The sequence below is a fragment of the Acidobacteriota bacterium genome (assembly GCA_039028635.1).
GTDB lineage: Bacteria > Acidobacteriota > Thermoanaerobaculia > Multivoradales > JBCCEF01 > JBCCEF01.
Map to the genome: position 1 here is coordinate 1 of JBCCHV010000058.1, position 43,665 is coordinate 43,665.

29 protein-coding genes are annotated in these 43,665 nt (G+C 67.3%); 5 read left to right on the forward strand and 24 right to left on the reverse strand.

The features are described from left to right. Positions 1-869: 869 nt before the first annotated feature. A complete protein-coding gene (hemH, locus tag AAF604_19775; GenBank protein MEM7051916.1) occupies positions 870-2,036 on the forward strand; it encodes a ferrochelatase in 1,167 nt (388 codons plus the stop codon). Here the strand turns inward: hemH and AAF604_19780 are convergent. The 14 genes from AAF604_19780 to AAF604_19845 form a co-directional block, all read right to left on the reverse strand. Then, the gene (locus tag AAF604_19780) at positions 2,033-4,453 is read right to left on the reverse strand and encodes a leucine-rich repeat domain-containing protein (protein ID MEM7051917.1); all 2,421 of its coding nucleotides are present in this window, start codon (positions 4,451-4,453) and stop codon (positions 2,033-2,035) included. The genes hemH and AAF604_19780 overlap by 4 nt on opposite strands. A gap of 76 nt (positions 4,454-4,529) precedes the next feature. Continuing rightward, positions 4,530-6,011, reverse strand: a complete 1,482-nt coding sequence (locus tag AAF604_19785; GenBank protein MEM7051918.1) for a P-loop NTPase fold protein — start codon at positions 6,009-6,011, stop codon at positions 4,530-4,532. 134 nt (positions 6,012-6,145) lie between these two features. Continuing rightward, a complete protein-coding gene (locus AAF604_19790; protein MEM7051919.1) occupies positions 6,146-6,949 on the reverse strand; it encodes a hypothetical protein in 804 nt (267 codons plus the stop codon). Positions 6,950-7,162: 213 nt separating this feature from the next. Further along, on the reverse strand, positions 7,163-9,283 hold the full coding sequence (locus AAF604_19795) for a sulfatase (GenBank protein ID MEM7051920.1): 2,121 nt from the start codon (positions 9,281-9,283) through the stop codon (positions 7,163-7,165). An 18-nt stretch (positions 9,284-9,301) separates the two neighbouring features. Continuing rightward, on the reverse strand, positions 9,302-11,122 hold the full coding sequence (glmS, locus tag AAF604_19800) for a glutamine--fructose-6-phosphate transaminase (isomerizing) (protein ID MEM7051921.1): 1,821 nt from the start codon (positions 11,120-11,122) through the stop codon (positions 9,302-9,304). A 4-nt stretch (positions 11,123-11,126) separates the two neighbouring features. Next, positions 11,127-12,527, reverse strand: coding sequence for a bifunctional UDP-N-acetylglucosamine diphosphorylase/glucosamine-1-phosphate N-acetyltransferase GlmU (gene glmU, locus AAF604_19805; protein MEM7051922.1), 1,401 nt, complete (start codon positions 12,525-12,527; stop codon positions 11,127-11,129). After that, positions 12,524-13,498 (reverse strand): uridine diphosphate-N-acetylglucosamine-binding protein YvcK, encoded by a 975-nt coding sequence (yvcK, locus tag AAF604_19810; GenBank protein MEM7051923.1) that lies wholly within the window; start codon positions 13,496-13,498, stop codon positions 12,524-12,526. The genes glmU and yvcK overlap by 4 nt, the downstream gene beginning before the upstream one ends. Continuing rightward, positions 13,491-14,114: a hypothetical protein gene (locus AAF604_19815; GenBank protein MEM7051924.1), complete on the reverse strand. Its 624-nt coding sequence runs from the start codon at positions 14,112-14,114 to the stop codon at positions 13,491-13,493. Before AAF604_19815 ends, yvcK begins: the two co-directional genes overlap by 8 nt. A gap of 27 nt (positions 14,115-14,141) precedes the next feature. Continuing rightward, positions 14,142-14,726, reverse strand: a complete 585-nt coding sequence (locus AAF604_19820) for a GTPase domain-containing protein (protein MEM7051925.1) — start codon at positions 14,724-14,726, stop codon at positions 14,142-14,144. Positions 14,727-14,807: 81 nt separating this feature from the next. After that, on the reverse strand, positions 14,808-15,302 hold the full coding sequence (locus AAF604_19825; protein ID MEM7051926.1) for a roadblock/LC7 domain-containing protein: 495 nt from the start codon (positions 15,300-15,302) through the stop codon (positions 14,808-14,810). Positions 15,303-15,569: 267 nt separating this feature from the next. Continuing rightward, positions 15,570-16,046, reverse strand: a complete 477-nt coding sequence (locus AAF604_19830) for a Fe-S-containing protein (GenBank protein MEM7051927.1) — start codon at positions 16,044-16,046, stop codon at positions 15,570-15,572. Between the two features lie 46 nt (positions 16,047-16,092). Then, positions 16,093-16,257, reverse strand: a complete 165-nt coding sequence (locus AAF604_19835) for a DUF5989 family protein (GenBank protein ID MEM7051928.1) — start codon at positions 16,255-16,257, stop codon at positions 16,093-16,095. Positions 16,258-16,346: 89 nt separating this feature from the next. Further along, complete coding sequence (locus tag AAF604_19840) at positions 16,347-18,182, reverse strand: carbamoyltransferase (GenBank protein ID MEM7051929.1); 1,836 nt, start codon at positions 18,180-18,182, stop codon at positions 16,347-16,349. A gap of 56 nt (positions 18,183-18,238) precedes the next feature. After that, entirely contained in the window at positions 18,239-18,700 is a 462-nt protein-coding gene (locus tag AAF604_19845; protein ID MEM7051930.1) for a hypothetical protein, read from the reverse strand. Positions 18,701-18,899: 199 nt separating this feature from the next. Here AAF604_19845 and AAF604_19850 point away from each other — a divergent pair, with 199 nt between their 5' ends. Further along, a complete protein-coding gene (locus tag AAF604_19850; GenBank protein MEM7051931.1) occupies positions 18,900-20,213 on the forward strand; it encodes a hypothetical protein in 1,314 nt (437 codons plus the stop codon). 81 nt (positions 20,214-20,294) lie between these two features. Continuing rightward, on the forward strand, positions 20,295-21,275 hold the full coding sequence (locus tag AAF604_19855; protein ID MEM7051932.1) for a P1 family peptidase: 981 nt from the start codon (positions 20,295-20,297) through the stop codon (positions 21,273-21,275). A gap of 53 nt (positions 21,276-21,328) precedes the next feature. On the opposite strand, the gene AAF604_19860 is transcribed toward AAF604_19855, so the two are convergent. Beyond that, a complete protein-coding gene (locus AAF604_19860; protein ID MEM7051933.1) occupies positions 21,329-22,051 on the reverse strand; it encodes a methyltransferase domain-containing protein in 723 nt (240 codons plus the stop codon). A 155-nt stretch (positions 22,052-22,206) separates the two neighbouring features. Here AAF604_19860 and AAF604_19865 point away from each other — a divergent pair, with 155 nt between their 5' ends. Continuing rightward, positions 22,207-23,886, forward strand: a complete 1,680-nt coding sequence (locus AAF604_19865; GenBank protein MEM7051934.1) for a GGDEF domain-containing protein — start codon at positions 22,207-22,209, stop codon at positions 23,884-23,886. A gap of 63 nt (positions 23,887-23,949) precedes the next feature. Beyond that, a complete protein-coding gene (gene trpS / locus AAF604_19870) occupies positions 23,950-25,014 on the forward strand; it encodes a tryptophan--tRNA ligase (protein MEM7051935.1) in 1,065 nt (354 codons plus the stop codon). Between the two features lie 67 nt (positions 25,015-25,081). Here trpS and AAF604_19875 read toward each other — a convergent pair whose 3' ends face one another. From AAF604_19875 to AAF604_19915, 9 genes are all read right to left on the reverse strand, one after another. Then, positions 25,082-26,104 (reverse strand): cytochrome c, encoded by a 1,023-nt coding sequence (locus tag AAF604_19875; protein MEM7051936.1) that lies wholly within the window; start codon positions 26,102-26,104, stop codon positions 25,082-25,084. Continuing rightward, positions 26,101-28,014, reverse strand: a complete 1,914-nt coding sequence (locus tag AAF604_19880) for a hypothetical protein (GenBank protein ID MEM7051937.1) — start codon at positions 28,012-28,014, stop codon at positions 26,101-26,103. The genes AAF604_19875 and AAF604_19880 overlap by 4 nt, the downstream gene beginning before the upstream one ends. Before the next feature lie 59 nt (positions 28,015-28,073). After that, the gene (locus tag AAF604_19885; GenBank protein MEM7051938.1) at positions 28,074-34,502 is read right to left on the reverse strand and encodes a hypothetical protein; all 6,429 of its coding nucleotides are present in this window, start codon (positions 34,500-34,502) and stop codon (positions 28,074-28,076) included. A 22-nt stretch (positions 34,503-34,524) separates the two neighbouring features. Continuing rightward, positions 34,525-35,742, reverse strand: a complete 1,218-nt coding sequence (locus AAF604_19890; GenBank protein ID MEM7051939.1) for an SCO family protein — start codon at positions 35,740-35,742, stop codon at positions 34,525-34,527. Positions 35,743-36,155: 413 nt separating this feature from the next. Next, positions 36,156-36,875: a hypothetical protein gene (locus tag AAF604_19895; protein ID MEM7051940.1), complete on the reverse strand. Its 720-nt coding sequence runs from the start codon at positions 36,873-36,875 to the stop codon at positions 36,156-36,158. A 19-nt stretch (positions 36,876-36,894) separates the two neighbouring features. Continuing rightward, positions 36,895-40,086 carry a CHAT domain-containing tetratricopeptide repeat protein gene (locus AAF604_19900; protein MEM7051941.1) on the reverse strand — a complete coding sequence of 1,064 codons (3,192 nt, stop codon included), beginning with the start codon at positions 40,084-40,086 and terminating at the stop codon, positions 36,895-36,897. 5 nt (positions 40,087-40,091) lie between these two features. Further along, positions 40,092-40,811, reverse strand: coding sequence for a hypothetical protein (locus AAF604_19905; protein ID MEM7051942.1), 720 nt, complete (start codon positions 40,809-40,811; stop codon positions 40,092-40,094). Between the two features lie 39 nt (positions 40,812-40,850). Beyond that, complete coding sequence (locus AAF604_19910; protein ID MEM7051943.1) at positions 40,851-41,423, reverse strand: sigma-70 family RNA polymerase sigma factor; 573 nt, start codon at positions 41,421-41,423, stop codon at positions 40,851-40,853. Positions 41,424-41,584: 161 nt separating this feature from the next. Beyond that, on the reverse strand, positions 41,585-43,576 hold the full coding sequence (locus tag AAF604_19915; protein ID MEM7051944.1) for a CARDB domain-containing protein: 1,992 nt from the start codon (positions 43,574-43,576) through the stop codon (positions 41,585-41,587). Positions 43,577-43,665: the final 89 nt, after the last annotated feature.

Consider the following 43,665-nt stretch of genomic DNA (forward strand, 5'->3'; position numbering starts at 1 on the left):
CTGCCGAGTGCTTGCCCTGCGGACGAAGGCTTCGCTCCACGCCGGCACCGCCGAGGCCTGCCGGCCTCTTGGTTTAGGCCAGCTCTCTTTTGAGAGGGGGAGGGAGGGGTGGGGTTGCACTTCGGGTCTTCAACTCGTGAGCTGAGGTTCGGTCGGATCACCGGAGCGGTTTATTAAGTTCCGATGCACCTGACGGTGCTGGCGCTGCGCTTCGCTGGTCGTCCGCGTCGGGAGGTCGGTGGCCTGCGGGTCGGCCCGCTCCAGACGGAGGCATAACTCGCCTAGCGGCTCTGACAGATGCCTCCGTTCTTCTTCCGCGGGCCTAGGGTCGGACTGCCGAGTGCTTGCCCTGCGGACGAAGGCTTCGCTCCACGCCGGCACCGCCGAGGCCTTCCGGCCTCGGTTAGGCCAGCTCTCTTTTTGGGAGGGGGGAGGGAGGGTGTGGTTGCACTTCGGGTCTTCAACTCTTGGTCGGGTTTTTACTACCGGCGCGGATCATCAGATTCCGCTGGCACCCACGGTCTGGGGGGATGTAACGGTGTGAGTTCGGAGGGGCTGGTTGGCCGGGCGCCTGAGCTCGTGGGCACCTGTGTTTGAAGTCCGACCTCAGGCCCGTGGAGGACGAGCGGAGGCATCTGTTTGAGCCGCTAGGCGAGTTATGCCTCCGCCCGGAGCGGGCCGTCTCGTAGGCCACCGGCAGATCCCACGGGCGTTCGGCGTCCGGATAACCAGCACCTTCGAACTCGGCGCATGCCCTCCCCAAGCGACGCATCGACTGGCACCGCCCGTCCCGAGGCACTAGACTTCGAGGGGCTCGGAGGGATGGCTCGAAGCCAGCGCTCCGCCGTTTTTTCCCTTGGAGAATTGTCATGCCGAAGTTCGTGGATGAGCCGGGTTTCGACCATTCCGAGATGCCCGCTGTCGGCGTCTTGCTGGCCAATCTGGGAACGCCCCAGGCTCCCACTGCCAAGGCATTGCGCCCCTACCTGCGCCAGTTCTTGTCCGATCCACGGGTGATCGAGGTTCCGAGGGTGCTGTGGTGGATCATCCTCAACCTGTTCGTGCTCACCACCCGGCCCAAGGCGTCGGCCGAGGCCTATGCGTCGGTGTGGGCCGACGAGGGCTCGCCCCTCTATGTCATCGCCAAGAAGCAGACGGCGGCGATCGAGAAGATTCTGCAAGCCGAGGTCGGCACGCCGATTCACGTCGCTCTCGGCATGCGCTACGGCCAGCCGGCGATCGCCAAGGCGCTGGCGGAGCTGCGCGAAAAGGGCTGTCGGCGCATTCTCTTCCTGCCGCTTTATCCGCACTACTCGGCCACCACCACCGCCTCCACCTTCGATGCCCTGGCGGCGGAGCTGATGACCTGGCGGCGGGTGCCGGAGCTGCGCAGCGTCTTCGGCTATCACGACGAGCCGGCCTATATTCGAGCGCTGGCCGACTCGATCCGCGAGGTGTGGACGAGAGACGGCGAGCCCGACAAGTTGCTCTTCTCCTACCACGGCATCCCGCTGCGCTACTTCAAGAACGGCGATCCCTACCATTGCCTGTGCCACAAGACCTCGCGCCTGGTGGCCGAGGAGCTCGGCCTCGACCGCGATCGCTATGTCGTCTGTTTCCAGTCGCGCTTCGGCCGCGAGGAGTGGCTCCAGCCCTACACCGACAAGACCGTCGAGGCGCTGGCGAGAGCCGAGATCGGCCGCCTCGACGTGGTCAGTCCGGCCTTCTCCGCCGACTGCCTCGAGACCCTTGAAGAGCTCGAAGAGCTCAACCGCGAGTTCTGGGTCGAAGCCGGCGGCAAGACCGAGGACTACCGCTACCTTCCTTGCCTCAACGATCGCCCGGATCACGTCCGCTTCCTGAGCGATCTCGTCCTGCGCAACCTCCAGGGCTGGATCCAGACCCCTGCGGAATGGGATCGCCCGGTCATCGAGGCCGAGATTGCGATCAGTCGCCAGCGCGCCGAAGAGATGGCCGCGGCGGGGGTGGAGGAAGATGCGGGGTACGGAGTGCCAGCGCGGTCAGGGGAAAGCTAGCTGGCTTCCTCTGAGGAGTTTTCGTCGAGGTAGAGGATTTTCAGGTTGGTAAGGTTTTGCAGTGGTGACGCGTCTTGGGTCTGGGTTCCGTCGAGGTAGAGGTTTTTCAGGTTGGCAAGGTTTTGCAGTGGTGACGTGTCTTGGATCTGGGTTCCGTTGAGGGTGAGGAATTCCAGGTTGGTAAGGTTTTGCAGTGGTGACGCGTCTTGGATCTGGGTTTCGTCGAGGTAGAGGTTTTTCAGGTTGGTAAGGTTTTGCAGTGGTGACGCGTCTTGGATCTGGGTTCCGTCGAGGGTGAGGAATTCCAGGTTGGTAAGGTTTTGCAGTGGTGACGCGTCTTGGATCCGGGTTTCACTGAGGTAGAGGATTTTCAGGTTGGTAAGATTTTGCAGTGGTGACGCGTCTTGGATCAGGGTTGCACTGAGGTCGAGGGTTTTCAGGTTGGTAAGGTTTTGCAGTGGTGACGCGTCTTGGGTCTGGGTTCTGCCGAGGTTTGCCTTTTCGAGGGAGGTGTCTGAGGCGAGTCCATTCCAGGGCGAGTTGTCGAATACGGCCGCCTTTGCGATCAGCAAGTCGATAGCTCGAGATTCCGGAATCATGAAGAATTCAGCTTCTTGAAGCTTGAGCTCCCGTTCCCAGCAGGCAGCCCAGGCTTCTTCGCGAAGCGATCGCGAAAACCCCGAATGCACGTCGGTGGAGACTTCGGCGAGAAGTTGTGCGCGCACTTCGCTCTGACGGTCCTTTGCCGTTCGAACGGCCTCGAAGCTCAGGCCGAAGAAGAAATCGAGAAGCAGCTTGCGCCAGGCTTCGTTGTCGGCCAGCATGCCGATCAAGAGAGACAGGGTTTCGAGCCAGGCGATCTGGTCGGGATAGGAGGCGAGCTTCCGAGATAGGTGGGTCGAAGGCTCTCGAGCTTCGATGGGCCAGTCGGGCAGGGTCACAAAGCGCAGCAGATGGACCGCGGCAAAGTACTCCTGGAAGGAGAGGTGACTGAAGGCGTAGACGCCCTTGCCTCGCGGCAGTAGCAGGCCGCTGCGCCGGCCGATGTAGTCGAGGAAGGCGTCGGCCACCCTCTCGGCATCGTCGAGTCCGGAGGCGTGCATCTCATCGACTAGCCAGTCGAGCACCTGGGCTTTCTCGAGCAGAATGCCACCGGGATCGTTTTCGTCTTCCGCGGCGGTGCCGCGCAGGCGCTGCATCTCGAAACCCACCCGGCCGAGCCAGCGTTTCTTCTGCTCGATCGAGAACGGCTGTCGGGAAAGATTGTAGAAGGTGTCGATGGTCTCGAGGTAGGCCTCGGCGATCTTGTCGTAGAGGCGCGGGCGGCCGTCGGGCAGGTCGAGCTCTTTGCGAAAGATCAGTGCAATCAGAGTCAGTAGGTTGGGGACCCGGGCGATCGCCAAAAGGTTGGGCCGCTCGCATAGGGCCTTCCAGAGGCTTTCGGCGGAAGCGCGGGAGGCGGCGTTGGCTTGAGTCCGCTGGTCGAACCAGAGTCGAGCAAAGGTCTGAACGGCGCGATCCGAGAACGGGCTCAGGTAGCGCAAGGTGGCCACCGGTTGGTGCGACTCTGGTCCGAGCGCCTCGACCGAGGGCTGAGTGATTTCGAGCTGATGAGGCCTGCGTGGCGGATCCTTGGCCAGGTCTTCGCCGGCGAGCTCTTCGTCCCCCCTCACGGTCCATGAGACCTGGTGGAAGGGCACGCTGTCGTAGCCCACCGCCCGCGAGGTCAGCAGCCAGCGGCAAGCGGGGTAACGCGCCATTCCTTCGAGGGCGGCTCGGCGCAGCGCCTCGCGGGTGGCGTCGCCGGCGAGTTCGTCGAGGCCGTCGAGAAGAAAGTACGCTTGGCCCCGGTCGAGAAATTCCTGCACCTCTGCGCCGAGAGGGCCAAGAGCCTTGGCCACCGGCTGGTTCAGAAAGGAGCTCCAAAGAGACTCCCAGGTGACCTTTGCCGTCAGCCGCAGCTCGCGCAGCACGATCGGGATGGGCAGCAGGGGACCGAGGTTCTGGACCCAGGCATTGCTCTCCGGCCCGGCGAGGCAGCGCGCGATCCAGCTCACCAAGGTGGACTTGCCACTCCCCGGATCGCCCAGCAGCACCAAGCGAGGATGGGCGACGACCTCATTGAGAAGCTTGTGGCGCTCGAGCTTCGAGGTCGCCAGCTCCTCTGGCGCCAGGTGGCGGGAGCACAGCTCCGGCTCGACGAACAGGCGCTCGGAGCGAATGTCGATGTCGTCCTGGTACTGCGGCAAGCTGACGAAGCGAATGTAGCCGTGCCATTCCTCGACATCGCGGAAATATCGGAGGAAACGCCGGTGCCGGAAGGGATTGACGAAATCTTCCGCGCGAGGATCCGCGATCGGCGGTGCCTGGGGGGCCGAGTGAGGGCGATAGTGCCGCACGGGCCGTTCTTTCACCATGGTGAGAGTCTATCTCCCGCCGTCTTGCCATTCGTCTTGGCGTGCCGTCCAGGTAGGGCTTGGCCGATGCCGTGGCTCAATCGAGCAGGGCCTCGATGACCGCTTCGTCGAGGTCGCCGATCTCGAACAGCAAGCGCTGAATGCGGAACAGGTTGAAGGCCGCCGGGTCGGCGATGCAAGGCTGCCAGTCAAGTCGTGGTGTCGGGGCACTGGGATCGACGACCAGGCGCTCGTGGGTCGGCTGTAGACCGCGCAGCACCTCGGGCGGATCATCTCGGCTGCCGGTCGCCTTTTCTCCCTCGGGAGTCGGTGGCTCCGCCGGGTTCTCGCACCAAGAGAGAAGCTGGGAGTAGAAGAACCGCTTTTGATCGCGCAGGATGCGGTAGAGCACTTGGTGGTAGGTGTAGAGGTAGGCGAAGGCGATGGTGATCGCCGCCCAGGGCTCGACGCTGGATGGGAGACTGGTTGCGATGGGCTCCTGCTGCGCTGTTGCGTGCACTTGCTTCAGGTGCCCCCTTCGCCGCCCGATGAGGTTGGCAAAGGCCTTGATGCGTCGGGGAATCGGTGGCAAGCAGCCGTAGTGCTGGACCACCGCGCAGAGGGGGTCGATGATCTCGGCTTCCTCTCCTGCTTTTTCGAGGAGATCGCGCAACATTTCGTGGGGCCGGGCCACCAGCGGTAGGTGCCAGATATTTTGGCAGATCTTCTCGATGTACTCGTGGGCTTTGTGGCGGTGCGCCGGCTTCGCCTTTCCGTCTTCTCCCGGCTTGACGAAGCTCAGGTGGGGTGCGATGGCCTCCTCGATGATCTGTTGGTTCATGCCGAGGACGAAAACGCAGCTCGGCAGGTTGAGGTAGATCTTGATTCCTTCGAGGAAGCGGTAGGCCATCTCCGGCTCACAGCGGTCGAGGTCGTCGACCAGGATGACCAGGCGCCGCGGTTTTCCCTGGTGGCGGCCGAGCAGAGCGCCAACCGCCGCCTCGAGCTGCTCTCGGGCGACGTGGGAGGGGAGCTTCACGGCCAGATTCTCGCGCTCCCATTGCTCCCCGGCCTCTTGGATCTTGGAGGCCTGGATGCCGATCATCTTCGTGATGTCCTCGAGCGCCAGCAAGGCACTGCGTACCGCTGTCGACCCGAGATTGGCTGCCTTGCGGCGGGCCTTGGCGGTCCACGATAGGTGGGCCCGCATCTCATGAAGCAGCGGCACGATCGGTACCTCTTCGTGCTGATACCGCCAGGCTTCGAACCACACCACCGTGACCGCCTTCTGGAAGGTGATTCCTGGCTCGTCGAGGCTGAGATCAGGGCTGGCGAGGCGCGCCTCCTCCAGTTCAGCCTTCGCTGCCTTGACCTCGTGGTCTGGCTGTTGTGGGCAGTTTCCCGTCAGGTACCAGTGGAGGCCGTGGAGGAAGCTGGTCTTGCCGACGCCCCAGTTGCCGTGGATGCCGAACACCTGGGGCGGCGCGCAGTCTGCGACCGCATGGCCGATCTCGGAGACCAGGCGCCAGGCGCTCGGCCCTCCGAAGAGGATCGGCTCGTCGTTGTGAAGAAAGCTCATCGGGCCCCTCCCGAGGGCAAAGAGATGTCTCGCTGAGATAAGGAATATAGCAAGGTCTCTTTTGTCTGGGCCGTTGAGTGAGGCCCCGACTCCCGTCAGGGCCTCTAATCGCTCATTACTTCGGTTGCAGCTCGCTAGTTCCTCACTTCCCAGGGCACTTCGGCGCTGACGAAGTCGAGGTCGAGGTCGAGGGTTTCCTTCGGTCCAGGGCCCTGTCGGTCGGTGTTCTCGAAGGCGATGGCGACGGAGATCGGCAGGCGCGAGAAGTAGGTGCCGTTGTTCGAGCCGGTGCGGGAGACGACCATCTTGCCCTTCTGGCCGGGCACCAGCGGGCCGCGGGCGATGACGTCGAAGCGCTGCGTGATGCGACCGTTGCCGTAGGTGACGGTGATCGGCTTGATGCTCTCGAGGGACAACGACACCAGCTCGATGGTGGTGCTGCGCACGTCGCCGATGGCGTCGAAGGTCATGTCGTTGCCGCGCAGGACGATGGTGTCGATGTCTTCTTCCTCCTCGTCGAAGGGCATCGGGTTGGTGGAGGAGAAGTGGCCGACGCCGTCGGCGCAGTGGCGGCCGAACTTGGTGTCGTCGGAGACGTCCTTGCAGGGGCTGTTGTCCATCGTGCCCGGCTCGAGGCCGAGGCTGCCGGTGGCGAGGCCCTCGAAGAGCACCCGCACCGGGTAGGCGATGGCGTCCGACGGCAGGCAGTCGCCGCCCACCCGAACACAGCCGAAGAAGCCCTCGGGGATGGTCTCGTCGGCGAGGCCGGCGATGTAGAAGAAGCTGTAGCCGTCCGGCGGGGTGATGAACATGTCGTAGCCGGCGGAGACGGTGAGGGTGCTGCTCGAGCCCTGGCGCTGGGCGCTGGCCGGCAGGGCGGCGAGGCAGAGACAGATCGCGATCAGAAGAACGGGGTGGAGACGAGAAATTCTGGACATGGTTTCTACTCCTCGGGTTCGAGTTCGTTTTCCAGGCGCCCGGATCGGGGCGGGCAGTTTCGGGTTGACAAGGAGTCAACGAACTCGGGTCCGTGAAGTGCTCACGGTCCGTGAGGATTTCTGATCAGGACAGCCGAAAGCGGTCCTGCGGCAGGGCAGAGCCCGCGGCCGGAATCTCTTGCGTCTTCTGCCGAAAGCAGTCGCTGTGCTGCCCTACTGGAGGTAGCCGAGGGCCCTCAACTTGGTGATGTGGTTCCACTCGAGGTAGGTCGAGTCGAGAACGTCTTCGCCGGCACGCAGCTCGCGGCGCAGGGCGTCGCGCTCCTCTCGTTCGGCGAGGCCGAACTCGTAGAGGCGAGCGGCGATCTCGGGGTGCTCGGCGATGCGGTCGTGCTCTTCCGCGGGGTCTTCGTCGAGGTTGAAGAGCTCGCGCGGAATCATCGGATCTTCCGGCACGATCAGCTTCCAGGGGCCGCGGCGCACCGCCCAGCGCGGTGGTCCGTAGAGCAGGCCCTCGGCGACCAGGGTACGGCGCGGTGGCCGCTCGCCGGCGAGCACCGGACCGAGGTCGATGCCTTGGGTGCGTGGGCCGTCGATCTCGAGGAGGCCGGTGAGGGTGGGGAAGAGGTCGGCGAGCTCGACGGCGTCGTCGATGCGCCGGGGCTTGAGCCCCGGGGCCTTGAGCAGACCCGGAACCCGCAGCAGCTCTTGGTAGTGATGGTTGCCGTGGTCCTGATCGCGATAGTCGTGGCTCTGGAAACGGCGGAAGCGTTCCCAGAAAGTCTCGCCGTGGTCGCTGACCACCAGCAGAATGGTGTCGTCGGCCAGATCGAGCTCTTCGAGGCCGGTGAGGAAGCGGCCGATCTCGCGGTCGGTGGTGGCGATCTCGGCGCGATAGAGACCCTGGATCCAGGTGCGGTCCTTCCACTCCGGATAGGGCCGGCGGATCAGCGAGCAGCCGATGTCGCCCTGGTAGCCGCCGGCGAAACCACGGGTCACCCGCTGGCAGTCCTCCGCCGCTGGGCTGTAGGGATGGTGCGGCCCGAAGAGGTGGAGGAAGAGGAAGAAGCTCTCGTCCTGGAGGTCGATCATGCGCGCCAGGGCGCGGTCGATGATGGCTTCGTCTTCGCCCTGCACGATGGCGTACTCGTCGAAGCCGCGGTCGAGGCCGAAGGAGGGCACCAGGTAGACGTTGTTGTAGATACCGACGGTGCGATAGCCGTTCTGGGACAAGGTTTGGGCGAGGGTCGGCACGCTGCCCATCAAGCCCGTCGGGGCATAGTTGCCGAGCAGCCGGCCGGCGCCGTGGGTCTGCGGGTGGAAGCCGGTGAGCAGGGTGGCGGTGCTCGGCAGAGTCCAGGGGCTGGGGGCCAGCATCTGGTCGAAGACCACCGATTCCTGGGCCAGGCGATCGAGATTGGGGGAGAGGTCCATCTCGTCACCGTAGAGGCCGAGGAAGTCGGCCCGCAGGGTGTCGATCACCAGAACGACGACATTCGGCCTCGTCGCCCGCTGGCGCGTCGGGCGTAGAGTCGGTCCCCCCCACAGGGCGGTGCCGTCGGGCAGCGGACGGTCTTTGTTCTTGACCTTGGCCTCGAAGATCAGCCGCATGCCCGGTCGCAGCTGCACTTCGCGGCGGAAGTTGCTCCAGCCGCCGGCGTTGCCACCCTCGAGGCTGGCATCCATCCACACCTCACCGTCCTCCGTGAGCACCCGGAACCGACCCTCGATGCCCTGCCGGTTGAAGCGCGGCAAGATGCCGTAGCGGGTCTCGAAAAAGGCGCTGGTGGGCACGTCGTCCGGCAGCGTGATCTCGCTGCGTTCACTACCCGGCAGCACCGGCACCGAGATGCCGCCGAGGGCGGAGGTCCGGTGACGGCCGGAGGAGCCCAGGGCGGTGACTTCGAGGGCTTCGAAGGTTCCGCTGCTGGTGGCCCAGGTCATGCGGTGGACGTGGCCCGCCCAGTAGGCCTCGCGGCTCAGGTCGACCTCGTAGAGGTGCTCTTCGCCATCCGGGTTGACCGGAAAGCTGAGGGCGCGATAGCGCGGCGTCTTCGACTCGTTGGAGAGCTTCCAGGTCAGCTTGACGAGCTCGGCATCACCGCGGCCGCGAATCCTCAGGCGGTCGTAGCGCACCGCCGAGAGATCGACTTTGGTGGCTCGCGGATCGGTGTCGAAGCGCTCGTGGTTGAGGAAGGTGAGGGGCTGAGGCGCCTCCCGAGAGTCGACCTCGGCGAGGCGAATCACCGGCCCCGGTGGTGTTCCACAGGCGAGAAAGAGGAGGGCGCAAAGGACCCCGGCGGGCGCGAACGCTCGGTTCAAGAGGCGAAGCATGGCGTTGGGGCAGCGCTCTTATTCGACGGTGACGCTCTTGGCCAGATTGCGCGGCTGATCGACGTCGGCACCGCGCCGAACGCCGATGAAGTAGGCCAGGAGCTGCAGCGGAATGACGTTGACGATCGGTTGCAGCAAGCGGGGCATGCGCGGCACCTGGATCACCGCATCGGCGACCTCGGAGAGCTCCTCCGGCGAGCGATCGGTGATCGCGATGACCTTGCCGTCGCGCGCCTTGACCTGCTGCATGTTGCTCCAAACCTTGTCGAAGACGCGATCGCCGGTGGCGATCGCCACCACCGGCACGTCTTCGTCGATCAAGGCGATGGGGCCGTGCTTCATCTCGCCCGCCGGGTAGCCCTCGGCGTGGATGTAGGAGATCTCCTTGAGCTTGAGGGCGCCCTCGAGGGCGATCGGGTAGTTGACCCCGCGGCCCAGGTAGAGGAAGTCCTCGTGGCGCATGAACTGTCGTCCGAGGGCTTCGATCGACTCCTCTTGGCGCACGATCTCGTCCACCGCCTGGGGCAGGTGAGCCAGCCCCTCGGTGTGCTCCGGCGAGCTCTCCAGACCGCGGAGCTGGCGCAGATGAAGGCCGAGGAGATAGAGGGCGACGAGCTGAGTGGTGAAGGCCTTGGTCGAGGCGACGCCGATCTCCGGGCCGGCGTGGGTGTAGATCACGCCATCGCTGATGCGCGTCGCCTGGCTGCCGAGGACGTTGCAGATCGCCGCCAGATGAGCGCCGCGCTCTTGGGCCGCCTCCATCGAGGCGAGGGTGTCGGCGGTTTCGCCGGACTGGGAGATGCCGATGGCGAGCACCCGGTCATCGACGATCGGGTCGCGATAGCGGTACTCGGAGCCGTAGTCCACCTCGACCGGGATGCGGGCCAGGTCCTGGATCATGAACTTGCCGACCTGGCCGGCGTGCCAGGAGGTGCCGCAGGCGACGATGTGGATGCGCTCGATGCGGCGCAGGGTCTCCGGCGAGAGGCCGAAATCGTCGAGCTCGGCGGTGCCGCGGACAAAGTCGACGCGACCCGCGAAGGTGTCCTGGAGGGCCTGCGGCTGCTCGTGGATCTCCTTGAGCATGAAGTGCTTGTAGCCGCCCTTTTCGATCTGGATGGGGTCCCAGTTGAGGCGCTGCACGGGGCGGTCGACGACCTCGCCCTCGGGCCCGAAGACGGTCATGTCGCCGGGGGTGAGGCGAGCGAGATCGCCGTTCTCGAGGAAGATGACGTCGCGGGTATGGCTCAGCAAAGCGGCCGGGTCCGAAGCCAGGAACTGCTCTGCTTCGCCGAGGCCGAGCACCAGCGGCGGCCCCTGCCGGCCGGCGACGATCTCCTGGTCGGCACCCACCGCCATGACGGCGAAGGCGTACATGCCCTCGAGCTCGCGGCGCGCCGTCGAGACGGCGGCGACCAGGTCCCCCTGGTAGTGGCTCGACACCAGGTTGGCGATGACCTCCGTATCGGTCTCGGAGCGAAACTCCCAGCCCTGCTCCTGCAGCCGCTGCTTGAGGGGCAGGAAGTTCTCGATGATGCCGTTGTGGATGACGGCGATGCGGCCCTTCGCATCGAGCACCGGGTGGGCATTGCGCTCGTTGGGAGCTCCGTGGGTCGCCCAGCGGGTGTGGCCGAGGCCGAAGGAGCCTGCGATCGGCCGGTCCGAGAGCTTCTCGACCAGCCGGTCGAGCTTGCCTTCGGCCTTGAGGGTGGCGATGTGCCCGTTGTGGGCGACGGCGATGCCGGCCGAGTCGTAGCCGCGGTACTCCAGGCTGCGCAGGCCTTCGATCAGCAGGGGGACCACCTCGCGGTGGCCGACGTATCCGACGATCCCGCACACGGTGTCACTCCTCCTTGCGATGTTTGCGGGCCTGGCGCTCGCGCCAGCCGGGAATGTTCTTCTGACGCGCCCGACCCACTCCCAGGGCGCCCTCGGGCACCTCCTGGTGAATCACCGAGCCGGCGGCGGTGGTGGCTTCGCGGCCGACCTCGACGGGCGCCACCAGCATGGTGTCGCTGCCGACGAAGGCGCCCTCGCCGATCACCGTGCGGTGTTTGCCGTAGCCATCGTAGTTGCAGGTCACGACGCCAGCGCCGATGTTGGCTCCGGCGCCGACCTCGGCGTCGCCGAGATAGGCCAGGTGACCGGCCTTGGCGCCGGGTCCGAGATGGGCGTTCTTGACCTCGACGAAGTTGCCCACCCGGCTGCCGGCGGCGAGGTGGGCCTTGGGGCGCAGGCGGCTGAAGGGGCCGATCTGGACCTGGGATTCGACCCTCGCCTCCTCGAGCACGCTGTAGGGGCGCATCACGGTGCCGTCTCCCACCTGGCTGTCGCGTAGCCAGCACCCGGCGTGAATCTCACAACCGGCGCCGATGGCGGTCTCGCCGAGCAGATGGACGCCGGGATGGAGAACCGTGTCGACGCCTACCTGGACCGCCGCCTCGATCACCGTCGACGCCGGATCGAGCACGGTGACGCCGGCTGCCATCAGGCGCTCCGCCTGGCGGGCGAGGAGGGCTTGGTGAACCTGGGCCAGGTCGCTCCGGCTGTTCACCCCCAGGGCTTCCGCCGCATCGTCGAGGGTGAGCAGGGCGACCGATTTGCCGTCGGCGCGGGCGACCCCCGGGGCGTCCGTCAGATAGAGCTCTCCCTGGGCGTTGTCGCTGCCGATGCGGCGCAGGAAGTCGAAGGTTTCAGGCGCCGGCAGAGCGTAGAAGCCGGTGTTGACGGTGCGTACCGCGAGCTCTTCGGGACTGGCGTCGGCAGCCTCGACGATGCGGTCGAGGGTGCGACCTTCGGCATCGGCCGCGAGCACCCGGCCGAGGGATCCCGGTCGGTCGAGATCGGCCACCGCCAAAGAGCCCCAGAACCCGCCGCTCTCCACCCGCTGCGCCAGGGCGTCGAGGGTGGCGGCGGTGACCAGCGGGGCGTCGCCCGGCACCACCAGGAGGGTGGCCGGGCCCGAGATCTCCGATTCGGCCTGGGCGAGGGCGTGGCCGGTGCCGCGCTGCTCGCGCTGCAGGACCCAGGTGATGTCGTCGCCGTGGATCTCCTCCTTCACCTGTTCCGCGCCGTAGCCGACGATCACCAGGATGCGCTCGCAGCCGGCTTCGCGGGCGGCGGCGAGGGACCAGCCGAGGAGGGAGCGTCCGGCGGCGCGGTGCAGCACCTTCGGTCGTTCGCCGCCCATGCGGGTGCCGCGGCCGGCGGCCAGGATGACGGCGATGCGGGGAGGATGGCTCATGGCGATTTCTCGAGCAGGCCGGGCAAGAAGGCGGCCAGTTTCTCCGGATCATGACGGATCAGGTCGCCGTCCGCCAGCAGATCCGTGGCGACGACCTCGACGCCGATGCTCTCGAAGGCTCCGTGGTCGACCGTGACCGGATGGGAGCCGCTGTCGGCGTAATAACGCAGAACTTCGGCCGAAGGTTGGCGAGAGTTGGTCAAAACCGTGTCGATCAGCGATTCCCCGGCGAGATTCTGGATCGCCTGCAGGTGACCGATGCCGTCGAAGCCGTCGGTCTCGCCCGGCTGGGTCATCAGGTTGAGCATCAGAATCACCCGCGCCGAGCTTTGCTGGATGGCGTGGCGAATGCCCGGAATCAGCAGGTTCGGCAGGATCGAGGTGTAGAGAGAGCCGGGGCCGAGCAGGATGAGATCGGCTTCCCGCAGAGCCTTCACCGCCGGCGGAAAGGCCGGCGGCGTGGCCGGATCGAGCATCACCGCCGCCATCGGCTCGCCGGAGGTGCCGATGGCCGACTCCCCCTCGTAGCTGCGGCCGGAGTGGCCGCGGGCGCGTAGGCGAACGTCCTGCAGCGTCGCCGGCAGAATGCTGCCGCGTACCGAGAGGATCGACTCGGCGGTCAGGATCGCTTGGTAGAAGTCGCCGGTGATGCCGGTCAAGGCGGTCAAGAAGAGGTTGCCGAAGGAGTGGCCGGTGAGGCCGGCGCCGTTCGGGAAGCGGTACTGGAAGAGCCGCGCCAGCAGATCCTCGTCATCCGCCAGGGCGACGATGCAGTTGCGGATATCTCCCGGCGGCAGGACACCGAACTGCCGTCGCAGGCGGCCCGAGGAACCGCCGTCGTCGGTCACCGTGACCACCGCCGTCAGGCGGGACGCCTCCTGCCGCTTGAGGCCACGCAGCAGGACGGCGAGGCCGGAGCCGCCGCCGACCGCCACCAGGGAGGGGCCGTCGGTCGGCCGCGGGTCACTCAAGCTCGAACAGGTGGGCGTAGTCGCCGGTGGCGCGCAGGTCGTCGAAGTCCGAGTCGTGGAATGCGTAGACCCGGTTCTTGGGATTCATCTCGACGGCCTGCTCGAGCAGCGAGCCCGCCGCCTCGTCGCCGGAAGCCGCTTTGACGGCGGCGGCGAGGTAGAGGAAGCGCTCGTCCTTCTTCAGGCGGTCCTTCTCCTCGCACAGGGCGAGGGCCGCTTGGTGATCGCCACGGTTGTGGTTCCACACCGCCAGCAGGAAGGGGTCCTCCTCCTTCGGGCCGGCGGCGAGGCGACGCTCGGCGACCCCCAGGAGCTGGCGAGCGCGCTCGGCGAGCTCCGGCTGGTCGCTCTCGGAGATGATCTTCTCGAGCAGCGCCGAGGCCTTCTTCCAGTCTTCCTTGTAGAGGCGCTCGAGGGCGTCTTCGTAGACCGCCAGCAAGGGGTCCGCCGCCACCTGCTCGGGTTTGCCGTCCTTGGTGGTCAGGCCGAGATCGAGGAGCTTGGCGGTGACCTGATCCGCCGCGACGTCGAAGCGCTGCACGAGCTCGTCGAAGGTCTTGGTCTTGGCGTAGCGGTTGAGGTACTTGATTTCCGAGTCTTGCCAGGTTTTTGACATCGTTCGTTTCCCAGGGTTCAGGAGGAGCTAGCGCTTGCGCAGCTCGATCAGGATCTGCTTGGCGACGGACTTGAGGGTGTCGAAGACACCGACGCCGGTGGTCGCGACCGCTTCGAAGGTGGGCTCACGCTTGAAGTTGAGGGTGCGGTACATCTTGTCCACCGGATCCGCCGTCGGGAGATCCCGCTTGTTGAATTGCAGAGCGTAGGGGATCTCGCGGAGATCGAACCCGTGCTCCTTGAGGTTGCTTTCGAGGTTGCGGATGGACTCGATGTTGGCCTCCATCCGTTCGCTCTGGCTGTCGGCGACGAAGACGACGCCATCGACCCCTTTGAGGATCAGCTTGCGGCTGGCGTCGTAAAAGACTTGCCCGGGCACCGTGTAGAGGTGGAAACGCGTCTTGAAGCCGCGAATGGTGCCGAGATCGAGGGGCAGGAAGTCGAAGAACAGGGTGCGATCGGCCTCGGTGGCGAGGGAGATCATCTTGCCCTTCGCTTCCGGCGCCGTCTTGTTGTAGATGTACTGGAGATTGGTCGTCTTACCCCCGAGGCCGGGGCCGTAATAGACGATCTTGCAGTTGATCTCTTTGCTGGCGTAATTGATGAAAGTCATGCTCGCAGCCTCGAATCACTCTCGACAGGCGTGGAACCTGCCCTTTCCGGAGAGCGCCGGCGCACCCGCGGTTGGATTGCCCTAGTCGCTGAACAGGGCGTCGATGTCTTCGTCGGTGATTTCGGCGAAGGGGCTCGCCTGGACCTGATCGGCGACCTCTTCCTTGCCTTTTGCCATCATGGAGTCGAAGATCCGCTCCATCTCGCTGCTCGCCCGCTTGACCCGCAGGCGCACCAGACCGAGGGACGACCGGTCGTCGAAGATGACCACCAGGATCGCCCGCTTGGCGACGATGGAGATGTGGATGTGGTCCTGCAAACCCTCGTGGAAGAGGACCGAGAACTCACGCTCGCCGATCAGCTTGGCGAGGCCATCGGTGGCGGCGACGTTGCCCGCCGTCAGGGACGCCAGTGAGGTGGTGTCGAACTGCTCGATTTCGCCGGTGGCGGCGATCTGCTGACCGTTCTTGTCGATCAGGAACACAGCACGGCCGTGGGCGTCATGCCGCAGCCGGCGCAGAGCCTCTTCGAGGTGTTGGAACTCCTCCTCGTAGAGTACGAAATCCGTCGATACCATTGGCGTTCCCTTTCCCGTCGCGCAAGACCGGCTAAAAAGGCCGGTAAAACCGTGACTCTACAGTATTTCCGTGCCTCGGCAAAGCCGGTGAGCGATTTCCGCGGGGGCTCCGGCGCCCCCTCGCCGACGCGGCCCGAGCCACTACCGGCAGATCTTGCGGTGCGACTGGCCAGGCCTCAGTCCTCGCCGGCTCTTGCCGCTACCCCATGGTCCTGCAGACGAACGTCGGCTGCCGGTCCCCGATTCCGCTGTGCCCGGAGCTTTCCGCTAGCGGAAGTAGCGCCAGCCACGCAGCACTTCGTCCTCGGCCAGCAGGAGCAGATCGCCCTCCACCCGATGAGCCACCGGCACCGGCTTGCAGCCGCCGCCGCCATCGTTGACCTCGGCGAGGCGGAAGGCCTTGTCACAGACTCGGCACACCATCCATTCGCCGCTGTGCTCGTACCCGCGCTTGCGCTTGAAGCAGATCTCGTTGGCGTCGAAGGCCACCTGAACCTGACCTTCGCCATCGCGACCGACGAAGAACTTGACCTCCTGATTGCCCCAGTTCAGGAAGCGGTAGAACTTCACCTGCTCGTTGGCGAGCTGCGAGATGTCGATGCGCACGAACCCATCCTGATCCGGCGCGACGCGGGTGTAAGGCGAGCGGTCGGCGAGGCCGTAGTCGGCAACCAGGACCACCGCCATGATGGCGGCCAAGATCAGCAATGCGTGCCAGGGGCGTAGGCGTTTCATGACGGTCATGGTCGGCGATCGGCCGGGCGCCGACAGGACGCTTCCGGCGCGCTACCTAGAACAGGGTGTAGATGAACGGCGCGGTCACCTCGCTGGTCACCACCAGCAGGACGACCAGTCCGAGCACGAGGAAGAAGGGCACCATCCAGTACACCTTGTTCTCACGGGCGAAGTCCCAGACTTCCTTGAACAGAGATCCCACGTAACTCAGCTTGCCCATCGTTCTCGTCTCTCTCCCGCGGCGAGTCTACCGCAGACTTGGTGCCCGAATCGCCAGCTGGCAGGCTGCTGAAAGTCTCTACCTGACGGCTAGTCGAGGGGGTATTCGGCGCGCCAATCCTCGCGGTCCGGCACTTCCGGCTGATCGCCCTTGGCGAGCAGAAAGGAGCCCAGGACCAAAAAGTCCATCTCCGTACGCATGAAGCAGCGGTAAGCGTCCTCGGGAGTGCATACGATCGGCTCGCCGCGCACGTTGAAGCTGGTGTTGACGATCACCCCGCAGCCGGTGAGCTGCTCGAACTCGCGGATGATGGCGTGGTAGTCGGGGTTGGTCTCGGCGCTGACGCTCTGGATCCGCGCCGAGTAGTCGACGTGGGTGATGGCGGGGATCTCCGAGCGCGCCCGGTTGACCCATTCGCGCAGGTCGAGGTCGCGCTCGTCGCCCTCGGCGGCGCTGCGAATCTCGTCCTGAACGCCGGCCACGATCAGCATGTAGGGAGAGGGCTCGTCGAGGTCGAAGTACTTGTTGACCCGCTCTTCCATCACCGTCGGGGCGAAGGGACGGAAGCTCTCCCGGTACTTGATCTTGAGGTTCATCACCGACTGCATGGTCTTCGACCGCGGGTCGCCGATGATCGAGCGGTTGCCGAGGGCGCGGGGACCGAATTCCATCCTCCCTTGGAACAGGCCGACGACGTTCTCGCCGGCGATCTGCTCGGCGATGGCGCGCGGCCGCTCTTCGGCACCGAGCTCGCGGTAGGGATAGCCGCGGGTATCGAGGAAGTCGCGGATCTCGTCGTCCGAGAAGGTCGGACCGAGCTGGGCGCCGGCCATGGAGTCGCGGCGGCCATCGGGCCGGCGCTCCTTGCCGAGGGCGTTGTACCAGATCGCCAGGGCCGCTCCGAGGGCGCCACCGGCATCGCCCGAGGCGGGCTGGATCCAGAGCTGGTCGAAAATGCCCTCGCGCAGCAGGATGCCGTTGGCGACGCAGTTGAGGGCCACGCCGCCGGCCATGCAGAGGGCTTTCTTGCCGGTGACCTCGCGAGCATGGCGGGCGAGGCGCAGCACGGCCTCTTCGGTGACCTCCTGGACCGAGCGGGCGAGATCCATCTCGCGCCGGCTGATCGGCGACTCCGGCTCGCGGGCAGGGCCGCCGAAGAGGTCGGCGAACTTGGCATTGGTCATGCGCAGCCCGGAGAGGTAGCCGAAGTACTCCATGTTGAGACGGAACGAGCCGTCTTCCTTGAGGTCGATCAGGTGGTCCTTGATCTGCTGGGTGTAGCGTCCCTCGCCGTAGGGTGCCAGGCCCATCAGCTTGTACTCGCCGGAGTTGACCCGGAAGCCGGTGAAGTAGGTGAAGGCGGAGTAGAGCAGACCGAGGGAGTGCGGAAAGCGCAGCTCCCGGATCAGCTCCAGGCGGGAGCCCTCACCGACGCCGATGGTGGTGGTGGCCCACTCGCCCACGCCATCGAGGGTGAGCACCGCCGCCTCCTCGAAGGGCGAGGGGTAGAAGGCGCTGGCGGCGTGGGACTCGTGGTGCGGCGTGAACAGGATGTCGCCGGCGCTCTCGATGCCGCACTCGGCGAGGGACTCTTCGATGCGTGGCGGGATCCACAGCTTCTCGCGCAGCCACAGGGGAATCGCTTGCGAGAAGGACTGGCGGCCGCGCGGCGCCACGCCGAGGTAGGTTTCGAGGATGCGGTGGAACTTGAGCAGCGGCTTGTCATAGAAGACGACGTGGTCGATCTCGTCGCCTTTCTGAATTCCGCCTTCGGCGAGGCAGTACTCCACCGCCCGCGACGGGAAGCCGGCATCGTGCTTGCGGCGGGTGAAGCGCTCCTCCTGCGCCGCGGCGACGATCTCGCCGTCCACCAGCAGGCAGGCGGCGGAGTCGTGGTAGTAGCAACTGATCCCGAGAATCTTCACGGCGGCTCCCTCATCAGATGGGCTGGACTCGATTCGATGCGGCTTTTAAAAGGGCTCTAAAACTGTCGGCGGTAGGGGTCGAGGGACGCTTCCGCCTGTTCGGTGGTCTCCCAGTAGCTGGTGCGCTCGGCGTCGGCGCCGTGGGTGATGCGCGAGCCGCCGGTCACGCGCAGCAGGAAACCCGCCGGAGTCACCATCAGGTAGTAGAGCAGCGTCATCAGGATCCAGGTCACCGCCTGGGCCACCCACTGGGCGAACACCGCCAATCCATGGGAGACGGCGCGGTAGGCGGTGTTCGGTGCCACCAAGGCGAGCAGGAGCAGGGTGGCGGTGATTCCCGCCACCACCATGCCGAAGACCGGCTTCCACAGGAAGATCAGCGCGGCGACGGCGAAACCGATGACGGCGCGGACGATGCCCTCGCGGCGGAGGTTGTGTTCGGAACGTTCTGGCGGCGCGGGATGACGCCAGTTCCAGACGACCGCAGAAACCGGGCTTTGCGGAGATGTTTCCGGCATGGTTCGAGCTCTCGGAATGTCCGTTGGTCACGGGAGATGGAGATCGCCCGTCGGGCCTGGGCCGTATGTTACTCGAAGTTGGCCGAAACTGGCCTTGAATTGCACAAATTCGGTTGCAAAATATGGCAAAATACACTACGGTTTATTTCCAGCCTGGTCCTCTTGCCGAGGGTTTCAGCCACAGGAGGTTGTTGCACTGATGAAGAACGCGATTTGTGGGATTGTGGTGTGCTGTGCTTTCTTGCTTGCGGCGCCGGTTTGGGCCGACGGCGTCTATGTTCCGGTGGCGTCTGGGACGCCGATTGACGGCGAGACGATCCGGACCAACATCTTCGTGACCAACGAAGGTGCCGAGGTCCGTCGTTTTCGGACACGGTTCGTTCCCACCAACACCGACGGAACGCCGCCCGAGAACGAGGAAGAGGTCGGCACCCTGATGTCGATCAACCCCGGGGCGACGGTGCGCTTGCAGAGCATCGTGCCGGACGGAGCGACGGGCATGCTCGAGCTCGACAGCGCTCCTCAGCTGAGCTTTTCCGCCCAGCTCGAGCGGGTGACCCCGGACGGCTTCTCGGTGGCCACCGGCACCATGCCGATCGTCGGTCGCGATCAGGTGGCCAATGCCGGTGAAACCCGCCGTGTGCTCGGTCTCAAGCGTTCGCAGGCGGGCGCCCGCTCGGATGTCGGCGTGATCTCCTTCGGGACCGAGCCGGCGCAGTGTGACCTCACCCTCTACCGTTCCGATTCGACCCGCATCCAGCAGACCGCGGTCATCGTCGTGCCCCCCCTCGGCCATCGTCACTTCGATGGTGCCCTCGGCATCCTCGGGGAAGAGAGCGTCGGCGACGTGCGGATGGACGTCAAGTGCTCGCAGCCTTTCTTCGCCTACGGCGTGACCCGTGACGCCGAGCCCACCGGCATCGCCTTCCACGCCGCCACCGTGAGCGGCGCGGACCGCGTCGGTCCGGGAGCTCCGGGGTCGGTCGGCATTCTGCGCCGCGAGGGCGAGTTCTTCGTCAGCACCAGCAGCAACCCGGTGCTCAGCATTCCCCTCGACAATCTCGAGGCCGGAGTGCAGTACTCGCTGGTCACCTTCGAGTTCGATATGCGGATCGAGCGCTACCGTGGGCCGCTGTTCAACACCGTGTTCAACTTCGTGCGTAACGGCGGCCCGCTCTATGCGGCGCTGTTCGTGCGGGGCGATCGCGACAAGACCATCCTCGATCTCGGCAACGAGCGCGAAGTGCAGGGTCCGACCAACTGGTCCGAGCGCGCCAACTTTCGCGTCGAGTTCACCTACGACACGGCGCAGCGGGTGGCGACCTTGCTGGTGTTCCGCGGCGGCAGCCTGATCCAGCAGGTGTCCGGCGGCATCACCAACCCGGTGGTGGTCCACAACGGCGAGGGCATCAACCTCATCTTCGGGCTGTCGCGGGTCTTCGACAACGCCTTCTACCCGCCCATCGGATGGCGCTTCTCGAACCTCGAGGTTCAGGGCTTCCCGGTGCAGTGAGGCCCTTGTCCGAGCGACCGCAGTGCAGGCCGGCCCTTCTCGGGCCGGCCTTTTTCATGGAGTCGCGGAAGGACGCAGCCGATGGCTGAGCTGCCGACGCCGTCCGCCGAGCTGACGATCCCCGGAGTGACCCTCGGCCACGGCAGCGACCTGGCCGGCGGCACCGGGGTCACCGTCATCCTCTGCCCGGCGGGGGTGATGGCCGCCGCCGAGGTTCGCGGTGCCGCTACCGGGACCCGGCAATTCGATTCCCTGGTGCTGGCTCAGCACGTCGCCAGCCGGGCCCACGCGGTGGTGCTCGCCGGCGGCAGCGCCTTTGGCCTGTCGGCGGCGGATCCGGTGTCCGATTGGTTGGTGGAGGGTGGTCATGGCTTCGCCACCGAGCTCGGGGTCATCCCGATCGTGCCGACGGCGATCCTCTTCGACCTCGGGGTGGGCGATCCGGCGGCGCGGCCCGGGACAGCGTTGGTCCGAGAGGCCCTGGAGACGGCAGCGGCAGGCACCATCGCGACCGGCAATGTCGGAGCCGGCACCGGGGCCACCGTCGGCAAGGCGCGGGGAATCGAGCACGCCATGAAGGGCGGCTTCGGCTTCGTGGCGCTGACGCCGGAGGGCGGCCCGACGGTGGCGGCGGCGGTCGCCGTCAACGCTTTCGGAGACGTTCGCGATCCCGACAGCGGCCGACTGCTGGCCGGCTGTCGCCGAGATGGCTCGCCGCCCTCCCTTGCCGGTGCCGAGGCGGTGCTGGCAAATCTCCCGGCGGATCCCTTCGATCCCTGGCAAGGCAACACCACCCTGGCGGTGGTGATGAGCGATGCCGCCCTTTCGAAAGACGCCGCCCTGATGGTCAGCCGGATGGCCTTCGGGGGCTTCCATCGCGCTCTGGCGCCGGCCCTCACGCTCTACGACGGTGACCTGGTGGTCACCCTCTCCTGCGGTACCCGTCGAGCCCACGTCAACCAGATCGGGACCTTGGCCGAGCGCGCCGTCGGTCTGGCCATCGCGGCAGCCGCTCTCGACGCCGAGGGTCTCGCCGGTCTGCCGGCGGCGCGTGACCTCTGACCTCGGGCCAGCGGTCCAATCCTCAGGTTCTCGCGGCGCTCAGCCCGAGGAGTTCAGCTCGCGGCGCCCGGCGCCTTCGCCCGGCCCGCCGCGCCGGTTTTGGTCGGAATCACCAGGCAGAAGCGAAAGGGAAAGCGCCGCCGGACCTCGGCGCCCTGGTAGACCGTGGCCCAGCGCCTGAGCTCGGCGAGGGGCCAGCTCTGGCGTACCGACAACCGCCCATCGTGGCGGGTGACGGCGCAAACTCCGAGGAGCGGAAGCAGCAATCGCACCAGCAGCGCGGCCAGCCAGTTGCGGCGGAGGTCGACCACCACCGCTCCGCGACGCGCAACCCGGTTCATCTCGGCCACGACGGCGCGGTTCGCCGGGCCGTCGAAATGGTGAAAGAACAGACTCGAGAGAGTCCAATCACAGGCTGCGTCGGCGAACGGTAGATGGCGGGCATCGGCCACCACTCGGAGCTGGTGGTGTCCCGCCCGGCGACCGAAGAGGAGGTGCCCGAGCTGGCGGTCGACCCCGATCGCCCGCACCGCGATGCCGCGCCGTCGAGCGGCGCGGGCCAAGCGTGCGGCGGTCTCTCCCGAACCGGTCCCGAGGTCGAGAACACACAAATCAGGTGGTCCCTTCGTCCACAGGGGGAGCAGACTCCGGCGGACGGGCTGAAAGCCGAAGAGCACTCGATTGACCCGGCCGAGTCCGCGCAGGGCGCGCTCGCGGGCGGCGGGATCGAGGCTGGCGCTGTCGAGGATTTCTTCCTCGAGGGGTTGGGAAAACACGTCGTCGCGAGTCTATAGAGATAAGGACCACGAACGAACCACCGCGAACGCCCGAAGAAATGAACCACATCCCGCCACCGGTCGTCCGGCCGTTTCGCTCGACCGGCAATCCGTTGCCTCGCCTGGCTGGTACCATCGCCTTGGTCGAAGAGCGGATGCGCGAACCTTTCAGGCTGCGTGCCTTTCTCGTGACGGTCCTGCCGCCGCTGGTCGGGGTCTCGTTGTTGACCGTTCTGGGATGGCGTCGAGCCCTTTCCCTGGACGCCGAGGCCCCGCTCTGGCTCTGGCTGGTGCTCGCCTTGGTGGCTTCCTGCGCCTCGGTGCACCGCCCCCTGGGAGGACGGACCCTCGGGGTCGGGGCGGTGGCGGTGGCCAGTCTGGCGGTGACCTTCGGGCCCGTCGGAGCCGCCGTCGGAGCCGGTCTGGCGGTGTTTCTCGGCGGTCTTGTCAACGGTCGCATCGGAGGGCTGGCGGGGGTCAGCCTGCCGCACCACGGTCGCGCCGCGCTGCGCGCCGCCATGGCGGTCCTCTTCGCCACCTGGCTGGCGTCGGGGCCGTTGGCCCTGCTCCTCTACCTGCTCGCACAGCTCACCATCATCGCCGCTGATCGCTTGCTGCACGCGGCCCAGCCCGGGCAGGCCTGGCGGCGATTGGTCCGCCGCCAAGACCTGGCTCCCTTCGCCCTCGACGGGGTGGCCTGGATCGTCGGTCTGGGAGCGGCTCGGTTGCTCCGCCCGGAGCATCACGGCGCACTTCTCCTGCTGCTGGCGGCGGTTGCCGGCTTGGCCCTCGAAGCGGCGCGCAACGCCTATCTCTACCGTGGCGCCAGTCATCGCCTGGCCGGTTTGGGGCGGGTGCGCAGGGCGGCGGAGCGCATGATCGGCCCGGTGGTCGAGCTCGATGCCGTCATCGACCGGATTCAGGTCGAGTGTCGCGAGGTGGTGGCCTGCGAGTGGTTCGTTCTCGAGATCACCGGCGAGGAGGGTAGTCAGCGCCGTTGGGGGGCGGGGCCGGACGGCGCTCTGGTGGAAGGGAAGATCATCCCGACGCCGCACCCACCGCCGATCCCCGGGGTCCATCGGCGCTCCGACTGGCGAGTTCTCGATCGCTCCCTGGGATCCCGCGAGGGTATCTCCGCCCGTCTGCGCGTGTGGTGCGATCCGCGCCGTCTGGTGGCCGATCAGCTCGAGCTCTTCGATGCCCTGCTGCCCCAGATGTCGGCGTCCCTGCATCAGGCCTTGCTCGATCGCGAAGCGCGCGAGGACCCGCTCACCGGCGCTGCCGTGCGGCGAGTGCTCGAGCGGCGTCTGGCGGAGGTCTACCACCGCGCCTGCGACGGCGGCGGCGCCTTCGGCGTCATCCTGTGCGATCTCGATCACTTCAAGCGCATCAACGACACCTACGGCCACGCCGCCGGCGATCAGGCCTTGATCGCCGTGGCGACGGTCCTGGCCTCCTTCAAGCGCACCAACGACGTCTTCGCGCGCTACGGTGGCGAGGAGTTCGCCCTCCTGCTGGCGGATATCGAGGGTCATGCCGCCCTCGCCATCGCCGAGCGCCTGCGGCAACAGGTGGAGGAGATCGATCTCGAGATCGAGGGGCACCGTCTGCCCCTGCGGATGAGCGCCGGCGTGGCGGTTTTTCCGGAGCTCCACATCAAGACCGCGAGCGAGATCTTCTTGCTCGCCGACGAGGCTCTCTACCGGGCCAAGGACGAAGGCCGCAACACCTGCCTGCTCCATCTCGGCGGGGGTCGTTTCCTGCACCCCAGCGGCCGCGTCGTCGGGTCCCCCGAGCCGGTGGCGCCGGCCGAGCCGCCGCAGCTCTTCGCCTGACCGCGCCCCGCCCTTCCCTCTTCCCTTGGAGCGTGCTGGCGCCTCGGCTATCCTTTGCCGACCATGACCACCCAGCGAATCCTCACCGGTGATCGGCCCACCGGCAAGCTCCACCTCGGCCACTACGTCGGCACCCTGGTGAATCGGGTGCGGTTGCATCAGGAGTACGAGACCTTCCTGATCATCGCCGACACCCACATGTTGACCACCAAGAATCGCCGCGACGACATCGTTGCCAGCGCCGACAACGCGCGCCACCTGGTGCTCGACTGCCTGGCGGCCGGTATCGAGCCCGGGGCGGTGACCTTCTACCTGCAGTCGGCCATTCCCGAAGTTGCCGAGATGAACCTGATCTTCCAGAACCTGGTGACGGTGCCACGTCTCGAACGCATTCCCAGCCTCAAGGAGATGGCGGCCGGCGCTCAGAAGGCGGAGATGCCCTACGGTCTGCTGGGCTATCCGGTGCTGCAGGCGGCGGACGTCCTGTGCGTGCGCTCGCACCTGGTGCCGGTGGGCAAGGACAACGCCGCCCACATCGAGGTGACGCGCGAGATCGCACGGCGCTTCAATCATCTCTACGGCGAGGTCTTCCCGATTCCCGAGGTGATGATCGGCGACGTGCCGAGCCTGGTGGGGACCGACGGCCAGGCCAAGATGAGCAAGAGCCTCGGCAACGCCATCTTCCTCTCCGACGACGCCAAGACGGTGCGCAAGAAGGTGATGTCGATGTACACCGATCCCAATCGCGTGCGGGCCGACATTCCCGGCACCGTCGAAGGTAATCCGGTGTTCGCCTATCACGATGCCTTCAATCCGGACACCGCCCAGGTGGACGCCCTCAAGGCGCGCTATCGCGAGGGCAGCGTCGGCGACGTCGAGGTCAAGGAGCGTCTCGCCGAGGCCCTCGAGGCCTTCCTGGCGCCGATCCGCGAGCGCCGTGAGCGCTTCGCCTCGCAGACCGGCCTGGTCGACCAGCTCATCTTCGAGGGCACCCAGAAGACCCGCCAGGAAGTCCAGGCGACGCTGCTGGCGATGAAGAAGGCGATGGGCTTGACGCAGGTCTGGAACAGCGTCCGTCGCAAGGCCGAGAAGTACGCCAAGAAGCAGGCCAAGGCCAGCCAGGCGTGAGCCGTGGTCAGGGCCCCGCGTGCCTTCGAGCCCGTCGGGCGGCTGCCCCTGCTTGACGTTCGGAAGCTCAGTTCGTTTGCTGGCCCTCGCTTCGAGGGACCAGCTCTGCGAGTCTGCGCCGAAGCTCGACGAGATCGACCTCGCGGCCGGTGGATTCCAGGGCCGTGGTGAGAATTTCGGCAACTGCCAGGGCCTGAAGCTGGTTGGGGAGGTGGTCGGTCGGCAGGTGGTGGCGCCGCTGCAGCTCACGCCAGCGTCGTGACGGAGCCAGCGAGGCCGCCACTCGCAGGCAATCGGCGCAGGGTGACGCGGTGTTTCCCAGGAGGAGTGCCGGAGTCTGCGGGCTGAGCTCGGCGGCGGAAGCGGCGCCGAGGACGATCCAAGCGAGGACTTCGGGAGGCTCTGATGCCGTCGCAGCGTCCGCCGCGAAGACCGCGAGCCGGAGGTTGCGGCCGTAGACTCCGCCGCCAGTCGCGAGGTCCGCCTGCCAGGCCTGCAAAACCGCCATCGCGGCTCGCTGCGCGTCGTCCGGCGGGCTCGATACCAGAACGCCGAGGGTCACGGAGTCGTGATTTACCCCAGGGGCCGGCGCCTCGCCGAGGGTCTTCAAGTAGGCCAGCAGGGCGCGGGCGTCGCCGTGGCTCAGCCGATAGCGCGGCATGGCGACCTGCAGGCGATGGCCGGCCGGGTCGCGGCCCATGGTGACGGCGCGGATCAGCTTGGGGTCATCGTAGGGCGGGTGGGACCTGCCGTGGGCGGTGCCGGCGGTCCAAGGGCGAGTCAGGGCCGACCAGCGGAGGTCGCTGGGCCGGACGCCACCCTCGGGGCGACCGCGACCTTCCGGACCGTGGCAGCTGGCGCACGGCAAAGTGGCGGCGGAGAGCTCGACCCCCTGGCCGGCGGCCTGCCCAGACGGCAAGGTCGGGGGTTCGAGAACGGCGGTCACCGGCCGTCCATCGATTCCGAGGCCCCTCTCATAGAGTCGCCGCCCGAGCTCGATCTCGTCGGCCTGGCCGGCGATCGCCGGGGCGGTCACCATGGCGGCCACCAGGGCGATCGCTTTGGTCCGGCGTGGCAGGAGGCGATTCATGGCGCCGGCCGGGTCGCTGGCACCTGCAGCCGGGCGAGGGGAGCGGCGTTCGATCCCGCGGCCCGAGACTCGATCCAGACCAGATACTCGCCCGGCATGGCGGGGCGAAGGCGCGCCCGGTAGCGCGCCCCGTGCGGCGCCACCAGGGTTGCCGGAATGCGCTGATGCCAGCCGCCGGCGAGACGCTGCACCAGCAGCACGAGCTCTGGCGCGGCCTCCAGCCGCGCTCCCGCCAGCTCGACGTCGAGCTCGACGCCGCCGCCGCGCAGGCCTCGGACGCTGCCCGCGACCAGCTTCGCGATCATCGGTGACGAGGCTTCCGGACGCGCCGGATCGGCCTCGACGGTGACGCCAAAGCAGTGAATGACGCGCGGAGCATCGAGGAAGACGGCGAGGTCGTAGGAGCCAGCCTCGTCGAGTCGCACCACCGTTTCGTAGATGCCCGGCGCGCCCTCGCGCAGACTGCGGTCGACGACCCGCACCGCCAGCGGCCGGCGACCCTGGGTCGAGAACTCGCCCATCGGGGCCGCCATGCCTTCCATATAGAAGTAGACCGCTTCGTCGTCGGGGTTGGCGATCACCACCGCGTTGGCGCCCGGCGCCCTGGCGAGGGAGGGGGCGAGCATCGGCACTCCCCGGCGGGCGTAGGGTCGCTGACCGCCGGGAAAGTCGGCGGTCTGGATCGGCTCATGGGCGTTGCCGGCGGTTTCCAGAGGCACCATCAACACCAGCTCGCTGCCGCGGTGGCGCACGTAGGCGAGCTCGCTGGAGAAGGTCACCTGGTCGGGTTCACCGGCCATCGGACCGCTCTTGATCAGTCGCCCGCGGGCGGCATCGACGATGTGGAGCAGATTGCTCTGCCGCGACAGCGCGAAGGCCAGTCGGCCCTCGGGAGCGAAGCGAATCTGGTCGAGCGGCGCGCCGGCGGCCAGGCGATGGCGCAAGTCGGGTCGTCCCTTGGCCATGCCGACGGCCACCAGAGCGCCGTCGGCGTGGCTGATCCAGGCGCTGCGGGCGAGCGATGACCAGGCGATCGAGGTGGCGCCCCGGCCGGTGGGGAGGCGTCCCAGGATGGCGCGTTGGCGGAGGTCGATGACCTGCACCTCGCTCATTCCCTCGGCCATGGCCGGCCGCCGCACGACATAGGCGTGCCGATCGTCCTGATCGAGGACCATGTCGATCGCTGCCATGGGGCTCTGGTCCGAGTCCTCGAAGGGCAGGGATGCGGCGATCTCGCCGGAACGGCTGTCGATCAGGGTCACGCCGTTGGCATGAAGCGCCCAGACGAAGGCGCCATCCCCTTGGGGCAGCAGGCGGGAGACCCCGGGGCCGACCTCGAGCTGGCGCTCGATACGCCAGGTGTCGGTGCGCAGGACCGCCACCTGGCCGGTCTCCGGCTGGCTGATGTAGAGGCGCCCGGGAAGGCTGGGGTCGCGCTCCATCAGGACCCAATCGGAGCCGCGACTGGCCAGCGAGACGAGGGTCAGCAAGCGGCTGCCGCCGTAGCCGAACAGCGGATCGACCACGCTCAGGGTGGCGTCGTGGTTGAGGGTCAAGATGTAGTAGGTGTTGAAGTCGACGGCGGCGCGGGAGAGCAGGCTGCCGGAGAGGTAGTCGGCGACGCGCTCGCCGCAGGCGGGGGTGCCCGCGCCCAGGCGGCGGCCCATCCAGGCGGCGGGCTGGGCGCCGCTCAGGGGAGTCGCGGCGGCGGTGTCGCGCAGCGACAGCCGCAGGCGAGCCGGTTGCTCCGCGACCAGCTCGCCGGCTGTTGCCGGTGCTGACTCGGAGGCGGGGATTCCCGCGAGCTCCACCTCGACGACGATTCCGGCGACGGTGGTCGAGTCCTCGAGCCTCGAGGTCGCGGCCCCTGCTCCAGCCCCTGTCCCAGCCGCGGCCAGGACGAGCAGCAAGAGCGCGAGCCTTCGCCAAGGGTTGACGGGTCTCGAGGCTGACCTCCCAGCCGCGACGCTCATTGGCTCGCCTCCTGCGCCGACGCGGTTTGAATCGCCGGGCAAGGAATCGCCGTGGTGACCTCGGCCGTGTCCCGGCCGCCGGCGTCGGAGGCGACGCACACCGCGGTGGAATCGCCGAGGTCGCCGGTCCAGGACCAGGTGCGGGTGGGTCCGGTGGGAGCCTCGAGATCGAGCGTCGCCAGTGGCTCTCCCGAGCAGTCGCTGCCGGCGTAGAGCGACAGGCGGCTGGCAAAGCGGCGCTCGCCGGGCTGCGATCCCAGGATCGAGCTGTTGCTACCGATGACCGTGGTCAGCGCTCCGTCGGTGGTGTCGGCGGTCACCGCGCTGAGCACCGTCACGATGTCCCGGTGCTCGTTCGCTGCGACCTCCGGACCGACCCGGAACAGGCCCCAAGCGCCACCGGTGAAGCCATTCGACTGCCAGCTCCGGTAGAGGTAGTCACCGGGAACGCGGTCCTGTCCACCGGCGCCGTTGTGCCGGGCTCTCCCGGTGCCGGTGCCGACCGGTGCCAAGACGACGTCGAAGTGCTCGCCGGAGCCGAATCCGCCCTGCGAGCCGAACCACTGCGAGAACGGGTTGTCGCCCAGGGTTTGCGGCACCGGACCCGGCCCGGCGTAGCCGGCGACGTTGTCGCGGCCAGGCAGCGGCACGTAGGGCTCCTCCTGCCAGCCGTGGCCGTGCAGCACGAAGGTCTGTCCCGTGAAGTTGCCCAGGGGGTGGAGCAGGCGAAGGCGGTAGGGAGTGCCGGCGTGGGCGGTCAACAAGGTGGTCGAGGGATCCCGCTTCACCTGGGCGCTCGACAACCAGCACTGCTGGTGCGCGAAGTCCGACAGCAGCAGGCTGCCATAGGGCTGGGGCTCGGTGTCTCCCGGCGCTGCGGGAGCGGTGGTGGTCAGGTCTTGGGCGGCCGGTGGTGCCATGCGCAGGAGGGGCGTCTCGATGCCGTAGCCCACCGCCGCCACCTGGCCAGAAAAGTTGCCCACGTTGAGGACGTTGAGGGCCTGGTAGCGGTGGTTCTGGTCGCGGAAGTAGAGCTCCAGGTCGTCCTGGAAGAAGAGCACCCCTTCGCGGTACGGCGGTCCTTGGGCGGGATAGATGGTGGCCTGCAGGCGGGTGTTGGCGTCCTCCACCCAGCGGGAACCCACAGGCTCGATGATCAATCCTCCAAAGAGGCCCTTGGAGGTCTGGAATAGGGGGTCCGCGGAGAGCAGATTGGCGGCGCCGAACTCGACCGGCTTGTACTCGCGGGCGAGACCACCGTGTTCGTCGTGGGTCTCGACGTGGCCGGCAAACCAGTACGAGGTGGAGGTCGGTACCGGGCCTTCGTCGTCGTGGGTTCGGCGAGCCGGAACCGTCTGAACGGGATTGATTCCGGCGTCGTAGCCCGCTCCGACGAGCGGGTCGTAGGTCACCAGCTGGGGATGAAGACCGATCCGGGTCGAGGCGGCGAAGCTGCCGGCGCAGAGCTTGCCGAAGCCGTCGAGGGCGGTCGGATCGCTACCGCTCTGGACCGCCAGGAGACGCTCCCGATAGCCGGCGTCGGTGCACTCCGGGCTGCCCTGCAGGGGATTGACCAGGGGTTGGTCGGTGGGATTGTCGGTGACGAAGGCGGCGGCCTGGGGGTCGAGATGGTTTTCGAGGGTGACCTCGAGGCAGTCGCCGGCGGCGGCGCGCAGCACCAAGGGCTCGTGCTGTCGCCCTTCTCGGAACTGCCAGCCCTCGGAGGTTTTCACCACGTCTTCGGCCAGCACGTAGACCACCCCATTGGGAGACTCGAGGGCCGTCCTCAGAGAGTCGGACACGGTGGAGTCGTCGGCCTGGGTGATCTTGATCTCGAGGTCCACCGGGCTGCGATAGGGGAGGGCTGTGCCCGCCGCGAAGCTCTCGGCGTCGAGGGCCAAGACGCGGTAGCGCCGGGTTCGAAAGCCGTCCCGCTCGGCGAGGGAGTCGGGGCTGCATACCCAACGACCGGCGGTGTCGATCGCGGTCGGACGATGGCGCTCCGGTGGCGGGTTGTCCGGTAGCGGGGCGAGGAATTCCTGCCGTTCGCCGTAGGAGCGCAGCAGGCCCCAGCCGCCCTTGCCCTGGGCCTGGACGTTCGAGTCCGTCTGGTAGAGGTAGTCCACCCGCGGTGCTCCTTGGGCGGCGGGCAGGCGAACGTTGATCTCGAAGTGCTCTGACAGCGACGTCGACTGGGCGGCGCGATAGCCGGAGTTGGCCAGCGAGGGCTCGAACAACCAGGGCAGGCCGCGCAGGGTGAACTGGTGGTTGAGGAAATGGGCGCCGGTGAGGGTGCGGATTTGCAGCCGGTCGCCGGCATAGGCTTCGAGCAGCGGCGTCATCGGATCCTGTCCCTCGGCGCCGCCGGTGAGCGGCGGGTACCAGTCCGGCTGGACGTTGAGGGCCGGGTTCTGGCGCTCGATCGAGCGATAGGCCTGGGCGTAGTCGCGCGCCGCCGATCGCTCGCCGGTGGCCGGTGGCGGGGCGCCGTCGATGCCGGTCACCCGCGGCGCCAGCGGCTCGCTGCGGTAGTTGATGCTGTAGGCGCCGAACATGGCGCCGAAGGAGACCGTCTGTGGCCAAGGGCCCACCGGAGCGTTGATCCCGGGGCTGTTGAGGGCGCGGGGATAGTCGACCCCGTAGTTGAACTTGTTGGCCAGCGAGCTCGGGCCGATGCCCGATCCCAAGACCGGGCCCGGGCAGGTGGGACAGATCTCGTCGAGGGCCAGCGGATTCGGCGTGCTGACGGCGTTTGCCGGGTAGGCGAGGGTCATGTCCTGGAACTCGAGGGTGAACTCCCGGACGCCGGCGAGGCGCGGTTGTGAGTCGCCGCCGATCGCTTCGTCGCGGTAGAGGATGTTGGCTCGCCAGCTCGTCGGGCCGCCGTCCAGGGGCCGGGCGGCGTAGGCCTGCTCGCACTCCTCCCCCAGGGGATCGAGGCTGCCGCCCATCACTTCCCCGGTCCACGAGTCGACCCACTGGGAGCACTGTGGCTCGATCAGCACGCCGGCATAGAGGCCGGCCTGCTGGTGGGTCGAGGGCGACAGGTGGTCGTGGGTGAAGACGGTGCGCAGGGTGCGGTCGTCGCCGAAAGTGTCCTCGAGGGGGTCGGCCATCCAACGCTGTACCGTCGCCATCGCTCCGATCCAGCGGCCGCCGGGGCCGGGACCGAAGAACGGCAAGGGACGCGCCTCAAGCGGGCAGCGGCCGTCTTCTCCCGCCGTCCGGCCATCGGGGCAAAGGCCTTTCGGGCCGACCCGCAGGCCACCGCCGGCATTGATCGCGGCGATGCGCTCGCGGACCTCGTCCGGGCTGAAGGTGGCGTCTTCGTAGTTGAAGCCGTTGGCGGCGCCGTCGGAGGAGGTGACGTCGAACTTCACCAGGTGGATGTGCTGGCCGATGATGTCCGTCGGGGTGCGCACCTGGTAGTCGTCGAGGGCGTACTCGCTCGGCACCAGGTTGGCGTGCCAGAGATCGATGCACTCGCCGGAGTTGGCGCGCATGAAGAGGGGCTCGGGGGCCTTCTCGCCTGCCAGCGTCGGCTCGACGTCCTGCCACAGGCTGAGCATGCGCTGCTGCGGGAAGTGCCAGCCCTCCTTGGTGAAGACCACGTCCGTTTGGATGGCCGCGGCCTTGTAGTGGCGCACCTCGCCGTTCCACTGGTCTTCCCGAGCGCAGGGCTCGGCGTAGGGGGCTCCCGGCGCCGGTGGGCTGCCATTGAGCCGGAAGGCGGTGCTGGGATCGCAGGTGCCGGAGCTGTCGCAGCTCGGCACGCGGCCGCCCGGAAACAGCTCGCCATGCCACAGCATCGCCAGCTTCTCCGCCGCTTCGCCTTGCTCGTCGAGGGCCTCCGCCTGAATGTCGAGCAAGATCTTCGAGAAGTCGTGGCGGGTATGGCACTCGCGGAAGGAGTTGCCGGCGGCACCGGGGGTGCAGCCATCGATGTCCGCCGGGTCGGTGACCTCGGCGACCTGGCTCTCGGAGCCGATGCGATGGCGCGGTAGCCCGCCGTCGAGGGGCACGGTGGTGCCGTCTTGCTCGTGCTGCGCCACATCGAGGGGTGGCCGGACGGCGCGTTGCCCGGCGAGGCCCGGGATGAAGAAGGGGAAGCCCGGATTGCCGATCTCGGCGGCGGAACCGGCGTTGATCTCGGGCTGACGAGCCTGTGCCCCGATGGTTCCGGCGAGCTCGACCAGCGCCGGGTCGTTGCCGAGAATGTCCCAGCCTTCGCCCTGGCGCAGCAGGGTCAGCCCGCGCTTGCCGTCCGGTGACAGGGCGACCGGCGCCGGCATCGGGGCCATGGCCAGTCCCGGCAACGGCACGATGGCTGGAATCGGCGTGCCGTCGGGGATGGTCGGATCGGGCAGGGCGCGGTTGGGTTCCACCAGGCGCCAGGCGACCTCACCCTCGAGCTGGCGGCAGTCGTCCGCTGCGAGCGTCTGGCCCTGGTGGACGCACTGCCAGGCGCTCGCCGGGCGACCGCTCTCGGGGTCCATGCGAGTGCCCGCCTCGAAGACGTCGTGGACTCGCCACATGGCCCACATGCCGGACGCGAAATGAGGATAGAAGTGGCAGTGGAAGATGGCGTCGCCGACGGTCTCGTTGCGGTTCCCGGAGCCGTTGTAGACCATCTCCAGGGTGTAGGCGGAGCCGGGTGTGATGGTCTGGCTGTCGAGGTAGTGGCTCGCCGCCGCGTTGGGGGTGTGGAGCCACTGATGGGCGTGCTGATGGTGGACGTGGGCCGCCGCACCGCCGACGCTGGCGATGCGGTACTTCACCGGATCGCCGAGGTACGAGTGGTAGACGTTCGAGGGATCGTCCGGGAAGCGAATCGCCGGTCCGCCTTCCGCTTCGGTGGCGGCCACGCTGTTCGCCGAATCCGTGCCGAGGGCCGCCGGTTGGGTCGAGACCTGGGCCGGATCGCCGTTGGGCCAGGAGCTCAGGAAGAACTCTTCGTACTTGCAGCCGACGCAGTCCGCCTGGGGTCCGACCCGCACGCGGTTGGCGAGCAGGCGGGGCCCGATCGCGTCCATGCCGTAGTTGATGGCGAAGCTGTCCAGGGAGCCGCGGGCGGAGAAGATGTCCGCCAGGTAGGGGGTGATGTTCCAGGCGGTGGGGCAGGTCGTCTGGCTGGCGGTCACGACGCCGACCTCGCAGGAGGTTCCGGTGCTGTCGTCGCAGTCGGCCTCCGGCAGGGTGATGGTGGTCAGTCCTTCGCGGTCACTGCTCCAGGTGCCCTCGACGCCGACCTCGACGTTGGTGCCGGTGATGCAGGGGAAGGTTTGGGAGGCCGCGGCGAGGGGCTCTTGGTAGAGGGCGGTGATCTCCCGGAAGGGGCGCGTACAGCGGCCTTCGGGCGCACCGTTGCCGGTCGCCGCCGGAACCGGAAAGCAGAGCGGATTGTCGGGGTCGTAGGGGAAGTCCCCGGGCTGGCTCGAGGTCGGGTCCTGGTAGGCCACGATGGCGGTGAGGTCCGTGCCGGTGAGGTTGCCGTCGCGATCGATCATGGCGAGGATCGGCCGGCCCTCGGCGTCCTCGGCCCAGTAGTCGATGATCGGCTGTCCTCCCGGGGTCAGGCAGAGCTCTCCATCGGCGGTGGCGGTCGGCGGGAAGGGGCAGTCCGCTCGCCGGTTGGCGGCGAGCAGATCCTGGCGCGTCACCTGGCTGCGGAAGAAGACCGACCCCTGCGGCTCGACGTTGACCATGCCATGGAGGCCGAGGGCGATCTGTCCGTTGCCGGAGATCAGACCGGCGTTGGCGGCGGTGCTGTGCAGCGGGTAGGCGCCGTCCTGCTCGGCACGGTAGATGTAGACGCGACGTTCCCCGGGATTCGCCAGGCTGGTGTCGTTGGCGCCCACGAAGCTGGCGTCGGCGTTGATCGCCGCCACCTGGTCATCGCCGTCGCAGGCCGCCACCAGGGAGAGACCGAGCACGTGTGCCCCGGCTTGCCGAGTGACCGTCTGGTCCAGCACCGGCTGAAGGCCATAGGCCTGGTTGAACTGCCGCTCATTGGAGGAGGTGTTGGGTACTTTCGCCAGCAGGTTCTCGAGCTCGATGCGCAGGCAATCCCCTTCGGGAACCCGCAGCACCATCGGGCGGGGGCGTTTGTCTGGCCGCAGCATGACCCTGCCGGGCTGAAGTTCGTCTTCGGAGCACTTGGTGCCGGGGACGCAGACGACGTCCGAGCGCAGGGCGAAGATCTGGCCGTCCGGCTGGCTGGCTCCGAGGCGGTTGTAAAAGAACGGCTGGTCGAGGGCGACGATGTCGGCGTTCACCACCCTCGGGCAGAGGGTGCGCAGCTCGGCGTCGCTGGGGCACGAGGCGGCTGGCGCCGGCTGCGCGGTCACCATGACGAGGGCGGTGGCGGCGAAGACCATCCGCGCCTGCCGGAAAGTACGGCGGGACGAGCATCGAGTCGAGGTCATGTCGATTGTCCTTATCCTGGGCCTAGCGGCTGGTGGAGGGTTGAGTCAGGGGCGAGACCACGGCGTCGGGGGGCGAGTCGTCGGCGACGCTGCGGACCACTTCGAGGAGTCCCTCGGCGGGACCCAAGCCGAAGGCTCTCTGCCAGAGGCCGGTGCGGTCGTTGCCGACCAGGAAGATCGCTTGATGGGCTTCTTTGCGCGGCACCGCCTGGCCGAGGCGGGCGAGCACCCGTTCGACGTCTGCTGGCTCGCCGGTGAGAAAGCTCCATCCCGGGCCGGCCTCGAAGGCTTCTGCGTAGGTGTTTAGGCGCTCGGGCGTGTCGTGCTCCGGGTCGACCGAGATCGACAGCAGGAAGACATCCCGGCCGAGGCGTTCGTCGAGGGCCTCGTGTAGCCGTTGGAGCGCTCCGTGCATCACCGGGCAACTGCCGGTGCAGGTCGAGAAGAAGGGGTTGATCACCACCGTTCGGCCGGCGATGAGGTCGCTATAGAAGCGGTGCTCCTGGCCGTGTTGGTCGACCAGCCGGGTGTCGGTGAAGTACTCCCGGGCCGGCTGGTTGCCGAGGGGGTGTTGGGCGTTCGCGGCCGCCTGCGCCGGGCGGGTCGCGGCCGGTGGCAGCTCATCGAGCAGGCGGATCAGCTCGTGCGGCGGAGCCAGGCCGTGGGCTCTCAGCCAGCGATTGGAGCGCGTGTCCCCCAGCAGGATCAGCGGGGCGTGATCCTCCTTGAGGGCCGAGAACACCCCGAGGTCTTTGAGCAGCCCGTCGACCACCGGCTTCGAGGCGGTGAGGAGGCGCCAGCGCGAGCTGCCGTCGAAGCGCTCGGACCAGGTCTTCAGTCGCTGTGGAGTGTCGACCGCCGGATCGATGGTGATCGAGACGAAGGCAACCTCTTCCGCGGCGTCGGGCCGTGCTTCGAGCTGACGCTGCAGGGTGGCGAAGAGGGCACCCATCGGCGAGCAGACGGTGGTGCAGGAGGTGAAGATGAAGTTGATCGCCACCTTGCGGCCGGCCGCCAGCGCGGGTAGCCGGACGGTCTCGCCGTGCTGGTCGACCAGCTCGACATTCGGCAGCTCGAGGGGCAGAAATGCCCCCTCGACAGGGCCCGTCGCGGACTCTCGGTGATGGTGATTCTGACGGTGTTCCTGGCCTGCCAGAGGCAGACCGGCGGTCAAGGCGGCGCAGGTCGCAGAGACCAGCAAGGCTCGCAGCGAAACTGGAAGAAGACGAGCGGATTCCATGATTCCCTCCCAACGGATTCAGCACAGGGCGCGCGGATCGACCGCGCTCGTAGTGAAGACTCGTCCAATGGGTGGGACGGGAGGGGATTCTCTTGCAGGCGAGGGTGAGATCTTCTTCGCCAGAGAAAAGAGCTAGCAGGCTGCTGAAAAAGTCCGCTTCGCGACTTTCCAGCGCTGCTAGCTGTTTTTTCCGCGCGGGGCTACGCGCCCCTGACTGCGCGTCCCGCTCCGGCTCAAGAAGCGCGGTTCTTGAGCCTCCTCTCCCGTCGCGGCGGCTGCCCCGCCGCCAGGCCGGGGGCGCCCAGCCCTCTCGGGCCCGGACGCAGGTTGCCGATGAGTTTTTCAGCAACCTGCTAGAAGAGAAAAGGACCGGCGGGTTGCCGGTCCTGGTCATGCTGGAGCCATCGCTCGGGTCAGCGGTCTTCGCCCTGGGGGGGATCCTCCTCGTCGCCGCCCCACACCCCGGAGGCCTCCGGATCACCGATCACCCCCACCCCGAAGATCCGTTGGTCGCCGTCGAAGTCGGCGATCGAGCACTGCACGACGATACGCGGATGCTCGTTGGCCGGTAGCTCGCCCCGTAGGGCGCCGGACTCCGCCACGTATTGCATCGTTGGCACCGGGGGGATGGCCTCTCCAAAGACGTTGCTGATGCTGAGGACGGAGTTGCCCTCTCCAAGGGTGACGGTGGAGCCGATGCCGAACTGCGAGCCGCTGCTCGCTTGAACCTTCCAGATCTGGTCGTTGCCCCAGGGGTTGGTCGGTGCCTGGCGCTCGCCAGAGGTGCTGGTCGTGGTGTCCGCGACATGATCCGCGTAGCAGAGGGCGAGGCGACTTTGCTTGAGGTCGGTGGCCTCCATCAGGGCGGCGCCGTAGAGGGCCCGATAGTCGATGGTGGGGTCGGGATCCCGATAGTGGGCCAGCACCAGCTCCGGGGTCATCGGCAGACCGGTGATGCGCATCTGATCGTCGCTTTCCCAGTAGGTGATCTGGAGCCCTTCGCCGACTTCCGGCTCGGTGGTGACGGACAGCACGCCGTTCTGCGAATCAATGGTGATCTCGGTTCCGAGACCAAATGGAATGCCGGCCGTCAACCAGACCCTCCAGACACCGAGGAAATCTTGCTCTGCCATGGAAAACCCTCCTCTCGATTCATGGGCGATGGGTGGTCGAAGATGGCCGCGGTTGGAGGTCGGCATCCTGCCAATCGCCGACCATCACGAAGCCGGCCCAGGATTCGGGGCGAGCGAACCGCGGGTCGCGTCGCAAGACGCCTTGTGCTTGCCGCAGAGCTGCGGCGGGGGCCGAACCCTGAGCGATCGCGCCGTAGAAGTGGCGCACCAGCTCGGCGGTGGAACGGTCGGCGACGGGCCACAGGCTGGCGATCACGCGGCTCCCCCCGGCTTCGAAGAAAGCCTGGGTCAAGCCCACCAGCCCCTCGCCCCGGATCTCCTTGCCGAGGGCCGTTCGACAGGCGGAGAGAAAGACCAGCTCGGCGCGCAGGTCGAGGCGTCGTAGGTCGGCGGTACCGAGGAATCCTCCGTGCCCTGGGTCGGTGGCGGCGGGGAGCGAAAGCTCGAGGCCGGAGCGGGCCGGCACCACATCGTCGACGTGGGCGTGGGTGGCGAGATGAAGAATGCGGAAGTCGCCCAGGGACTCGTCGAGCAGCCAGTGGGCGTTGGCATCGGCATCGAGGGCGATGCGGGTCGGCTCGTCACCGGCGGCGGCGGTGACGAAATCCGCCTCATTCCGGCTGAAGCGCAGCCGGGGCAGCCGGTCCTGGCCCCGGGAGGTGGTCACCAGGTCGGCTCCGGACGGGCCCGAAGCCAGCCTCAGATCATCGGGCGAGAAGATCGGGTCGGCGAGGACGGCGGCCCATCCTTCGGCGACGGGGCGCGCGGCGCGCCGCCGCCGGTCGAGGGCGAGCACCGCGGCGGAGGGAATGCGCACTAGCTCGAAGCGATCCGCGAGCACGCCGTCCGCTGCCGGCAGGGCGGCAAACGGTAGGAGATGGAGCGGTCCGTCGAGGGCGAGGACGATGCGCTGCGGCGCTCTGGCGAGCCTCGCCGCCGCGTCGCCGATCAAGCGCTTCGAGAGCCAGCGGGCGCTCTCGCCGGAGCCGGTGCTCGAGAGCAGCTCCCGCCGTGCCGCTCGGACGATCTCTTCGAGCTCGGCCCGCGGTGGCAGCGGAAAGACCTCGAGGCTCCACGTCGTCACCACGAAGAGGTGGGAGGCGTCCTCGCCGACGAGGTATTCGAAGAGGACGGTGGAGTCGTCGAGCAGCCTCTGGACCGACGCCAGGTCGATGCCAGTGGCGAGCGAGAAAGACGTGGGAGCCGAGCCCAGCAGGCTGCGCAGGCCCCAGCCACGCGCCGCCTCGCTGGCCGCCAAGGCGGCGGGCTTCTGGTCCGCCTCCAGCAGCGCGCTGACGTAGCGCTCTCGGGCTCGGCGCTGGGCGCCGGCGAAGAGAGCCCGCAGATCCGAGCTCTCGAGCTCCAGAGTCACGGCATCGAAGGCGGCGAGGGACTCTTCCAGCAGGCCGAGGACGGCATGGGATCGAGGGCCGGACGAGGATGCGGCGCCGGCCTCGAGCTCCGCGAGGTGGAAGAGGGCCCAGCCTCGACCGTGGGGGTCGTCGAAGCGATCGTAGGCGTCGAGAGCCTCGGCGAGACCGGCGCGCGCCGCCGCGGGCCGGCCGAGGGCGGCGAGGGCGCGGCCGTGAATCACCCGGACTGCCGCCACCAGCGCCGTGTCGTCGCTCGTTGCCAAGGCTCCAAGGGCTCGCGAGAGGTGCTCGAGGGCGATGCTGGCGTTGCCCGACTGCAGCTCGCACCGACCGAGGAAGGCGGTCGCCACCGCTTCTCCATGGTCATCGTCGGTGGCCGCCTCGAGCTCCTGTGCTCGGCGGTAGGCGGCGCACGCCGTCGGCCAGTCACCGAGGCTGGCCGACAGGTGGCCGGAGATCTTGAGAGCACTGGCCTCGCCGGCGACGTTGCCCACCCGGCGATGCAGCTCGAGGGCCTGTTGCGCCCGTTGGGCCGCCGCCTCGAAGTCCCCCAGTCGGGCCTCGGTGCTGGCGAGGTTGTGCAGGGTGCGGGCACGCCAACGCTGATCGCCGAGCTGCTCGAAGCGAGCGAGGGCTCCGCGGTAGGCCTCGAGGGCCGCTTCGAGCTCGGCCCGGCGGCGGTGCAGGCCGCCGAGGTTGTGAAGAGTTTTGGCTTCGAGCTTGGTCAGGCCGAGGGCGCGTTGAATCTCGAGCGCCTCTCGGAATCGCTTCAGGGCGGCGGGCGATTCTCCGAGCACCTTGTGGGCCTGGGCGATGTTGACCAGATAGGCCGACTCGGCTTCGGCGTCGCCTATCCGGCGAGCCGCCGGGAGCGCCGCCTCGAAGCAGCCGATTCCCGCTTGCAGCCGGCGCTCCATGAGATCGATCAGACAGAGATTGCCGCGCACGATCGCCTGGCGGAACGGGTCTTCGAGCGCTTCGGCCAGGGCCAGCGCCGTCTCGAAGGCCTGGCGGGCGCCGGTCGTGTCGCCGTCCGGTCCCAGGACCAGGCCGATCTCGTTCCAGGTGTCGGCCAGGCGGGGGCGGTCCTCGGGGGCTGTCCAGCGCAGCAGCGCAGCGCGGGCGTGCTCGAGGGCCGGCCGGTAGTCGCCGAGCAGGCGGAAGAGCACCGCCTCGGCATAGAGAGCTTGGGCGGTCAGTCGGTCCTGCAGATCCCGACGCCAGGGACTGCCCGGCGTGGTTGGATTCTGAGCTTGGTCAGGGGCGTCATCCACCACGATGCCGTAGAGGGAAAGGGCGCGGCGGCGGCCGGCACCGGTGCCCTCGGCATAGGCCCGGCCGGCGGTGGTCAGCTGTGCCAGCGTAGTCAACCAGCCTTGGCTGCCCGAGCCTTCGCGGCCGACACTGAGCAGGATCTGGTAGCGGCTGGGGTGGTAGTGGAGCACTTCCGGGTCCGCAGACGGGCCCCCCGGTGCCTTGGTCGTGACTCGCAGGGTGACTTGGCCGCGGGCCTCCGGTGGCAGCAACAGCAACTCGATGCCGTCGTAGTCGAGGGGCGTGTCGAGGATCCAGGGCTTCTCGCCGCCGGGCCAGCGAGCCTCGAGTCGCACGTCGACCCGGTTCTGCTCGACGAACAGCGCGGCGCGTCGGCCGGCGGCGAGCTCGAAGCGATAGAGGTGCTCGCCGCCGGCGGAGCTTGCCCCCGGTAGGCGATCGACGTTCCGTTCGACCGGTACGCCTGGAGCGAGGGGCAGCGCGGAGGAGAGTCCCTCGTCGGCCATCGCCACGCCGCCGAGGAGGACGAAGCCGGTGAGGACCTGCCACGCGATGGACCCCATCGGTCTCACGGCGGCGGGACGACTTCGAAGGAGAACTCGCCGGCGGACTCGACGCGACCGTCGGCCGATCGCAGGGAGGTGTCGAGGCGATACGGGCCGGTCGCGAGCAGCATCGAGGGCAGGCTCAACACCAGCGGCCCGGCCGGGGGCGGCGTCAGTCCTTCTGCGGACCAGAGGGTTTCACCCTCGGCATCGCGAAGGGCGACATCGACACCCAGTCCGGAGAGATCGCCGAGATCCACCGCCAGGGCGATCCAGGGCTCGTCGGGGTGCACGGTGATGGCGGGTTTGGCGGGCTCGCTGGAGGCGCTGTCCCGGCGAATCTCCAGCACCACCGCCGGCGTCGCGGCCCAGGGTCGCTCGAGCCGTTCGATCTGGTCCGTCAGGGCGCGGTTGGATTGGGCCAGGCGCAGGGCGGGCAGCAGGGCGATCAGGAGGAGGGCGGCGGCGGCGAGCCAGCGCAGCGGAGAGGCGGCCCGCGGCGGCTCGGTTTCCGACGGGATGAAAACCGGCGCCGTGGTCGTGGCGCTGGGGATCGCGGGGCTCTCCGCGGCGGGGCCGATCTCGGCCAGGCCAAGGCGCAGCTCCTGGGCCAGCTCGACCGCCTCGAGACACTCGCCGCAGTCGGCGAAATGCTCCTCGAACCTCTCCTGCTCCGCCGCGTTGAGTTGCTCCAAGACGTAGCGCTCCACCCAGTTGTGCTCTTCGATCAGGCGATGATCCACGGGCTCATTTCCATTGGGGTTGTGGGACATGACGCGAAGCTATTTCACTTCCAGCCGCGATCGCTCGCCCCAGGGCGAGCCGAAGCGCGCCTCGAAGAGCTGCTTGTAGCGCTCGCGCGCCCGGTGCAGGACGCAGTTGAACTGGGAGGAGGACAGACCGAGGTCCTCGCAGATGGCCGGTTTGTCCTCTTCAGCGAGGTAAAAGCGGGTCAGGATCTCGCGATCGCGCGGCGTCCCGAGCTCGCCGAGCAGGTGACGGGTGAGGCTGGCCCGCTCGCTGGCGATCAGCTGCGCCTCGGGCTCCGGTTCAGAGGCCGCTCGCTGCAGCGTGATCGGGGAATCCGCATCGGTCTTGCGCCGTGCCTTGCGACGGTGGTGCTCGATCACCAGATTGCGGGCCAGGGACATCAGGAAAGAGCCCAGCTTCGCCGGCTCGCGAAGCTCCCCTTGCCGGATCTTGGCGATGCCGAGCTGGAGCGTGTCCTGGAGGAAATCCTCGGCGTCCGCCGTCTCGCGCAGGCGCTGACGCAGCAGGGCGAAGAGTGGTCGGCTGTAGCGCTCGACGAGCCAATCCTCGGCCTGCGAATCTCCTCGCAGAATCAGCGCGACCATTTCTTCTGGTCGAACGTCAATTGGGGGCACGCCGAAACACTACCACCAAGGAATCACTGCGGGGCAAGGGTGCGCCCGCGGCGCGGAATTCCCCTGGCGTCGACCCAAGGGTCACCCTGCCGGCGAGGCTTTCGCCGGCAGGGTCCCTGCGATGCCTCGGCTCAGGGGGCCGCGGTGCCCTCGCAAACGTCGGGCTCACCGCAGGCGTTGGGGTGCCACCCGAGGGGCAGCGTGTCGGGCCGCGGGCACTGCGCTCCGACGTGCTCCCAACCGTTGGGGTTGTTGGGGTCGTTGGAGCAGGTAGTGCCATCGGCCCGTACCCCTCGGCAGACATGGTGCAATCCCGGCCACGGGCCGGCGGTGCCACTCATGCAGACCTCGGTGCCGACAGCGTTCTCCGCGCCCGATGTGCAGGGCAAGCAGTCGAGCCCGCTGTCGGCGACGGCCAACCTTCGTTCGGCGAGATTGAGCTCGTCGCTTTCGGTCACCTCATTGGTGTTGTCGGCAAAGACGACGATTTCGTGCACGCCCGGCTCGACCGCCTGGTTGGTGATGAAGAGCAAGGTCTCCGATGCCATGGGAGCCAGAGCGGGAGTGGCCAAGGACTCCGCATAGACATGGTCCGCCGGGTCCGTCGCCAGGACCAGAGTGTTCGAGCGGCTCGCCAGGGAGCCGCCGATATTGGTCACGGTGACCTCGAGCTCGAGGGGGTGGCCCGATATCGGGTTGGCGTCCAGGGGTCGAACGTGGGTGACTCTCAGATCCGGCTGTGAGCCGACCGGACCACCAGCGACGACGAAGCTGAGTTGATTTCGATTGTTGCTCTCGACAGCTTCCTCGATCTCTTCCAGGGAGTCGGTTTCGACGGTGATCGAGTGAGGGCCCTCCTGCAGCGCCGGATAGTCGAGCTCGAAGCCACGAATGGTCAAATGGCGACTGCGTTGCGCTCCCAGGCTTCCGGTGTAGCGATCACGCACGACGATCGCGCCGTCGGGCTTCAAGAGAGTCACTCGGTAGTGGTGATTCGGTGCGAGGATTCCGCCTTGATTGGTGAGCGTAACGTGCAGCTCCATCTCGTCCCCCGCAACCGGAGTTCCGGGCATCAATCCGATGTATGGTGGGCTCAGGTCGGCGACTTGGCCTGCACCTCCTCCTTGGGTCGGCGACCCGAAGTTTATGCGGTGACACCACTCAGGAATCCGGGAGCCTTGGCATTCCGGCAGCAAGGCCTGAAAGTCAAAGAAGGGTAGATTGAGAGGCAGGTTGGGGAAGGGGTCGTCTTCGCATGGCTGCCAGCCATTGCGATTCCGAGAATCGAAGCAGAAAACTCGATCCGTTGGGCTGAGAGTAGAGGGCCCTTCGGCCTCTCTGTGGAGTGGTGGAATCGTCAGAGTCCTGCACCGAAAAACGACCTCGGTGCCGGCTCCCCCAGGGATTGGGTTTCCTGTGTTCGGGTCGATGGCGGTCGAACTGACGTGGCCTACTTTCGTGCACATGGTGTAGGTGGATGGGTCGCCGTCAGGATCGATACGGATCGCCCCTAAATCTGCATCGGTGGCGCGATCGAGCTCCAGATCGTACTCGGCCTGGGTTCTGCAGTCCACGAGCTTGGTGCCGATGGAGATTCCGATCGGATAGCCGGCCATGCAGTGGCATTGACCGTCTTGGTCCTTGTACATGCGATCCGGCCGAGGGCAGTCAGCCGCGGGATTGCAATCGGGACGGTCTCTCGGTTCACCCTGTTTACAGACGCATTTGCCGTCCGGACTGCTCCACTCACGGTTCTTGCGGTCCTTACACTCGGGGCTCCAGGGGCGGGTGTTGTTCAGAGGGTAGCCTTGACGTCCTGGTTTTCCCGGAAGGTAGTTGTTGGGATCTATGCTGACACTCCCTCCTTGGCCCAACGGAACGGTGATTGGAAGGACGACATTCCAGTAGGCTCTGAGGTCGGCAAAAGACTGGACTTGGTATCTCTTCCCAGGTTCCGTGAAGGGTGACCACTTTCCGGTGCTGAAGTAACCGAACTTGAATGATGGGGAGGCGAGAAATCCCCCATACACTCTGGCTAGCGAGATGACGCTCGGGCTTTGGATGCCATAGGCGCTGCCAAGGCCTGAGTCGCTCGTGATCCACTGGTCGATTCTGAGATCCATGACGATCTGGGCGTTGGGGGACCGCCCCCATCGGGGGCCACCCCCGGCGGTTTAATTTAAAACCCAGGTATCACCGGGGGGGTTGGCCC

Excerpts from the sequence above, each read along its gene's own strand:
- hemH (MEM7051916.1), top strand. The coding sequence starts at position 870 with ATGCCGAAGTTCGTGGATGAGCCGGGTTTCGACCATTCCGAGATGCCC.
- AAF604_19780 (MEM7051917.1), bottom strand. The coding sequence starts at position 4,453 with ATGGTGAAAGAACGGCCCGTGCGGCACTATCGCCCTCACTCGGCCCCC.
- AAF604_19785 (MEM7051918.1), bottom strand. The coding sequence starts at position 6,011 with ATGAGCTTTCTTCACAACGACGAGCCGATCCTCTTCGGAGGGCCGAGC.
- AAF604_19790 (MEM7051919.1), bottom strand. The coding sequence starts at position 6,949 with ATGTCCAGAATTTCTCGTCTCCACCCCGTTCTTCTGATCGCGATCTGT.
- AAF604_19795 (MEM7051920.1), bottom strand. The coding sequence starts at position 9,283 with ATGCTTCGCCTCTTGAACCGAGCGTTCGCGCCCGCCGGGGTCCTTTGC.
- glmU (MEM7051922.1), bottom strand. The coding sequence starts at position 12,527 with ATGAGCCATCCTCCCCGCATCGCCGTCATCCTGGCCGCCGGCCGCGGC.
- AAF604_19815 (MEM7051924.1), bottom strand. The coding sequence starts at position 14,114 with ATGTCAAAAACCTGGCAAGACTCGGAAATCAAGTACCTCAACCGCTAC.
- AAF604_19820 (MEM7051925.1), bottom strand. The coding sequence starts at position 14,726 with ATGACTTTCATCAATTACGCCAGCAAAGAGATCAACTGCAAGATCGTC.
- AAF604_19825 (MEM7051926.1), bottom strand. The coding sequence starts at position 15,302 with ATGGTATCGACGGATTTCGTACTCTACGAGGAGGAGTTCCAACACCTC.
- AAF604_19830 (MEM7051927.1), bottom strand. The coding sequence starts at position 16,046 with ATGACCGTCATGAAACGCCTACGCCCCTGGCACGCATTGCTGATCTTG.
- AAF604_19835 (MEM7051928.1), bottom strand. The coding sequence starts at position 16,257 with ATGGGCAAGCTGAGTTACGTGGGATCTCTGTTCAAGGAAGTCTGGGAC.
- AAF604_19845 (MEM7051930.1), bottom strand. The coding sequence starts at position 18,700 with ATGCCGGAAACATCTCCGCAAAGCCCGGTTTCTGCGGTCGTCTGGAAC.
- AAF604_19850 (MEM7051931.1), top strand. The coding sequence starts at position 18,900 with ATGAAGAACGCGATTTGTGGGATTGTGGTGTGCTGTGCTTTCTTGCTT.
- AAF604_19855 (MEM7051932.1), top strand. The coding sequence starts at position 20,295 with ATGGCTGAGCTGCCGACGCCGTCCGCCGAGCTGACGATCCCCGGAGTG.
- AAF604_19865 (MEM7051934.1), top strand. The coding sequence starts at position 22,207 with ATGCGCGAACCTTTCAGGCTGCGTGCCTTTCTCGTGACGGTCCTGCCG.
- trpS (MEM7051935.1), top strand. The coding sequence starts at position 23,950 with ATGACCACCCAGCGAATCCTCACCGGTGATCGGCCCACCGGCAAGCTC.
- AAF604_19875 (MEM7051936.1), bottom strand. The coding sequence starts at position 26,104 with ATGAATCGCCTCCTGCCACGCCGGACCAAAGCGATCGCCCTGGTGGCC.
- AAF604_19885 (MEM7051938.1), bottom strand. The coding sequence starts at position 34,502 with ATGACCTCGACTCGATGCTCGTCCCGCCGTACTTTCCGGCAGGCGCGG.
- AAF604_19890 (MEM7051939.1), bottom strand. The coding sequence starts at position 35,742 with ATGGAATCCGCTCGTCTTCTTCCAGTTTCGCTGCGAGCCTTGCTGGTC.
- AAF604_19895 (MEM7051940.1), bottom strand. The coding sequence starts at position 36,875 with ATGGCAGAGCAAGATTTCCTCGGTGTCTGGAGGGTCTGGTTGACGGCC.
- AAF604_19900 (MEM7051941.1), bottom strand. The coding sequence starts at position 40,086 with ATGGGGTCCATCGCGTGGCAGGTCCTCACCGGCTTCGTCCTCCTCGGC.
- AAF604_19910 (MEM7051943.1), bottom strand. The coding sequence starts at position 41,423 with ATGGTCGCGCTGATTCTGCGAGGAGATTCGCAGGCCGAGGATTGGCTC.
- AAF604_19915 (MEM7051944.1), bottom strand. The coding sequence starts at position 43,576 with ATGGATCTCAGAATCGACCAGTGGATCACGAGCGACTCAGGCCTTGGC.